The sequence below is a fragment of the Pseudoalteromonas simplex genome, from assembly GCF_015278155.1.
GTDB lineage: Bacteria > Pseudomonadota > Gammaproteobacteria > Enterobacterales > Alteromonadaceae > Pseudoalteromonas > Pseudoalteromonas simplex.
Genome location: NZ_JADILN010000014.1, coordinates 1 through 57,671, shown reverse-complemented (window position 1 = coordinate 57,671; position 57,671 = coordinate 1). Strand labels below are relative to the sequence as shown.

The window sequence follows — 57,671 nt, the reverse complement described above, 5'->3', positions numbered from 1 at the left end:
GCCATTGGGCCTCCTAATACTGAGATTAAATAGGTTGTATACCAAATTGCTGAATATGATTTAACAGCTCGCGGTTAGTGGGTAGTTGTTGTAATCCGCGTTTGGCTTGTTGTTGGTTAGCACTAAAATGCTCAATAATAGCCGTTGGCATTGCAAGTACAGGAAATTGTGGCAATTGCTTCATTCCATAAAGTACATACTGGTAACTGGCTGCAGAGAAGACCTCTTGAGCGCGGTCAAAGTCGTTTAACCACGGACTTTGATATTGCCAAAGTGCTAAGTTTTCTTGAAGTTGCAGAGGGATTGAGTTTGCCTCTTTATGGGCTTGCCAATAGGGGCTTGTGCGCTTTGACAACACGTAATGCAGCTTTAAAAATTCAATGATACGTTGCCAGCGATAATGGCACTGCTCATCAAACCGCTTTGCCAGTGTCGGCATTGCAGCACGATGTGTTGGGAAATTAGCAAGTAAGTTATTCAGGCCAAGCTCCACCATGACTAACGCTGAGGCTTCAAGTGGTTCAATAAAGCCTGCAGACATACCAATAGCTAAACAGTTTTTATACCAAAAACGGCGTCTATAGCCGGGCGTAAAACTGATTTCACGAAATGTCAGTTCATTTTGCGCGGTACCAGGCTGGGTTTTTGCAATGTACTGGCTAAGCGCCTGTTTCGCATCTTCGCTGCTGGCAAAACGACTTGAGTACACCATACCTAGACCACGGCGGCTTTGTAAGCCGATATCCCAAATCCAACCGGCATCTTGCGCAGTGGCTTTGGTATAAGAAAGGAGCTCTTGCTGCGGGTTTAGATAGGGCACCTGTACGGCAACGGCTCGATCGTTAAATAACACATCGTGTTGCTCAATTAGCTCTATCCCGTAATGTTGATGTAACAGCTTTGCGTGGGTGCCAGAGCAATCAATAAATAAATCACCCGCAATAGTGCCATGATCGCGGGTTTGCAATGAACTAATATAGCCATCTTCATCACTATTGATACATTCAACATGACTGACGATATGCTCAACGTTTAGTTTGGTCGTGCAGTGCTGTTGTAGCAGCATGGCAAACTTACCAGCATCTAAATGGTAGCCATAATTTGCTTCACCTTGATAGGCGCTATGTAAGTGGTTTTTCGGTGCTTTATGGTGATCGCATAAGTAGGTTTGGCTTGCCACTGCGTGGCTGAAACTCACGGCATCTTTGTTGGCAAACCAGTAAGGTGCAATATTTAATTGCTGATATGCCACCGGTAAGCTGAACGGGTGGTAATAATGTGCGTCGCCTTCATCGTCGCACCAGCCATCAAAACGTGAGCCTTGTTTAAAAGAAGCATCACAACGTTGAATAAATTCACTTTCGCTGATGCCGATGGTTTTTAAGGTTTGTCGCATGGTCGGCCAAGTACCTTCACCGACACCAATGGTGGCAATATCGGGCGACTCAATCAGGGTAATTTGTGCGTTGTGAGTTAAATGAGGCTGGGCAGCAATTAAACCTGCAGATAACCAACCTGCTGTACCACCACCTAAAATGACGACTTTTTTTACTTCATTCTTTTGCATGTTTAAGGCCATCTCAAATGCTATGTAGACAAACTAGCATAATTATGAAAAAAAAAGCCGCTGTTGAGCGGCTTTTTTGACAACAAAATGCTAGAACGAGTAGCGGAAGCCGATGTTGTAGCGCGCACCGTATTGGTTTGCACGTAACAGCTGCTCAGAGTAACGAACGTAAGTACGTTGCGTTTCATCTGTCAGGTTAAGGCCTTCAACAAACACAGTTAGGTTCTCGTTAACTGAATAGTTCACGTTGATATCCCACTGGCCATAAGACTCAGTAAAGATAGGTGAAGCATGTTGGTCAAAGCCTGTTAAGAACTCATCACGCCAGTTATAAGAAATACGAGCCGATAATCCATTTAAATCATAAATCGCAGAGAAGTTAGCTGAATCACTTAAACCCGGTAGGGCAAATTGATAGCCGATAGCATCTCGGTCTGCTTCAACATCACCAAATACGAAAGTCGCGTTAGCGGCAATACCAAAGCCAGAATCACCAAACATATGTTGCGCTGCTAGTTCCCAGCCCCATAGATTTGCTGTTTCAACGTTGTTATCACGCGATACGAAGAAGTTTGCTAGAGGATCTGTATCGTTACCAACGATAGGTGTGCCTTCTTCTGTGCCTTGGTTTTCGTTGATCTTATCGTGAATTGCTTGATCAGATGGTTGCTCACCCGCTGCCGCTAAATCGTCACGCGCTTGCTCAGCACGATCACCGATGAATGGGTCTGTAATACCGTCAATCGTCTCTTCGGTTGTGATATTTACAAGGAAGTTATCAACTTGCTTACGATAGTAACCCGCAGACATATAGCTGCCTTCACCGTAGTAGTATTCAAGTGATAGGTCGATATTATCTGAAGTATAAGGTTTTAAGTTCGGGTTACCCACAGCCACTTTACGTTGACCCACTTTCGGGTTACCTAAGAATGACGTTGTTGAGCGAAGCGCGCCTACAGGAGGACGAGCAAGGCTGCGGCTGTAAGAGAAACGTGCAATAACGTCTTCAACTACTTCGATATTCATATCGATGCTAGGTAGAAACTCTTTGCTACTACCTTCACCGTTTGAGAATGAGCGTTCATCAGCGTAAATGTAAGACCATTCGTTACCGTTAACCCATTCCATTGCAACAGCAGGGCGCTCTAAGCTGTTTGCTGTAACATCTGTTGATTCGTAACGTAAACCCGCAGTGATGTTCACTGGCATACCGTTAAATTCTGTTTCGAAGTTAGCTTGTGCGTATACCGCCGTTGTTTCTTCGCTTACACGGTGGTCGTCATCGATTGGACCCGCTTGCACCATGCCGTTTACATCAGCAGGCCAGCTACATGCGCCAATACCGCCATCAGGGTGATCACAGTCAATGCTTTCGGCAATCGCGACAATCTCATCAAAATCAGCATCGTAGTAGTAATTTAATAACTTATCGCTACCACCACCAGAGAAGCCATCAAGTAAACCTGAGCTGTCGACACGAGTGAACATGCTGTCATCGTACCAATCGGCAGAGTTCAACCACCAACCAGCAGCAAGCTGACCTGAGTAGGCAGTTGTCGTACGGAAATCGATTTTAGTGTGTGATACACCAAAGTTAATGCTCGATAGAGCACCGCTGTCTTCGTTATACCACGTACCTTTTAACTGGTATTGGTCAAGATCGTTAGTGTTGGTATCTTTGTTTACACCGGCGAAAAGGGTTCCCATATCGCTCGGTAAAATTTCTGCTTGGCCATTGGTTAAGGTCATATCAATAAGCGGAATTTCGCCTTGGCTAAAGTCAGCCATTTTTTCGTCGATATTAACTGTTGGGTTTTCACACCATGAACATGATGTGTTACCAATGATCATAAACGCATCGTGGCCAATACCTACACCGGCACTTTCAGCCGATGAGTTATGCGCATCAAACTCAATGTTTAAATTATCTGTTACTTGCCAATCAATGTTTAAACCAAGCGATTTATTTTCGTTGGTTGTTGCACCACGGTTTAAGTTTGTAGAGTAGTCACCACCAATTTCAGTTACCTGTGTGTAAGTACCTTTTTCATTGATAGTTGCTGCGCTGACGTTACCACCATTATTGAACCATACACCAAAGCTACGGCCATCTTTTTCAAACTCGAGTTTTGAGTAAGTGTAATCAACGGTTGCAGTAATGCGGTCATTCGGTGCGTATTGCAGCACAAGTTGACCATTGGTACGTTTACGAGAATTGTCTGAAAACGCGTAACCTGCATTTTGCGGATACCAGGTTGCGCCATCAGCGCGTTGGTTGTTATCTGTCAGTGCTAAATCAGGAGACGATGAAATATCAACATTTGGGATCCAGTTATCAACTGCCATTGATTGTTCGCGGTTATCACGTTCTTGAACTGAGCCTGAAATTAAAATCCCGAATTTGTCATCGTTGAATGTGTTGCTGTAGATACCTGAAAGCTCAGGGGTTACATCATCACCTGTTTCGTTTGATGTGTCGTGAACTGCTTTTGCACCAATCGAAGCGTGCAAACCAGGATTAGAAAGTGGTTTAGCTGTAGTGATATTAACTGTTGCACCAATGCCACCGCTAGGGATATCAGAACGCGCTGTTTTATATACTTCAACACCGCTCACACTTTCTGTTGCGATGTCACCAAAATCAAATGAACGACCGCCAGTTGTTGGCATTTGGCGATTGTTAAGGGTTACTAAGTTAAATTCAGGGCCAAAACCACGAACCGTAATTTTGCTACCTTCACCATTACTACGGTCAATAGACACACCGGTAATACGTTGCAAAGATTCAGCTAGGTTGGTATCAGGGAATTTACCAATGTCTTCAGAGGTAATTGCATCAACAACCCCCGCAGATTGACGCTTGATATCCATTGATTTTACTAGGCTTCCGCGAATACCTGATACTTGTATTACTTCAATATCACTTGCTTTGTCGGGCTGTTCTTCGGCGACAGCTGAGTGAGGAACTAGCGCGCTTAAACCCATTGCCATAGACAGGCTAATAGCAAGCTGCTTTTTCTTGAAAAGTGTGTGGTTCATGCAAATCTCCAGATTTGGTTTTATTTTATGTTGTTGTCTATTTTTGTAAGCGCTTACATTTCTTTCCAAAAAAAATCGCCGAACCCGATTTTTAAAATGTAACCGCTTACATTAAGTTATTAGAAAGTAAAACAATCGTCAACATAAATAACGCTTATAGTGAAAGGTAATATCTATGTTTATGTTATTATGAGAATTATTCTACCAATGAATTTACTTATTTTAGGTACGAAATTGGCGTGTTAATGCTAAAAATAAAAAATTGAGTCTTTTACATTTGTTAAAATGAGAGGTATTTGCGTGCAATCAGTGAAATGGAATAAAGAAGTATTCACCCCAAGCAAAATTATTTGCGTAGGTCGTAATTATGCTGCGCATATTGCAGAGCTTAACAATGAAACACCAACAAATATGGTGCTGTTTGCAAAACCAAATAGCGCCATCACTGATTCTCTTAATAGCGAACACTTAGGTGAGGCTCTACATTACGAAACTGAGCTTTGCTTTTTAGTTAAAGATAAACAGCTAGCAGCGGTTGCGCTTGGGCTTGATTTAACCAAACGAGGCTTACAAAGCACACTTAAAGAAAAAGGCCTGCCTTGGGAGCGCGCAAAAGCATTTAATGGTTCAGCGCTTTTTACTGAATTTGTTGCGGTTAATGCCAGTTGTCATTATCAATTTAGTCTAAAGATTGATGGAATAGACACTCAACTAGGCGATACAAGGTTAATGCTGCATAACGCAGAGCAAATCTTAGCTGAAATTAGTGATTTTATGGACCTAGAAGATGGCGACATCATTATGACTGGCACGCCTGAAGGGGTAGGGAAGGTTGTCGCAAATTCGAGCTTTGCTGTAACACTTATGGATGATCAACAGGAGCTGTTATCTCATCAGTGGCAGGCTCTTTAAGCGGGTCTAAAATAGAGCGCTGATAATAAGTTGAAAACTCAGGAAAGCTTTGTTCGAGCCAAATTCGTTGGCTTTGCTGGTATTTTTCACTCGGCAGTACTTTGTTTTTCAGCGCCTCATTGATTTCTGCAAGTACTTTTTCGGCATAATTATTAGGCGCATTTGTTGAGCAACCAATGGCACCAAAAACCACATTTTGAGTTGGATTAGCAATGCTGAGCTTTTGAATATTCTGTTGGTTTTGTTGATTGTAATAATCAGCAACAAATGGGTAATCAATTGTGTAATCAATGTAGCCATGCTCTAACTGCGATAGTAGCGCTTGGTTTGCATGGCTGCCGGTGCCACTTAATGCAGCACTCTCATAAAGCTTAGTATTTTTAGCTATTGCATCCAGTTTACTGCCAAATTTTCGCGCATCATTTTGGCCATAAATAAAATTGGCATCAGTCAATAATGAAATTAATGACACTGGATTACCGTGTTTTTGCTTAATCTTTAGCGCTCTTTCTTCAGTACTTAACACGCTAAAGGATGGATAAACTGCAGTTGGAATAGAGTAAGTGGCACGGTTAGTTTTTTTATCTCGATGGATCATGCACGCGTAACACGCTAAGTGGCCATCATCGAGATATTTGCTTAATCGCTTAGGTGGCAATAGTGACTTTTGATGCTTAAAATTTGGCATTGCTTCAATCAGTAAGTCGGTTATGTTGTTGCACAAGCCACCTAAAGGATATTGCTCAGATTTATCAACAAAGAAAGGTTTGTTATCTGTTTCGAGCCAAGTTATAGAAAGCCGCTCTGAAGCATAGGTTATAGGAACAAGCACTATCACCATTATCATGCATAATATATGTTTTACGTATTTACTCATTAACAACCAAAAAAGTTAAATGCTGTGAATTACCATACACTAAAGTATTGGTGAAGTTGTAGGAGAAAGGTAAAAATGATGAATAAGTATTAATAAGCCTATCATTTAATAGACTTATTAATATTGCAGGGAGATGCTCAAAAAGGCATTGGATAACGGTTAAATACGTCAGCGATTTTATCGTTAGCTTCATCGCTTAATTGCACAGAAAAAGCATCGATATTTTCTTTTAACTGCGCCATAGATGTAGCGCCTATGATTGTTGAGCTTACGCCATCCACTTGATTACACCAAGCCAATGCAAGTTGTGAAGGGGTTAAATTAAAGGCGTTAGCAATTTCAACATATTCAGCAATCGCAGCGCGAGATTGTACTGTGTCTCTAAATAAACCATTACGTTGCACTAGCGTCCAACGACTACCTTCAGGGCGAGCACCATTTAAGTACTTACCGCTTAACATGCCGCCACCTAGCGGTGACCAAGGTAGGTAAGCAATATCTTCATGAATACATTGTTCAATTAAATACGGCCAATCTTTGGCGTGCAGGAGACTAAATTCGTTTTGAATAGAAACCATACGCGGAAGGTTATGTTGCTCACTTAAACGCAAGTACTGGCTAATGCCCCAAGGAGTGTCGTCTGATAAACCACAGTGCTTAATTTTACCAGCCTTGATACAGTCATTTAGACCTTCAAGAATATCTAACATACCCGCGATATTTTGATCAGTGTCAGCTTCTGAGAAGCACACTTTACCTGGCCACTGTTTACCAAAGTGCGGTGATGTACGGTTAGGCCAATGTAATTGGTATAAATCGATAACCTCAGTTTGTAAGCGTTTAAGAGATGCATCAACGGCTTCAACCACTGCTTGGCGAGTAATATCGCCTGCATCGCGAACCCACGGTAAGCCGTTACCTGCTATTTTAGTGGCAATGACAAGATCATCGCGTTTGTCTTTATTTCGCGCTAACCAATTACCGATGATCTCTTCTGTTTTACCGTAGGTGTCAGGAGAAGGTGGAACGGCATACATTTCGGCGGTATCAATAAAGTTAACGCCTTTATCTAATGCATAGGCGATTTGTTCATCGGCATCGGCTTGGTTGTTTTGCATACCCCATGTCATGCTACCTAAGCAGACACGAGATACATCAATACCACTTCGACCAAGTGGGCTATAAAGCATAATAGATCCTTGTTAATCGCTAGAATGGGCTTTAAGTGCAGTTAATAACTCATCATTTAACTGAGCTTTTTTACCCGTTTTAAAATTAAACATAACCACTTGTGATGAGCCAATGGTTGTTACTGCGTCTTGGCTTTCACTAAATACAGTGTAATGCATCATAAAGCGATCGTGTTCAATGTCACTAATCTTAACACCAACATGCACCGTATCAGGAAATGTTACTGGGCGTTTATAGCGAGCATTGTTCTCGCTGATCACCGGACCCACACCTGTTACTTGTAAATCTTTAAGAAAGCCTAGTTGAGTGAAAAAATCGATACGAGCTGTTTCGAAGTAGCGAAAGTACACCACATTATTAACGTGTTGTAGGGCATCCATTTCACCCCATGCGACATTTATTTTGGTTCTGATAGGGTGTTGTTCTATAAACGATTGCATAGTAAATCTTCATTGATTGTGAGAAAACTTAGGTTAGCAATATGATGCTTTTAGCTCAAGGAAATTAGAAATCTCAGCAAATCGTGCTAGATTTATAAGTTCACGCTTACGTAAAGTGTGAGTAAAATGAACACACATTAAAGGACCTTAATTATGCAGCAACTAACCTTGAGGGTGATAAAGTGGATTGCACTTTTCATCTTACTTGCTCTAGCTTTGCTCTGTTATAGCATGGGCACAATGTCAGGATTTATCGCTTTAATTGTCGTGGGCTTGTTATTCGAAGCCGCGTTTTGGTTATTTGGCGCACGGCTTATCAGTCGCAAAAAACCAAACCAACAAACAAGCCAAACCTCTTAGCTTGCACTCTCAGGAAGTTTAAATATAATAACTGTATATATAAACAGTTGTTGTGTTCCTGATGAAAAAATTCATTCACATCGATATGGACTGCTTTTATGCAGCTGTAGAGATGCGTGATAACCCCGCGCTTGCCAATGTGCCACTGGCTATAGGTGGTAATAGTCGTCGCGGGGTGCTTTCAACAGCCAACTATATTGCCCGTAAATATGGTGTGCGCTCGGCGATGTCCAACTATCACGCCAAACAATTGTGCCCCGATCTGGTTATCGTGCCCGGACGAATGCAGGTTTATAAAGAAATCTCCACGCAAATTCGCGCCATTTTTGCAAAGTACACAGACCTTATTGAGCCGTTATCGTTAGATGAAGCCTACCTTGATGTAACCGACAGTACCGCATGCAAAGGCAGTGCAACACTCATGGCACAGCAAATCCGCCAAGAAATCTATGACACCACTGGGCTGACAGCCTCAGCGGGCGTTGCGCCAATTAAGTTTATTGCCAAAATAGCTAGCGATGAAAATAAGCCTAATGGTCAATTTGTGGTATTACCCGATCAAGTTGATGACTTTTTGGCGAGTTTACCGCTTGGCAAAATTCCCGGCGTTGGCAAGGTGACCTTAGAAAAGCTGCAACTTAAAGGGCTTTACACAGGGGCTGATGTGCGTGCGAAAGGGGTTAATTGGATGCAGCAGCACATTGGTAATTTTGGCGTCTCTTTATATCAAAAGTGTGCAGGCGAGTACGTTGGCAAAGTGTCAACTGAGCGAGTACGAAAGTCACTCAGTGTTGAGCACACCTATGAATACAACAAAAATAATTTAGACGAGTGTTTAAGCCAGTTACCCCGCTTGATGGATGAATTAACCCGCCGTCTTGATAAACAACAATTAAACAACCGCATCAATAAATTATCGGTAAAAGTAAAATTTGCCAATTTTGTCGTGACCAGTGCCGATCAAAGCCACCATCAATTAGACGAACGCATTTTTGCTGAGTTAATGAGCAAAGCCTATGAGCGAGGTAATAACCAGCCAGTACGCCTGTTAGGGATAGGTGTCGGAATAAAGAGTCAGGCTCACGAGCATTTTCAGCTGAGTATATTAGACTAAAGGTTAACACCTTGGTGCTTGAAAGTTTGTTAGTGTCTAGTTGGGGTGCTAGGCCTGCCTAGTTCAACACCTTAGACAACATTATAACTTAATAAGAGAGATGACTATGCAATCGGTCGTAATCGTGCTGCTCGGAATAGTCGGTATGTTGTTCGGATGGTTCTTTTATTCGAAATTCATCGCCGAAAAAATATTTAAAATGGATGATAATTTTGTCACGCCAGCTCATGAACTTGAGGATGGTGTGGATTATGTGCCAACTAACAAAGTTGTGTTATGGGGCCACCATTTCACCTCTGTTGCAGGTGCTGCGCCAATTGTTGGCCCTGCTATTGCCGTATATTGGGGCTGGGTGCCTGCGGTACTTTGGGTAGTATTTGGTACTATCTTTTTTGCTGGTGTTCACGACATGGGCGCTCTATGGGCCAGTGCGCGTAACAAAGGCAAATCAATGGGCGCTTTATCTGAAAGCGTAATTGGTAAACGCACCCGTGCATTATTTATGATTGTGGTGTTCTTAGTACTACTGATGGTGAATGCGGTATTTGGTGTGGTGATTGCCAAGTCATTTGTATCGCAACCTAACGCGGTATTCCCCGCTTGGTCAGCGATTGTAGTGGCCTTAGTTATTGGTCAGTTACTACGCCGTAAAGTGTCGTTAATTCCGCTTTGTTTAGTTGGTGTGGGAATTCTTTATTACACCATTTACCTTGGTAGTGGTATGCCAATTTCATTACCTGATGAAATGTTTGGTCTAAGTGCGAATGCGAACTGGATCATCATCTTATTTATCTATGCAGCCATTGCTTCATTATTGCCTGTGTGGATGCTGTTACAGCCTCGTGACTTTATCAACGGTATGCAGTTATTGGTTGGCTTAGTGCTTCTTTACGGTGCGGTGTTTGTATCAATGCCAGATATCACAGCGCCTGCGTTTAATACGCAAACGGCGGTAGATACACCAAGTATTATTCCATTGCTATTTGTGACCATAGCTTGTGGTGCGGTATCGGGTTTCCACGGTATTGTGTCTTCAGGTACCAGCTCTAAGCAGTTGAACAAAGAAACTGATGGTCGCTTTGTGGGTTACTTAGGTGCGGTAGGCGAAGGTATGCTTGCACTTATTACACTCGTTGCAGTTAGTGGTGTTGCACTTGCTGTATCACCTGAAGAATGGCATGAAATTTATAGTCACTTAGGTGCAGGTAGTGTCAGCGCCTTTATTAATGGTGGCGCTAACTTAATTGAAAGTGGTTGGGGTATCTCGCAAGAGGTGGCATCAACCTTACTTGCCGTGATGGTGGTCTTGTTTGCGGGGACTACCATGGACTCTGGCGTACGCCTGCAGCGTTATATCATCCAAGAGTGGGGAGATATTTATAATATCAGCATCATTCGTAATGGTATTGTAGCTACACTTATTGCAGTTTTAAGCTGTTTACTGCTTGCCTTTGGAGCTGGTGGCGCTGACGGTAGCGGCGGTATGATCATTTGGCCGTTATTCGGTTCGACTAACCAAATCTTAGCAAGCTTAACCTTACTGGTGATTTCGGTAATGTTAATTAAAGCGAATCGTCCAGCTAAATACACGCTTATACCAATGAGTTTTGTACTCGTTATGGCGTTCTTTGCTGGGGTTATTAAATTGGGCGAGTACTACCAACAAGGTAACTGGTTACTGGTGACACTTGATTTGTTAGTACTGGTTGTGAGCGTACTGGTTATGCTTGAAGCTTGGTCTGTAATTGTTAAGCATCGTAAAGACTCAGCACACATTACAGAGCAGTAAACTTAGCTTGCCAGCCTTATAGTAAGCTGTCTTACTTGGCTGGCAATAGCGCCCTAAATCAATGATAATAAGGTCCTATGTTTTTAACAGCAGGACCTTTTTTATGGCATACCCTCATGCAGTTGCAGCCCCTCAACTAGCGGATGCAAATCACGATGCATTGATTATTATCGGTGATGATTTTTCTTCTTTAGCAGACGCAAGCTTAAGTCAAGCTATTAGCGTTCAACAAGCTGTAGACGCACGTATTGGCAAACAAGTGACATTACTTGTAATTGACTCTAAACGCGTTATTTTAGCGCCTACAGGCCCTCTGAACCGTGATTATGATGATGTACGTCGTTACTTTGATGCAGCAAAGCAAGGTGTACTAGAAGCGAAAGCATCGGGTAGCACTCAGCCTGCAATTTTACTTGCTAACGTAAATCAAGATAGCCGTTACAAGCATGCCCTTGAAGTGGCTTATTTAGGTGCTTGCCAAGCGCTTTGGCAACCACTTGAGGCACGTGAGTTCCACGGCCAAGCGATTGAACCAATTAGCCAAATTAGCCTAGTGGGTGCAGACGAGGCAATGAGCAAAGCGCTTAATGCTATTGCTGCAGGCCAATACGCTGCACGTGATTTATGTGGTACAGAGCCTGAGCGTATGGCACCACCTCGTTTTGCAGACTACTGTGTTGAGTTATTTGCTGGTAGTAAGGTGTCTGTTGAAGTGATTTCAGATATCAACACTATCGATAAAGATTACCCAATGATGAGCACCGTAGCGCGCGCATCTTATGCTGTTGAGCGTCATCACCCACGTGTTGTAAAACTAGAATACGTGCCTGAAGGCGATGTTGAGCGTACCTTAATGTTTGTTGGTAAAGGTTTAGTTTACGATACCGGTGGTGCAGACCTTAAAGTGGGTGGCTTTATGGCAGGTATGAGCCGTGATAAAGGCGGTGCTGCTTCGGTTGCTGGCTTTATGAAATCAGTGGCTGACTTTGCACCAAAAGGCGTAAAAGTGATTGCTTACTTAGCCGTAGTTCGTAACTCAATTGGTTCTGATTGTTTTGTTCCTGATGAAATCATTACTAGCCGCGAAGGTGTGCGTGTTCGTATCGGTAACACAGATGCTGAAGGCCGTTTAGCTATGGGCGACTTACTAAGCGAAATGAAAGATCGCGCTTTAAACGAAGTGAATCCAGAGCTATTCACTGTTGCAACACTAACAGGCCACGCAGCACGTGCTATGGGTCCTTACAGTGCGTATGTTGAAAATGGTCCAGCTCGCGCGGCGAAAATTTCGCGCCAAATTGCTGACTTAGGCGATTTATGGGCAGATGCCGCAGAAGTATCTCGTAGCCGCCGTGAAGATTATGACTTCATTCGCCCTCGCACATTAGCTGATGACGTACTATCAAGTAACAATGCAGCTTCTGCTGTAACTGCACGTGGTCATCAGTTCCCGATGGCATTCTTAGCGATTGTTGGTGGTTTAGATAAACATGGTACTGAATCAGCGCAGCCATTACCGTATGTTCATATGGATATCGCAGGCAGTGGTGTAGAAGGTGGTGATTGGCAACATGGCAAGCCTACCGCCGCAACAGTAAGCAGCTTATTCGCTCGTTATTGTTTGTAAGCTAAAAGCTGTAAGTTTTAAGTTTGAAAAGCCCCGCACAGCAGCGCAGGGCTTTAAACTTATTAAAGAGCTGAATTTTTTCATGAGTTTATTAGTTGTCTTTGAGAATACCTTGATTAATCAAAGACTCTACGATTACTGAAAGCGAACCACTAGGAGGTGAGTCTAAATAATGATCTAATACAATTGCGTTATCTGCAGGTGATGGCCATTGAATATCTTGATAGTTTTCCACATGGTTCGAAATTAAGTATTGTGTTGAAATATAAATTGGTAAGTCTAAATTTGGTAAAATGACCTTTTGTGGGCTTCCAAAGTTTTTTCTATCTCCCCCAATACCTGTACCTATTACTTTTGCGCCGATATACTTTTGTGCGTAGAGTGCAAATAAGCTGGCCGCTGATCTCGTGTTTTCATTGGTAAGAATATAGATTGGAATATTAAGGTCATGATCTGTTAAAGCAGAATGTGAATTTGACTTCACTAAAAGGTATTCCTGAGAGCTATTTTTATCAGCAGAATTGATAACAGTAATATTATCAAAGGCAGCTAATATTAAATTTATTTCTTCATCAATTCTTTTATCTATAGGGTAAGACTCAAGGTTTTGTTTAATTTTATCAACTAAATCTTCGTTCAAGCTCTGTTGTTGCTGTATGGTTTCAAAAAGAGTTGCTAAAAGTTCCACTCTATATTTCGATACATTGCTTGCTATTGCCGCCTTTACATCATTTTTAAATATATCTATACCAAATATCTTTTTGGATAACTCTTTTGAAATTTCAAGTGAGCCGCCTCCATTATCTCGTAAATCAATGATAAGCTTTTTATTTATTTTGTAATTTTCATTCAAATAATGCTGAATTTCTTTAATGCACTCTAATGAACTCAGTTCTGTAAAGTTAGAAATCGTTAATAGAAAGTAGTTTTTAAATTTGCACTGTTTTTTCTTTTTCTCAGTAATTTTTGATGTTTGCTTACCTTTTTTTAATTCTTCTAAGTCAATGAATAAACTTTTGTTATCTCCATACTCAATATTAAGAATTGTTTTCGCATTTGGGTGGTGAAGTTGATATATAACTAAAAGATAATTTGCGGCATCATGCAAATTAGGTTTTTTGTTTAGTAAGGGGAAATAGTTGCTGTACTTTTTTATTAAAGAGCTTGCGTCATCATCGTTAACTTTAATAAGCTTATGAGGGTTGGTTGAATAGCCTATAAAATTAATATTTTTAATATTTATCTCACCTTTTTCTAATTGTAAGGAAATTGGTAAGTTAGTAGTTTTCATTTTATTGAAGCTAATATATGTGTGTGAATCATTAATTTTTGCAACAAATTCAGCTAAATGTAGAGTAAATTCTTGTTCTGAAAGTGTTGGTGAAATCTCTGTTAACAGCCTAAGTTTCTCTGAATATTGTTCCTTTGAAAAAGAGAAATTCACATTAGGGTGAAAGAAGTTTATAGCTTTATTTAGAACACATAAATCTTGTAAATTTGGATGGGAGTAGCTTTTTAAACAATCTCTTAGCTTTGATATTTGAAAATCAATATTTTTTATATTAGCAAAATTTGGTTCTGCGGCATATGCGATTGAAAGCGGTGCAACTACCACTGAATACAGGATTGTTAGGCTAAGTAAGGTTAATCGCGCTTTTTGATAAATAAAGTATTTCAACTATGCTCCGTATGAAATTGTAGACATCTTGTCACTTAAAAAGTTAGCTGGTTTTGCCCTTTTTAATTTCTTCCATTTCACTACTACTTCGCTAATTAAAAGGAACTATTTCCTAAAAAAAAGCATAAGCTTTAGACACAACCCTGTGCTCTAAAGCCTATGCTTGGTCAGGTTTAGTCTTTTATGTTCTTCTTTCGGTTTCTACGAATAAAGCACAGTGCGCCGAGCATTAGTGTAAAGTAACCTGATACACTGCCGCTTGCTTTATCATCTAGGGTTGCATGCTCTGGAATACCATCTTCATTGGTGATTGTGATTACTTCATCAGCGTATTTTTCATTGAATGATTCAGACTCTAATACGAGAGTGAAGCGTCTTGAGCCATCTACCTCTGAATTATCAATAATGTCGATCGTAATGTCTTTTTGTGTTTCGCCTTGAGCAAAGGTAAGTACTTCATCAAGAGCTGTAAAATCAGTGCCGCCGACCGCGCTATCATCCGTCGTTTTTATACGAACTTTTGTTTCAAAATCGGTTGGATCGGATTTGATTATACCAACTAATAGTTGGCCGCTATTTTCTGATATTTGTGTGTCTGAAATGTCTAATTCATAGCTGAAATCAACATCGTTGTCTTCAATCGTTACAATTGATTCATTGAAGATTATGTCACTTTCATCAGATGCTAGTTTGATATTAAAAGAGCGAGAACCATCAACTTCATTATTATCAAATATATTTATAGCTAGTTCTTTTTCAGTTTCTTGGCTCGAAAAAGTAAGGGTCTCATCAAGTGCTGTATAATCTTCTCCAGCAATAGCATCCACGTCTTCGGTGTAAATTCGTATTTTCGAACTACTATCTAAGCCAGAGTTTTTAATGACCTTGAATGTTACTTCATTTTCGTCTTCGGCTATATTGAGAGTATTACTATTAAATTCATAATCTTGCTGAGGTTGAGTGCCCGAAACAGTGAAAAGATCAAATGACGCATCACCTTTTTCACCTTCTATGATATGACTTAGTCTCAGCTGTGCGGGAGTTGTTCTGTAGTTAGATAGATCAACCGTCACTTTTTCCCAAATGTCGCCGTCGGAGTGTTGTTGGCCTTCTTTTCGCCATAACTCAGCCCACGTTTGCGCATTATCGGCGGATACCTCGATAATACTAGTTCCCATATCTTTGCCGTGCATATTGAAGTAAAACTCCAATGTCGGTTTTTCGATGAAGCTCAAGTCATAGCAAGGGCTTAAGTAGTTTAATTTGTCACCTTTTTTGGCATATACAATGTCATCAAAATCAGTGTCATCCCGTTTGCTACTATCAATTTGTAAATAGCTGTGCCCCTCAAAGGGTTCATCAGCACCTGTTCTGCTTGAATTTGAATCAGGTGAGGTTCTAAAAAAGAAGCCGTTATTAGCTACATCTTGAACCCATGGCTGCGCTATTTCTTGATTAAAATTAAAGCCATCTATATGTGGGAATTGAGTAACTATAATTGAGTTTTCGCAGTTTGGTACGGTTCTACCTTCACCAAATTGATTAAAAAGATGGTATTTATCTCTTTGCAAAACGTACTGCATACGGTCTATTTGTTGTGCAGAAAAGTGCGTACGGCAGGTATTTTTTCCTTGGCTCATTATGTTTTTGGCATCAGGGGCGTAGGGAGTACCTTCTTCATCTTCGGCAGAGCCTGTGTATTCGCAATTTTCAATATCATCATCTAAGTCATCAAAAGAAGGAGGGGTGTCGATTATCTGGTCACCGTACAAGTAGCCACGTTCACCGATTTGCACTGAAATAGGTTCATCATCACCATCGGCAAAGGTATGCAATAAACTGAGGTTATGGCCGATTTCATGTGCGAGTGTCGTTGTAACAAGATCTTCTGTGTCAATTAATACACCATCTACGCCAAAGTAAGGAAAAAACGCATTACCATTGACGCCATCAAAGTCTGCGACCATGACATTTAAAGCTGATTTATCAAAATAAGGCTCAATAAATAACACTCTATTGTCTGGTGAGTAATCGTCGTCATAAAAACCAGGCATCTCTTCGTTGGTTACGAAGTCAGTAGATTTATAGTGATATGAGTAACCTGTACCTTGATAATGTGAATTTAAGTTTTCAATTGATTGCTCAATAGTGGCTTGGTCAACTTTGGCATTAGCGCCATCTTTATCGGTTGCTGCAACAATAAAGTGTAATGGAATTTGTTTTGTTTGAGTTGTATCTGCCAGCGCTTGATTAGTTACTCCGAGTAGCGAGTAAGTGCAAATTGCAGCTAACATAGTACGCTTTAAGTGTGTGTTCTTTTTGGGGTGTATGTTTCTTGAAGGCACTTTGGTATCGCTCCTTATTATTTTTGTAATAGTGATTAAATGCCAATGGCAATTTAATTCAGCACACCCCATTAGTTCCTTTTTAATTTATTTATGTAAATCTCGTTAATATCTATTTATCATCTTTTTTTTATCTATTTAATAAAGATCTAATTAAATCAGTGGGTTGAATTTTTAGTGGCTTCAAAAATTACTAGGGGATAAAAAAGAAAGGTTATAGAAAAACCCCGCAAACCATTGCAGGGCTTTTGAAGTGCTGTGATCAATCGAGTTTGAAACGGTTAACTACATCGCTCAATGCTTGTGAGCTATGCTTTAAATTATCACTGGCGTTGGAAAGTCCTTGGGTATTCGACAGTGATTGCTCGGTTGATTGTGAAAGCTCATTAATCCGCAAGTTAACTTCATCTGCGGCGCTGGTTTGTTGCTCGGTAGCGCGAGCAATTTGGCTGTTCATATCTTTGATAATAGTGACTAGTCGTTCAATTTCACTAAGGGAGCTATTTGCTTCACCTGCCTGTGAAACCGTTTCACTTGATAACTGCTGACTTGCTGATACAGCATCAACAGCAGCTTGTGCACCGGTTTGTAGTTTACTGATCATAGCTTGAATTTCATCGGTACTTTTACCTGTACGGCTTGCCAAAGTTCTCACTTCGTCAGCTACAACGGCAAAGCCTCGACCTTGCTCACCAGCACGTGCTGCTTCAATGGCTGCATTGAGTGCCAGTAAGTTGGTTTGCTCTGCAATGCTGCGGATAACATCAAGCACTGAGCCTATGTTGTAACTCTCTGCAGCAAGGTCGGCAGTAACCTTACTCACTTGTTCAATGTTACGTGACAAGGTTTCAATGGCGGTGATGGTCTTGTTAAGAACTTGCTTACCCGTTTCTGCATTTTGCGCCGCTTCATTGGCAGCATGCTCAGCTTGTTCAGCATTCTGACTGACATCATGAATTTGATGGGTCATTTGTTCCATCGCAGTGGCCACTTGAGTTGAGCTGTCGTTTTGCAGTTCTATAAATGAATGATTGGTTTTGCTGGCATCATCAACGCTGTGGGCAAACTGATTCACTTGCTCTGCGTTGTCGGCAACATGTTTTAGTGACTCACGCATTTTTGCCGTGTACAAATTAAAGTAGCGCGACAAACGAGACACTTCATCATTGCCGTTTTCATCAAGCTTTTGAGTTAAATCACCTTCACCTTGTGAGATATCTTTCATCATATTTGCGGCAAGTTGTGTCGGACGAAGAATGCTATTGGCAATTAGGTAGCTAAGCGCAACCAGTAGGGCAATAATCACTACCGCGGTGATAATGACATGGGTACGAAGTGACGAGAACGCCTCTTCAATGGTATCAATGTAGACACCAGAGCCAACAATCCATTGCCACTTTGCAAACCCTTTTACGTAGGCAATTTTATCAACGGGCTGATCTTTACCTGGCTTTGGCCACTTATAGGGAATAAAACCCTCTCCTTGTTTTTTGACGATATTAACCATATCGACAAATAACAACACACCATCTGGATCTTTACTGCCCGCTAGCGATTTACCATTTAATTCTGGCTTAAACGGGTGCATGACCATAACGGGTTCATAATCGTTGATCCAAAAGTAATTGTTATTGTCATAACGTAGTGCAGAAATTGTTTCGAGGGCTGCTTGCTTGGCTTGTTGCTCACTCAGCTTACCTTGCTCAAACAACGCATAGTTATGCTCGATAATAGAGTAGGCTGACTCAACAAGGTTTTGGGTTTTTATGTATTGCTCTTGCTTTAGCGAGCTGTATTGCTGCGTTAAACTCGAGACGCTCAAAAATATCAGCCCTATCACGACCACACTCACTAACATGGCGAGGCGCTGAAAAATTGTAAAACGGCGTAAGTAATTCATGTGTGTTCCTTCGTCATGCTCATAAGAGCAATGTATTAAGCGTAGCCAAAATAGGTCGAAAATCTAGTTAAATAGTAGAATACATTGAGACAAAAAAAAGGCTGATTTAACAATCAGCCTTTAGTCTAAGTTACCGAAATTAAACGTGATTACTCAACGTTAAAGTGTCGGTTGAAGAAACTTGTGATGGTTTGGTGTAAGTGCGTTTGTACGCTCTTGCCACGTAAACTGTGTTTTGAGCCCGGGTAAGTCATCATTTCGAACTGTTTTTCTTGATCTTGCAGTTGTTTGAATAACTTAGTGGCGTGAGTGAATAACACGTTATCATCAGCCATACCGTGATAAATCATCAGCGGGCCTTTTAAGCCTTCAGCATACGGGAAAACTGCACTTGCTTCGTAACCTTTCGCGTTAGTTGCAGGGTGACCTACATAACGCTCAGTGTAGTGAGTGTCGTAAAGTGCCCAATCAGTAACTGGCGCACCAGAAACACCGGCTTTGAAGTAGTCGCCCGCTTTAAACATGGTCATAAGCGCCATGTAACCACCGTAGCTGTGGCCATAAATACCAATACGCTCAGGATCAACGTAATCAAGGGTGCGTAAGAACTCGACACCTTTGATTTGGTCTGCCACTTCAGCCACACCTAAGTGCTTATAAATCACGTCTTCAAATTTTTTACCACGGTTGTATGAACCACGGTTATCAAGTTGGAAAATAACATAGCCTTGTTGTGCCATGTACTGGAAGTATAAGTTTTTACTACGCCAGCTGTTCGTTACACGCTGAGCATGAGGGCCGCCATACACGTTAACAATAACTGGGTGCTTTTTACCGTCTTGGTAATTAGTTGGCTTGAATAAACGGTAATGCATGATTTGCCCGTCTTCAGCCGTTAGTGTGCCGTATTCTGGGGTGATCAAATCAGCTAGGTAAGGCGTTAATGGGTGTGACTTATCTAACTTGTTTTCTTCAAGCCAAGTGATAAATTCGCCATTAATTTTACGTAATGCCGCAGAGCCAGGCTTATTCACTGATGAGCTGTTATCGATAAAGGTTTTGTTATCTTTAGCAATCACCACATTATGGTAAGCGCCTAGCTCAGTTACGCGCTTAATTTCGCCTTTTTTGAATAGCGGTACGCTGTAAAGGTGGCTCTCAAGTGCTGTGTCTTTACGACCTGCAAAATACACGATGCCTTTTTTCTCGTCGATACCTTTTAAGCTATCAACAACCCATTCACCTTGGGTGATTTGACGGATCATTTCACCGTTTGTGCGGTATAAATAAAGGTGTTTAAAACCGTCGCGCTCAGATGCCCAAACGAAATGCTTTTTATCGTTTAAGAATTGCAAATCAAAGTGTAGGTTAATCCAAGTATCACTGGTTTCTGTTAGGGCAACCGTTTGCTTTTTAGTGTCGCTATTATAAAAACGTAACTCTAAGTTATGTTGCGAGCGGTCTTGCCACTGATAAGAAAGCGTTTTGTTATCTTTTAACCATTTTGCGCGAGCGATATAAATATCTTGATCGTCGCCTAAATCAACCCAGTCAGTTTTTTGATTGTTGATGCTTACAACACCTAACTGAATTTTAACGTTGTCGGTACCTGTAAACGGGTAGCGTTGGTTAAAAAGCTTTACTTCATCGGCGTAAATTTCATTACGGATCGCTTCTTTTACTGGACTTTCATCAACACGGGTATAAGCGATTTTAGACTCATCACCAGACCACCAGTAGCCAGTCATACGGCCCATTTCTTCTTGCGCAACAAACTCGGCCATGCCGTTTTTAATAACACCGCCACCATCTTTACTTAATTGGATTTCTTGACCCGTTTTTAAGTTAAGTGCGTATAGGTTTTGCTCACGAATAAACGATACGAAGTGCCCTTTAGGTGAGAAGCGTGCATCGGTTTCAAATGCGTCTGTGTCGGTTAATTTGCGGCTTTTAGCTGAGGCAAGCTCGTAATAGTAAAGGTCGCCATTAAGTGGGAATAAAAGCGCTTTACCATCTTTAGACCATTTATATTCTAAGATCCCTTTACCAAAAATACGTTGGCGCTCACGGCGTGCTTTTTCTTCATCAGATAAGTTTTCTGGACCAGAAAATAGCGCAGCAGAGTCAACTAATAAGCGGTTTTTGTTATCTTTTAAGTTGTATTCCCATAGATCGTAGCGGTTGTAATCATCGGTTTTACCTTGCAGGTAAGTGACACGACTGCCGTCTGGAGAGAATTTAAGTTGTACAGGCGCTTTGCCTGCTAAGCTTGGATCGTCAAAAATACGCTCAAGTGTGAGTGGTTCAGCAGTCACACTAAATGCAGTGGCCACCACTGGCAGAGCAAGTGAGAGAGATTTAATTTTTTTTAGCACAGGAGTACCTTCGCTCGAATAAAAACTGCCATGATGTTAATGGTAAGCTTAGGCAACTGCAACAAAATGCTATAAAGTAGGATTTGATTACCCAATATCAAAGGATTTATTGATGAAAAATACTGATACGTCGTTTTCTCTGGCCCCAGAACTACAACGCGACTGCATTGAACTTGCGGATTGGCCACTGTGTAAAGTATTGCTGATGAATGATAGCCAATACCCTTGGTTTATCTTAGTGCCAAGAGTTGCAGACGTTAAAGAGATTATCGATCTGTCTGAAGAGCTACAAATTACCTTATTACAAGAGTCGGGCAAACTGAGTAAGTTGTTACAACAGGTATTCAGCCCAGACAAACTCAATATAGCAGCATTGGGTAATATGGTACCGCAATTACATGTTCATCATATTGCACGCTTCACTACCGATCCGGCTTGGCCAGCGCCTATTTGGGGGAAATTACCGGCAGTTCCATATAGCGATGAACAAATAGAGCAACTAAGAGCACATTTTTAATCAATCATATTAAATTGCGCTAAGCTAAGTAGATGCGAAAAATAAGAGACTAATAAAAGTGAAAAGCACAGTAATAGCCGTATTGGCTTTTCTATGTTCATTTTCCGTAACAGCAAAAAGTTTTTACTTTGTTGGGAGCCATTTCCCCGCAATCTTAGAACAAGATCAACAAGGTACAGTGATTGGTTTAGGTGCTGATATTGCTCATGAAATTTGTCGACGCCTTGGGCATGAACTCGTCATCGATATCATGCCACTAAAGCGTGCTTTAAAAATGGTTGAGCAAGGCCATGCAGATGCCATTATCGGTCCTTATAAGTCTCTTCAACGTCAACAATATATGCAATTTAGTGCCTTGCCATTTTATGAAGATCCTATTGTCTTTTTTACCAAAAAAAATAGCGATGTAACTTGGGCTGGTAATTTCGCAAGCTTACGTAAAGACGTGATTGGTATTACTCGGGGTTGGAATTATGGTTCAGAATTTAAACGCAATAAATCAAGTTTAACTTTGTCAGAAGTGGCGAGTGTTAAAGCTAGTTTTTTACAGTTAATGCATAATCGAGTTGATCTAGTGATGACTCACCCGCGAGCTGCTCTTCCGATTATTGATGATTTATCAATTTCTAGTAAGGTTATCATGCTGTCGCCAATCATTACGGTGAATCAAGGCTATTATGGTTTCACTAAGCAACGGGAGCTTAATGAGTTTATAGATGACTTTAATTCAGAGTTTAATAAGATGTTGATTAGTGGTGATATAGTCCAGCTGAATAGCAAATATGGATTAAGTTTTGTCGCACGAGAATAATAAAAAACGCTGCAATTGCAGCGTTTTTTATATCAGACAAGGCTGGTATTAAAGGCCTAATACTTCTTTGCCTTGTTTGAAAGTAACATCAACTGGGATATTAGCTTGGCTTAATTTTTCTAAATCTTTCGCTAGCTCAGCTTTGATCTCACCATGAGTTGCGATTAGCTGATCAACTTTTTGGTAATCACCGTCACCTTGAATCGTTAAGATTAAGCGCGATAGTTTTTCCATTGCTTGGCTCATTTTCTCCATGTTAACGCTGTATAAGCCGTCAGCATTTTTAGAAAATGCGCCTTCTTCAGCGAAGAAGTTAAAGCGGATCATATTCGCTTTACCATGTGCGCTTGAAGCACCAAAACGCACTGAACGGAAGATACCAGCCATAAAGGTGATGTAGTAATCTTCTAATGTACCGTCAGTGATCTCGCCTTTCTTAAGTAATTGCTCAACCATGTAAAGACCTAAGATATCCGCTTTACCTTCTTCAAGGGCACTTGCATGCTCTTGCAATGATTGGCGAACAGTACCCTTACCCGTAATGGTGTTTTTAATGCCTAAACCGTGCGCTACTTCGTGGAACATAGTGTTTGCGAAGAAAGCGTCAAAGGTAATGTGTTTACGTTGCTCAGGAACAATTAGCTGCTCTGAAATAGGCACTAAGATTTTATCGAACTTAGCACGCATTGCGTTTTTAAGCTGTAAACGACGTGTGCCTTTTTCTAGCTGTACTTGCTCATCATTTGGCAAGTTGATAGCAATTGTTTTACTACCCGCATTTGAGTGGCCTGCGTAATAAACGACATCATAAGCATTTAAGTCAGCGTCTGAACCTGGGACTTCTTGCTTATATTTTTCGTCTACAGGTAAACCTTTTTGTAGCTCTGGTAAGAAAGCAGCGAATTTAGCTAAACGCTCGCTCCATGCCAAGTCTTTGATTAGTACATAAGATTCATACGCCGCACGGTAACCAAATAGTTGATCTTCATAGGTTTCAATAGGACCAATAACCACATCAATAGGGTTATTTTTCATATCCATCCATGCAAAATCAGATGGTTGAAAGTCATCATTTACTAGTGCATCTGCACGCATGCTTAAGTAGTTAGCGAATTCTTTATCATCAGCTAGCTTGCTTGCTTCACGTAACAAGTTGGCTGCTTTTTCTAGCTCTTGTGCGTACTCAACAGAGTAAGCCACACTGTAAAGAAGGCCTTTCTCGTCACGTTTGATCACTGAGTAAAGACCTGTTTTGTCATCAACGATTGCGTTGTTTAATTCTTCTTTAGTGATATCGCTTGGGTAAAATTCAGCGCCTAGAGGCTTTTCTTCATAACCTGATAAGAAAACTTGGTCGCCGTTTAAGCGATCCCAAGGGCCGTAGTTGATATCTGCAAATTTCTGAACTTTTTCATCATTGATTTTTGCTAAGAAAGCGTCTTTGTTCTCACCAAATGCTTGGCGCCAGAATAGCTCATCCATAATTTTTGAGGCATCGATCAACTTACCAACCATTTGCTTTTGGTTATCACTCAGGTGGCTAAGATCAGAAGTAAGTGTGAAGTCTGTGTAAATGTCTAAACGGTTTTCATCTGCATTGATAAGTTGTGGGTTGTTCTGTTCAATACTTTGCTTTGTTTGCTCTGCAGCAGGCTGAGTTTGAGAAGTGGTTGCTTGCTGATCAGAACATGCACCAAGAAAAACAGCACCTGATAAGATAAGTGCTTGGCTAATTTTATTTAATGTCATTTTGCCCGTTCCCGATTTTAGTGAGAGTCATTGTTATTAAAACAAAAAGTGTATGCATTAAAGCAAACCTGCCATATACATGGCAAGTATACAGCGCTAGAAGCGATATTTATTTATCAGTTACATGATTAAAAAGCATAAAAAGAGATAATTTCTGTGATTTTCTTAACTTTAGCGTTAAGTTAGACAATACTAAAACAAGAACTAATCTAATAATGTCAGTCATTAGTTTGTCTTTATTTTGGCAAACTAACCCAAGAGGATGGCACGCATATGTCAACAGAGAATGCATTACTGACCATATTGGTCGACAGAATAAATAATGACACTTTAGTGTTACCGACATTACCTGAAGTTGCAGTAAAAGTGAGGCAAGCAGCAGATAACCCAGAAGTAAACTTGATGGATATGGCAGATGTTATCTCCCATGATCCAGCGTTATCGGCACGAATGATTAAAGTGGCCAACAGTGCATTTATGGGGCGCTCAGTTAAAGTCACCAATCTTCATCAAGCCGTCACACGAATTGGTCTACGTCAAATCAAAAATATTGCCACCGCAATGGCGATGGAACAATTGTTTGTATCGCATAATGAGCTGATAAAAGGGTATATGGATAAAGCATGGCAAAAAACCCTTAAAGTTGCATGTCACTCAATTACTCTAATGGACTTTTTCTTACGTCGAAATAAGCAAACATCACTGAACCGAGATACCATTACGCTAGCTTCATTAGTCTATAACATAGGCGTGTTGCCAATTTTGACTGAGGCTGAAAAGCACCCTGAAGTTTTTGCAAATCCAAGTTTTTTAGCACACGCTATCCAAAAGTTAGGAGGCAAAGTAGGTGGCGCAATTATGCGTGCTTGGGGCTTTACTGATGAGTTCGTCGAAGTTGCTGAAAGCTGGGCAAATCCAAACTATCGTCCAGAGCATATATGCTATGTTGACTTTATTCGTATTGGCGCGATTTTAGAAGGCATCTTGCAGGTTTCTGACAAATCGGCAGCATTGCAAACATATGTAGATAAAGGCGTAATAGAATCGCTTGAGTTATTTAATGAAGACGAATATCACGATATGCTTGATGAGGTCAAAGCCATTTTTACTGAATAGCTAAAAACACAAAGCGCGACCAAGTCGCGCTTTGTGTTAATTAACATTTAGGTTAATTTTATAAATCTTCAGCGTCGCCTAAGCCTTGGGTCAGCTCTTCTAGCAACTGTTTAATTTCTTCTGACGCTAAGATGAAGTCAGCATCAAGTTTTACCGCCATATCTTCTTTTGGAATGTCGGCGTTTTCTTCTTTTAATGTTTCTGAATAGCTTAGACGCTTAATCGAACCATCGTTTTGTAGCATGAACTTAACGCGTTCTTGCCAATCAAGAGCCAGTTTAGTTACGCGCTTACCATTTTCTAGGTGTGACTTTACTTCGTCACATGATAAGTCATGGCCTTTCAATTTAACCTGAGCACCACTGTCATCGGCTTCTTCAAGCTCTGCATCGTTACCGATAGAGAAGCCTTCAGGAGTGCTGAAATTAGTTAACCAATCTGTTAAAAATACATCTAAATCATAATTAGCAAATGCAGGTACGACAGGTAGCGTGCCAAGTGATTTACGAAGTAGGGCTAAGAGCTCTTCTGCTTTATTAAAGCTTGCGCTGTTAACGACAACCCAGCCATTCTTTTGGTCAATAAACGCAAACTGTAGGCTCGACTTTTTAAATGCTTGAGGCAGTAAAGTGTGCAGAATATTTTCTTTTAGTTCGTCTTTTTCTTTTTTCTTTACCGGACGGTTTTCTTCCGCTTCGATTTGCTCAACTTTCTCTGCAACCAATTCGTTGATAACGGCCGCAGGCAGTACTTTTTCTTCACGCTTAGCGCATACTAAAATGCTGTCTTGAGAGAAGTGAGATAGAGTTTGACCATGCTTACCAAAGGCTTTTGTCCAACCAAATGTTGAAAGCTCTTGGCCTGTACATGAGCGGAACAGATCTTGTTCTAGGGCTTTGTCGAAGTCTTCTTGAGAGTATGAAACGTCTTGTTTAAAACGGTAGCAGATAAGGTTACTAAACCACATAATTAGGCTAATCCTTTCAATAAATTTGCCCAATCATAACAATAAAAAACTGATGCCGAAATGAATCATTTCGCCATCAGTACGAATTGCTTATGAGTTAAACATTGAAAGCGGTTTAGGCATGTTTTTTGGGAAACTAATATGGTAATGCAAGCCTTTTCCAACTTCGCTTGTTACTTCTATATCACCGCCAAGGGTTTGCTTCACTAAGTTTAAAGTGATATGAGTACCTAACCCACTGCCACCCTGATCACGCTTGGTTGTGAAGAACGGGTCAAACAGTTTTTCTAGCTGATGTTCGGATACACCATTACCATTATCTTTAAAGTCGATAACGACTTCATCTTCTTCGTCTTTAATTATGATATCTATGATGCCACTTTCAATACCTTCAAAGCCATGAATAAGTGCGTTCATGATCAAGTTTGTAAAAATTTGGCTAATAGCGCCTGCAGGCAGGTTGAGTGTTAAATCTTCAGGGCAATCTAAATTGATATGATGAGATGTTTTCTTTAGTTTTGGATGTAAAGAGCGGATCACTTCACCTAAATACTCTTTGAAATTAATAGTACGTACTGCTTCACTGGCTTGATCGACTGCAATTTGTTTGAAACTTGCAACCAACTCTGATGCACGGTCTAAATTACTAGTAAGTAAGCTAGTGCTTTGCTTGGCGTCATTAATAAACTCTTCAAGCGCTTTTGGTGATAGGGTTTTTTCTTTGTATGCCGCTTCAATCTGATCTAAACGTTCTTGTAAAAATGAAGTCGCAGTCACACCAATCCCGATTGGTGTATTTACATCATGGGTAATACCTGCAACTAAGCCGCCTAAAGCAGCCATTTTCTCGGAGCCGACTAGGCGCTCCTGTGCTAAGTTCAACTCATCAACATAGCGCTGTAACTCAGTTTGCTTGGTTATGAGTTCTTGTTCAGTTTGTTTACGAAGGTCTATCTCTTCAGTCAGTGTTAGCTTTTGTTTTTCTAATTCATATTTCTGTTGCTGCAAATCCATCATCGCTTGGCTAAGGTTAGATGTTTTGCGCGCGACTTCTTGCTCTAACTGTAAATTATGTTGATCGAGTTTTTCATTACTAAGTACAAGCTCTTTCTGAGTATGTTCCAGTTCTTCTCGGTAGAGAACAACTTTATCTATTAAACGGTTAAAAGATTCTTCCATTACTTTTAATTCGTTGTGTTCAGTTGTGTGGATCTCGATATGGCGACCTTCTAAATCGTTTAGTTCAAGATCTTCAATTTGTTCTGTAAATTGCGCAAGTGGTTCAGTTAAGCGTTTTCTAAATGCTAGTAAGAAAAGTATGATCAAAAAGGTGGTTTTGATCATTGCGTTACCGATTAGAAAATAAATAGAGATCATGATGCGGCTAAATACCACTTCTCGGCTTGAGAATAAGGTTACATCGCCTACTTGAGTTGTTTTACCCGAAAACTCAAAAATAAGCGGAAATGTATAGCCGAATAAACCGGATGGTGTATCTTCAATTATCGCTTCTTCTTGCACTAACTGCTGGCTATATAGCTCGTGAATATCTAATGAGCGACCTAATTGTGAGAGTACCTCGCCACTATCATCGCGCACAATAATGCCTTCGATCATAGGAATTGCGAGTAAGCCTTCAGCTGTTGTGATGGTTTGTTTATCGTTAAGTTCCCAAATTGCACGGGTTAAACTACGGCTAAATGTTTTTTGTAAAGTGGTTAATTCGTCACGAATGTAATCTTTAGTGTTTACATATTCAGCAATAACCTGCCCACAGGTCACTACAAAAGTGAGTAAGAAGTAGACCGAGAGCACATTTGTTAACAATTCTTTTGATAGGCTTTTCTGTAACATAGAATACCCATAGCTCCTTGGTTACATTTGTAATACATTCAATTAGTTCTAAAGTTAGCTAATAAACGGTTAAAAATAAATAAATAAATCCTTTTTTACTGGAGTATTTATAAATTGTTACTATTTTTTAAAAAAACTTAACCTTACTGCACCAATAAAAGTGTGTTATAAATTTCGCTCGTCTTTTACTTTAGCCTTTTTAGATGTTGTATTTGCTACAGCGAAGATTTTTATATTCATGAATAACCCTAATTTTTCAATACTGGTTTGTGATGATTCAAGTATAGCTCGCAAACAAGTAGTTCGGTGCTTAGGTAACTGTTTAAGTGCTGATATTCAACAAGCAACCAATGGTCGAGAAGCACTTGCTTTACTACGCGAGCAAAACTTTGATCTATTGTGTTTGGATTTAACTATGCCAGAGCTAGATGGTGTTGCTGTACTTGAAACGATCAAAGCAGAGAAAATAGAGTGCTTTGTTATAGTGATTTCAGCTGATATTCAAGCGCAAATGAAGCAAAAAGTAGTTAGTTTGGGAGCCATTGATTTCATCGATAAGCCAATAGATATTGTTCGACTGAAAGCAACTTTGCATAAATTTGGTATTCATTAATATTTTTTATAACAAAAGCGCATAATTTATCTTTTCTTTAAGGGTTGACAGCTTGGCTACATTTAAGGCAGTCTAAAGGCTATGAAAACATTTAATCACGCAACGACCATTATTATTACAACCATCATCCTTACGGGATAGTGGCATAGGTCGGTGCAACAAATTTATAGGCCTGTGTTCACTAGAACACAGGCCTTTTTCGTTTATGGAATGAGGAAACATAAATAATGCGAGTATTAAAATTTGGTGGGTCGTCCTTGGCCGACTACGCATGTTTGCAACAGGTAGCTCAGTTAGTCAAAGAAGAATTACGCGATGAAATGCTGTTAGTGCTGTCAGCACCAGGTGGCATGACAGATTCATTAGTAGCATTAGCAAGCGCCGCAGAGCAGGGGCAAGATTTTAGTGAGTTATGGCAAGCATTGGTTGCGCGCTGTGAACAATTAAAAGCTGCTGTTGAAGCTGACTTTGGTCAGGTAGTGAATTGGCCTGATTTAAACGAACTTAAGAATAAACTGGATGGTGTTGCACTTTTGAAGTGTTGCCCAGACCAAGTACGTGCTTATGCAATTAGTTTTGGTGAGCGCGTTAGTGTTGCCTTGATGGAGTGTATGCTTAACGAAAGTAATGCTCGTTATTTAGAAGCAACAGACTGTATTGCATCTGTAGGTGGCTACATTGATGCTGAAGCTGACTTGGCCGCAAGTAAGTTACGTTTTCAAGCTGCATTAAAAGCGGCACCGAGCACAATTTATATCATGCCGGGTTTCACTGCTGCCAATGAGCAGGGGGAACTAACAACACTTGGTCGCAATGGTTCAGATTACTCAGCAGCTATTGCGGCAGCATGCCTAGAAGCTGATGTATGCCAGATCTGGACTGATGTTGACGGTGTTTACAATGCTGACCCGCGCTATATCAAAAAAGCATCTAAGGTTGATTCTTTATCTTATAAAGAAGCAATGGAGCTGTCTTACTTTGGTGCGAAAGTATTACACCCGAAAACGATTTTACCTTGTGCTAAAGCAGGTGTGCCGTGTGAGATCAAAAATACTCATAACCCACGCGCTGAAGGTTCAGTGATCAGTAACGACAGTGTGTCGAACGAGCCTGTTAAAGCGCTATCAAGTTTACAAAACCTCGCTATGTTAACGGTGTCTGGCCCAGGTATGAAAGGCAAAGTGGGTATGGCATCAAAAGTATTTAATGCATTGGCGCATGACAATGTGTCAATTGTACTAATCACACAATCTTCGTGTGAATTTAGTATCAGTTTCTGTGTGCATGAGAGCGACCTATCACTTGCTCTAGAAGCATTACAAATTGCTTTCGAATTAGAATCACAAGCCGGTTTAATCGAACCAGTTCAAGTACAGCGTAACCTTGCGATTGTAACCCTAGTTGGTGATAACATGCGTGCGCACAAAGGCTTAGCAGCTAAGTTCTTTGCTTCATTAGCTCAAGCGCAGGTTAACATTGTTGCTATTGCACAAGACTCGACTGAGAGTGCTATTTCAGCGGTTATCGATGGTGAACTATGCAACGACGCAGTGAAAGTGTGCCATGAGAACTTCTTTACTCACATTCCTTCAATCGATGTGTTTTTACTTGGCTGTGGCTTAGTAGGTCAAGAACTTATCCAGCAGTTAAAGCGTCAACAAGCATGGCTTGAAAAACGTAATATTAAACTGAACTTGTACGGTGTTGCTAATTCAAGGCAGCTTTATCTAGATAGAGAAGGCATTGCTTTTGATGGTTGGCAAGACAAATTAGCCGTGTCAGAGCAGGCATTTGATTTAAATTTGGTCGAGCAATTTGTTAAACAAAACCATTTAATTAACCCTGTGATCGTAGATTGTAGCTCAGCCGATAAGCTTGCTGGGCAATATGTTGATTTCTTGAATGCCGGTTTCCACGTTGTTGCGGCAAACAAAAAGGCCAATACTAGCTCGTATGCTTACTACCAAGATTTAGTTGTAGCGACACAGAAGAATAATCGTAAGTTTTTATACGAAACAAACGTAGGTGCAGGCTTACCAGTACTTGATAACCTGAAATCACTCTTTGGTGCCGGTGATGAACTTATTAAGTTCAGCGGTATCTTGTCGGGTTCATTATCGTATATGTTTGGTGCGCTACAAGATGGTTTATCACTTAGCGAAGCCACGTTAAAAGCAAAAGAAAGTGGTTTTACAGAACCAGATCCGCGTGATGATTTATCAGGCACTGATGTTGCTCGAAAACTACTGATCATTGCTCGTGAATCGGGTCTTGAGTTAGAACTAAGCGATATCGAAGTTGAATCAGTTTTACCAAAAGGGTTTGCAGAAGGTGATTCTGTAGCAGATTTCATGGCAAAACTACCATCACTTGATGCACAGTTTAACGACCGTATACAAAGTGCTGCAAGCGAAGGTAAAGTACTTCGTTATGTGGGTACTATAGAAAACGGTCAATGTAAAGTAGGCATTGAAGCCGTAGATAGTAGCCATGCTCTTTATGATATCCGTGACGGTGAAAATGCACTGGCCATCTTAAGTCAATATTATCAACCTCGTCCGTTTGTTATTCGTGGTTATGGCGCAGGTGCTGAAGTAACGGCTGCAGGCGTATTTGCTGATATTTTAAAAACGTTAACACGTTAGGAGCTGGTCATGATCCGTGTATATGCACCCGCTTCAATCGGGAATTTTGCTGTCGGCTTTGATGCGCTAGGTGCTGCGCTAGCACCTATCGATGGCACCTTATTAGGCGATGTTGTAGAGGTGAGTGCCGCTGAGCAAGATACTTTTGTCTGCTCTGGCGACTATGCCCACAAACTGCCTGCTAATGCTGAAGAAAACTTGGCTTATCAATGTTTAATTCATTTTAAAGAACACGTTGCACCGACTATGCCAGCGGTAAAACTTGAGCTTAAAAAGAACCTACCAATTGGTTCAGGTTTAGGTTCGAGTGCCTGTTCTGTGGTGGCTGCGTTTGCAGCCCTTGATAAGTTCGCTGAAACCAGCTTATCTCAAGAGCAACTTATCGAGTTGATGGCTGATTTTGAAGCCATTGTTAGTGGCGGTCGTCATTACGATAACATCACACCCTGTTATTTAGGTGGCTTGCAATTAACTGGTGAACTCATTCCCAACAAGTCAATTTCGTTACCTGTTGATAATCAATGGTATTACGTAGCGGCTTTTCCGGGATTTTCACTGAATACCGCAAAAGCGCGTTCGGTCTTGCCAACGCAATTATCAATGCACGACAGTGTTGAGTTCGCACAGCGACTTTCTGCATTTAGCAGCTTATTGCTTACAGGTCGCTTTGACGCAGCGCTTTCCATTATGAGTGATGAAATCGCTGAGCCACATCGCGCACCGCTCATTCAAGGCTTTGCCAAAGCAAAGAGTGCCTTGCCAGAACTTGGTGCAGAGATTGTCAGCATTTCTGGTGCGGGCCCAACATTATTTACCGTGTGTAAGAGCCTGGAAGCTGCTAAGCAGTGTGCAGCTTGGCTGAATGATTATTACATCAATGAGCAGGGCTTCTGCCACATCTGCCAACTTGATCAGCTTGGCACACGACAGCTTTAAAGAATTTAAGGAATAAACATGCAATTACATAATTTAAAAGATGAAACACAACAGGTGTCGTTTGTTGAAGCGGTAAAAACGGGTTTAGGGCGTAATCAAGGTGTATTCTTCCCTAATAGCCTTACACCAATTCAAGACATTGATAAGTTACTTGATTTAGACTTTGTGAGCCGTAGCAGTAAGATTTTATCGCACCTGATTGGTGACGAGATTCCTGCCGATACCGTTGCACAGATGGTGCAAAATGCGTTTAACTTTGATGTGAAGTTAGTTGAAGTAGAAAAAGATATTTATTGTCTTGAATTATTTCATGGCCCAACGCTTGCGTTTAAAGACTTTGGTGGCCGTTTTATGGCTGAGTGTCTTGCGCAATTTAATCAGGGTGAAAAAGTCACGATTTTAACGGCTACATCAGGCGATACAGGGGCTGCAGTTGCCCATGCATTTTATAATAAGCCAAATATCGATGTCGTGATCTTATACCCGAAAGGTAAAATTTCATTAGCGCAGCAAAAGCTATTCACAACGTTAGGCAACAACATTCACTGCTATGCGGTTGATGGTAGCTTTGATGATTGTCAAAGCATGGTAAAACAGGCGTTTTTAGATGATGAAGTGAAACAAAAGCTTGGTCTGAATTCAGCAAATTCAATTAATATCAGCCGTTTAGTTGCACAGGTTTGCTATTACTTTGAAGCGATTGCTCAATTACCAAAAGAGCAGCGTAGTAAAGCGCATATCTCAGTTCCAAGTGGTAACTTTGGTAATGTGTGTGCCGCGATGATCGGTGCTGTGCTTGGTATGCCAGTAGCGAAATTAAGCGCTACAACTAACCAAAACGACACGGTGCCACGTTTCTTACAAAATAAAGAGTGGGCACCGAATGATACGCTTGAGTCACTATCGAACGCGATGGATGTAAGTAAACCGAATAACTGGCCGCGTGTTCAGTTTATGTTGGATAACGAATGGTTTAGTTATAATGACTTTTATTCAAGCTGTGTTGGTGAAGAAGAAACAAAAGAAGTGATGAAAAAAATTCATCAAACCGGTTACATCGCAGAGCCTCATACTGCAATTGCTTATCAGGGCTTGAAAGAAAATCTAGCCGATGGCAGTGCAGGTATCTTTTTAGCGACTGCACACCCAGCTAAATTCAAAGACAGCGTAGAGCAAATTTTAGACATCGAATTGCCTATGCCGAAACCACTAGCAGATGCATTAGCAAAACAGTGTTTAGCTGAAGATATTAAGTTTGATTATCAATTGCTTCGCACTGAGCTGTTTAATAAATTAGCTTAGTGCTTAATAAAGGTATAAAGAGCGGCTAAGCCGCTCTTTTTAATGCAGTCTTTTAATGAAGCCTTTAATGAAGTAACGAATGACTATGTCGGTTTAAAACCCGCATGATAAGAATGACCCCGGCCGAAATACACAGCAAAATACTGATCATCGAGACGAGTTCACTGTGCGTCCATTGCATCAAGGTGAATGCCGAAATAAAAATGATAAAGGGTTTAAATTCATAGTAATAGCGACGTTTTTTTTGTTTAACACGCTGGCTTGAATGATCGGTTCTTCTGGCTTCTGAACGCATCCGCCAAATATTAGCACCTAATAAAAATAAGATTACACCGATGAGAGTTGGTACATAATTATTTGCCAATGCGATACAGCTTATGCCAAGAAAAAAATATCCGTAGGGGACTAATTCATATATTGGTTTAGCTAACATGTACTTATACCATCCTTGATATTGACTAGTCCCATAAGCTTAGTTTGTCCCTATAAAAACGCAATTTAATCGGGCGGTTTTTCGTTGAAATAACATTTTAAATATCTATGAAATATTTTAAATATATAAATTTTTGTTATGTATCAATAAAAAAATATCATTATTAAAACACTGTGAAATAAATTCAATCCCTGTTTAAATATGTTCATCTTTACAAGATAGGCAAAAGTGCGTTTTAAGCGTACAATACAGCCTTCAAAAAACACCATACACGTTGCCTTAGGAGACCCCATGTTAGAACGTAGCATGAATATTTCGGATTTCGATCCAGAGTTATTTGCAGCCATCACTAAAGAGACGGCTCGTCAAGAAGAGCATATCGAACTGATCGCGTCTGAAAACTATTGTAGCCCACGCGTACTTGAAGCGCAGGGTTCTCAGCTTACCAACAAATACGCTGAAGGATACCCAGGCAAACGTTACTATGGCGGTTGTGAGCATGTTGATGTTGTTGAGCAATTAGCAATTGACCGTGCAAACGAATTATTCGGCACAGATTACGCTAACGTTCAACCGCATGCGGGCTCACAAGCAAACGCAGCTGTTTTCCAAGCACTTCTTCAGCCGCACGATACAGTACTAGGTATGAGCTTAGCTCATGGTGGTCACTTAACTCACGGTTCACACGTTAACTTTTCTGGTAAAACGTACAATGCAATTCAATATGGCCTAAACGACGAAACAGGCGAAATTGATTATGCTCAAGTTGAAGCACTTGCATTAGAGCACAAGCCAAAAATGATCATCGCTGGTTTCTCTGCATACTCAGGCGTTGTTGACTGGGCTAAATTCCGTGAAATCGCTGATAAAGTTGGCGCATACTTATTCGTAGATATGGCTCACGTTGCTGGTCTTATCGCAGCGGGTGTATACCCAAGTCCAATCCCTCACGCACACGTTGTTACAACAACAACTCACAAAACATTAGCGGGTCCTCGTGGCGGTCTAATCGTTTCTGCATGTGGTGATGAAGAGATCTACAAAAAGCTAAACAGCGCCGTTTTCCCTGGCGGTCAAGGTGGTCCTTTATGCCACATCATCGCTGCTAAAGCGGTTGCTTTCAAAGAAGCTTTACAACCAGAATTCAAAGCGTACCAAGCACAAGTTGTTAAGAACGCTCAAGCTATGGTTGAAGTACTGCAAGAGCGTGGCTACAAAGTTGTTTCTGGTAAAACAGACAACCACTTATTCCTTCTAGACCTAATCGATAAAGATATCACAGGTAAAGATGCTGACGCTGCTCTAGGTAACGCTAACATCACTGTAAATAAAAACTCAGTACCAAACGACCCACGTTCACCGTTTGTAACGTCTGGTCTTCGTATTGGTTCTCCGGCTATTACTCGCCGTGGTTTCAAAGAAGCTGAGTCAAAAGAGCTTGCTGGCTGGATCTGTGACGTACTAGACAACATCAACGATGAGTCAGTACAAGCAGAAGTAAAAGAGAAAGTTAAAGCTATCTGTAAAAAATTACCAGTTTACGCTTAATTACTGGTTAAACCGTAATTAAGATAACAATAGCGTTGTTTTTTGCTATCATAAAGGCCGCTTACTAAGCGGCCTTTTTGTTTTTTATAAACGGAACTAGAACCCTATGCATTGCCCTTTTTGCACCGCAAAAGATACTAAAGTAATTGATTCTCGACTTGTTGGCGGTGGTCACCAAGTGAGACGTCGACGTGAATGTAACGAATGCCATGAGCGCTTTACCACCTTTGAAGGCGCTGAACTTGTGATGCCAAGAGTCATCAAGCAAGACGGTAGCCGCGAACCATTTAACGAAGACAAGTTACTGAATGGCTTGCATCGCGCTTTAGAGAAACGCCCAGTGAGCACTGAGCAGGTCGACGAAGTCGTTAACATCATTAAATCTCAACTTCGTGCTACCGGTGAGCGTGAAATCTCTAGCCATTTAATTGGCGAATGCATCATGGAGTCGCTGAAAAAACTCGACAAAGTAGCCTATGTGCGCTTTGCATCGGTTTATCGTTCATTTGAAGACATTCGCGAGTTTGGAGAAGAAATCGCTCGTTTAGGTGATTAATCATGTCGTTTACAGAACTTGATACTGTTTACATGGCGCGTGCCATTGAGCTTGCTAAACACGGCCGTTTTACTACCACGCCAAACCCGAATGTTGGCTGTGTACTGGTTAAAGATGACGAAATAGTCGGTGAAGGGTTTCATCAAATCGCAGGGCAGGGCCATGCTGAAGTGAATGCGTTGGCTGTAGCTGGCGATAAAGCAAAGGGCGCCACTGCCTATGTCACTTTAGAGCCTTGTAGTCATTATGGACGCACTCCGCCTTGTGCCGAAGGTTTAAAAGCTGCGGGTGTAAGCAAGGTGATTGCTGCTATGGTTGACCCAAACCCTGCGGTAAGTGGTCGCGGCCTGCAGATATTAGCTGACGCTGGTATTAGTGTGGCATCTGGCTTACTTGAGCAACAAGCGCGCGATTTAAACAAAGGCTTTTTAAAGCGTATGGAAACTGGGTTGCCATATGTAACCTGTAAAATGGCGTGTAGTTTAGATGGTAAAACTGCGCTAAATAACGGTCAAAGTAAATGGATAACAGGCCCTCAAGCGCGCCAAGATGTGCAAGCATTTCGTGCGCAAAGCTGCGCTATCTTAACCGGTGCAGACACCGTTATTACTGATAATGCAAAACTTAATGTCCGTGTTGATGAGTTGCCATTTCCCATGCCAACCTCGTTGCCTTTGCGCCAACCAACCCGAATCATTATTGACTCACAAAACAGGTTAACGCCTGAGCTTGCGTTATTCAGCATCGAGAGCCCGGTAATAATTTTTACCACTTCGCTTGATAATCACACCAAGTGGCCTCACTTTGTTAAACACGAAGTGGTGCCAGCAGTTAACAATAAAGTTGATTTATCGGCGGTTTTAAAGCGTCTTGCTGAACTGCAATTTAATCATATTTGGCTCGAAGCGGGGGCAACCCTTGCTGGGGTGTTTGCCGAGCAAGATTTAATTGACGAATATATTGTTTATATTGCCCCTAAGTTAGTAGGTGATATGGGCAAAAGCTTACTAAACTTTGCAGAAGTCACCATGATGAGTGATATCACTGAATTGACCTTTACTGACACAGTGATGATTGGCGACGATATTCGCTTAACAGCGACAAAAGCAAAGCAAGCCACAAAAATTGAAAATAAAGAGTAGCACTATGTTTACTGGAATTATTGAAGCAACAGGTAAAATTGTTGAACTAACACAAAAGCAAGGCGATCTAGCTATTCGTATTCAAAGCGCTAATTTGGATATGGGAGACGTCAAGCTCGGTGACAGTATTGCCACCAATGGTGTGTGTTTAACGGTTGTCGCTAAACATAGCGATGGTTTTAGTGCTGACTTATCAAACGAAACAATTAGCTTAACTGGGTTTGCACATTATAAAAAAGGGCAAACAGTTAACCTCGAAAAAGCTATGCAACCGGTTTCTCGCCTAGGTGGGCACTTAGTGTCAGGCCATGTTGATGGTATTGCTACTGTCGAAAGTATTAGTCCTAATGCTCGTGCAACTGAGTATTGGTTAAGTACTGACAATGATTTAATGAAGTACATTCCGTACAAAGGCTCGGTGTGTATTGATGGCATTAGCCTAACCGTCAACGAGGTTGAACAAAATCGCTTTAAGCTAACGATTGTTCCACATACTGCTGAGCAAACAACGATTGCAGAATTTCAGGTGGGTACTCAGGTGAACTTAGAAGTTGACCAGATTGCTCGCTATTTAGAGCGCCTAATTAAAGGGGCTGAACAACCTTCCCGTTCAGACATATCAATGAGCTTGCTCGCACAAGCTGGCTTTATTAAGTAAGCAAAGATACGTCACTATTAATCATACTCTCATGGGCACATTATGAATTTACACAGCGCGCAAGAAATTATCGATGACATTAAAGCCGGTAAAATGGTTATTTTAATGGACGATGAAGACCGAGAAAATGAAGGCGATTTAATTATCGCGGCAGAACATATCAGTGCTGATGCCATCAACTTTATGGCAACACACGGCCGTGGTTTAATTTGTTTAACAATGACACAAGAGCGTTGTCAGCAGTTAGAATTACCACTGATGGTTAAAAATAACGGTGCAGCTTTTTCAACTAACTTCACTATGTCGATTGAAGCGGCGAAAGGCGTAACTACAGGTATTTCAGCAGCCGACCGCGCACGTACTGTACAAGCCGCAATCGCTAAAGGTGCCGTACCGAGCGATATCGTACAGCCAGGGCATATTTTCCCAATTATGGCGCAGCCTGGTGGCGTGTTAACACGTGCTGGTCATACTGAAGCGGGTTGTGATTTAGCACGTTTAGCAGGTCTTGAACCTTCATCTGTGATTGTTGAAATTCTAAATGCAGATGGCACTATGGCCCGTCGCCCAGATCTTGAAGTATTTGCTAAAGAGCATGACTTAAAGATTGGCACTATTGCAGATTTAATCGAATACCGAAACCTAAACGAAACCACCATTGAGCGTGTTGCTAAATGTAAACTACCAACGGATCATGGTGAGTTTGATTTAGTGACCTACAAAGACACAATTGATGGTCAGCTTCACTATGTTTTACAAAAAGGTGAAGTATCGAAAGATGAGCCAACGTTAGTACGAGTTCACTTACAAAGCACCTTTAACGATATTCTATTATCAGATAGAAGTGCTGATCGTAGCTGGGGCTTATCAGATGCTATGGCTTATATCGCTGAGCATAACGGCGTGCTGGTTATCTTGGGTAAACAAGAATCAACTGAAGATTTAGAAGCAACCGTTAAAGCCTTTGCCGCTGAAGATGCGGGCGAAAATGTCAGTCATCGTAAATTCCAAGGTACCTCGCGTACTGTGGGTGTTGGTTCGCAAATTTTGGCTGATTTAGGTATTGAAAAGATGCGCTTAATGAGCCGTCCTAAGAAGTACCACGCGCTATCTGGTTTCCACTTAGAAGTGGTTGACTATGTTGAGCCTCGCTCTTAATTTGGGAAAATAGATTTACTAGGCTACTTTTATATTTTTGTGGTATTATGCGCCGTAATTTTTGCGCAATCGCAACCGCTTAAACTTATTTTTTAGGGTTATTAAATGAAAATTATTGAAGGTAACAAATACGCACCGGGCAAAAAATTTGCCATTGTCATTTCTCGCTTTAATGACTTTATTGGTAGCAGCCTATTAGCAGGTGCTGTTGATGAGCTTAAGCGCACAGGTGGTGTTTCTGAAGACGACATTACTGTTGTTTACGTACCAGGTGCCGTTGAATTACCTTTAGCAGCGAAACGCGTTGCAGCAAAGAAAGAACACGATGCAATCATCGCTCTAGGTGTCGTGATCAGAGGTGGTACGCCACACTTTGATTTAGTCGCTGGCGAATCAAACAAAGGTCTTGCACAAGTATCTCTTGAGTACGATATCCCGGTTGCATTTGGCGTATTAACCACTGAAAGCATTGAGCAAGCAATTGAGCGCGCAGGTACCAAAATGGGTAATAAAGGCGGCGAAGCTGCTTTAGGTGCGCTTGAAATGGTTAATGTGTTAGACAAAATTTAAGTTTAAGGAATCTCTGTGAAACCAGCAGCAAGACGTAAAGCACGTATCTTAGCACTTCAAGCCGTATACTCTTGGCAGTTAAGCGGCAACCCAATTGCTGATATTGAACAGCAAATGTTAATTGAAAATGATGTGACTAAGATCGACGTCGAATATTTCAAAGACCTAGCACGCGGTGTTGTTGTTAACTGTAAGCAATTAGATGAAATCGTTGCACCACATTTAGCACGCCCAGCTGATGAGTTAGACATGGTCGAAAAAGCAATTTTACGTCTGTCTGGCTATGAGCTGAAATTCCGTGAAGACGTACCTTACAAAGTGGCAATCAATGAAGGCATTGAGCTTGCTAAGATGTTTGGTGCTGAAGACAGCCATAAATTTGTCAACGGTGTACTTGATAAAGCAGTGAAAGAACTGCGTAAGTAAGTAACCCCGTAAAGGAGAGCCGGCTTGGGCCGGCTTTTTTGTGTATGAAGGAATTTGAATTAATCAATCGTTACTTTAAGGGCCGTGGCATTATTCGCCGTGATGTGAACCTAGGTATTGGTGACGATTGTGCCTTAGTAACTGTGCCTGAAAACTGTCAATTGGCGGTAACAACAGATACTTTAGTTGCGGGCGTACACTTTTTTGATGACATCTCTGCGCGTGCTCTTGGGCATCGAGCTTTAGCTGTTAACTTAAGTGATCTTGCGGCAATGGGCGCTGAACCTACGTGGATTTCGGTAGGCCTAACTTTGCCTGAAGCAAATATAGAGTGGCTTGAAGAGTTCACTGAAGGCATGCATGAAATTGCAGAGTACTTCAATGTGCAAATCATTGGTGGTGATACCACTCAAGGTCCTTTAACTATTACGATTTGTGCTAAAGGCATCGTGCCTGAAGGCAAAGCACTGCGCCGTAGCGGTGCTAAAGTGGGCGATTGGATTTATGTAACTGGTCCGTTAGGTGATGCTGGTGTAGCCATTGAAGCCCGTAAACAAGGCCTCGATATCGCCCCTGAACACTTAAGCTATTTAAATAATCGTTTTGATTATCCGACGCCACGTGTAGCAGCCGGTCAGGTTTTGCGAGGCGCTGCCTCTGCGGCTATCGATATTTCTGATGGCTTGTTGGCAGATTTAGGCCATATTTTAGCGCTATCGCAAGTTAGTGCAGTGATCAATGTCGATAAAGTGCCTGTTTCTGATGCATTAAATTCGTCGATTCCACGTGCCGAGCAGTTTGATTATATCTTAAATTACGGTGACGACTATGAGTTGCTGTTTACTGTGCCAGAAAGCAATAAAAGCATGGTTGATATGAAACTGCGCCAATATGGTGTAGAAGCAAGCTGTGTAGGTCAAATTAAAAGTGGCGAAGGTGAGATTGAGCTATTGCTTGACGGCGAAAAGTTTAACTACCAAGGAAAAGGCTTTCAGCACTTTACAAAGGAGCCGGTTTGAGCAGTAACCGTTTATTCAATTTAAAACGCCCACACCAATTTTTTGGTCTGGGTTTTGGCTTAGGCCTTGCCCCTAAAGCGCCAGGCACCTTTGGTACCTTTGCTGCCTTGCCATTTATTTTCACCACAATGTATTTTCCGCTTTGGTTACAAATTGTATTTGCTGTCGTGATCAGCGTGTTTGGTATTTGGGCATGTGGTAAAACAGCAGATGACTTAGGGGTGCATGATCATCCAGCCATTGTTTGGGATGAAGTTGCTGGTTATTATATCACCATGATTGGTGCTGCACTGAGTTGGCAGTCACTGTTGGTTGGTTTTTTATTGTTCCGCTTTTTTGATATCGCTAAACCAGGTCCTATCAGAATTTTAGATAGACGTTTACACGGGGGCTTGGGCATCATGGCTGATGATATTTTAGCAGGTATTTTTTCATTAATTTGTGTTCAAGCCTTGTTTAAAGCAGGCTATTTGCCTTTTTAAACGATGAGTTAAGTGTTACTTGGTGGCAAGTATATGATGCGATTTCTAGTTGTCTGTTTGTTGATGCTTTGCAGCTTGCCTGCGTTTGCATCTATTACTGACTATGTCGTCAAACAGTGGAACATCCAAAATGGCTTGCCATCGCAATCATTAAAAAGTATTGCTCAAGATGAGCAAGGCTATATGTGGCTGGGTACTCAGTTTGGCTTAAGCCGCTTTGATGGTAATACGTTCACTAACTTCAATACGCAAAACAGCGACTTCCTGCCAAGTAATGGTATCAATAAATTACTAGTCGATAGCACAGGGTTACTTTGGGTTGGTACCAAGAATGGTTTAGTAACACTTGATCCTAAAACCATGATGTCGCAAACCTTTAACGTTAAAGGTCCGGTGCGCGATATTCTCGAAGATTCCAAAGGCAGTATTTGGATTGCAGCGAATGGCCTTTATTATGTTGCTCGAAATCAAGTCACACTCAATCAAAACTCCGCGTTAATTGTACCTGTATCTAATGCCACTGCTATTACGCAAATTGTGGGTTCGGTGAGTCAAATGGCATTGTCGCCAGAAGGCATTTGGCTGGTTAATGAGCGTCACTTATTGCGTTTAACTAATACCTCTTCTGATTTTGCGAAATTACGATTAGAGCTGACTGCCAAGGTTTCACTACCTGAACGATTAGCGCAAACCATTATTCATGACATGGCGTGGCTTGAAGGTAACTTGTATCTTGCATCAGAGCTTGGTGCCTACTTTCTTGATTTAGATGACGAACTGCGTCCATTCCCACTGCCAAATGCCAGTAACTCTGCCGTTTATAAGTTTATGAGCGACTCCGATGGCGCGCTATGGATCTCTACTTATGGACGCTTATTATTCCGTAATAATTCAGGAGATTGGCAATGGGTTGAACCTAGCCAGCTCGATCAAAGCATTTGGTTTGCCGATATTTTCCGTGACAATCAAAATAACATTTGGCTGGCAAGCTTCAGTGAAGGCTTATGGCTTGCTCACGAAGGGCGTATTGAACGTCACTCAGCTATCTCAAATATGACCGAAGCGGTGATGGCGATTAGCCAAGCGCCTGATGGCAAATTATGGGTGGCTAACCGTAGCGGTGTTGGCTACTTCGACTACAACAAGAATTTTGTAAATCAAATTCCGAGTAATCAGTTTGGTCGAGCAGCAGTGCACGACTTACAATTTGATGGTGATCGTTTGTACATCGCAACAGGCCGCGGTGTGTTTTATTACGAAAACCAAAACCTGTATACGGTGCCTGGGCGAGCGCTGCGCGATAACCCAGTATTTGCAATTAGCCGTTCTAGCAAAGGTGGATTTTGGCTCGGTACTGGCCGCGGTATGTACCGCTTAAGTTATGGTGGTTTAACACCTTTTGCATACAATGCCTTCTTAAGCAGCAAATTTATTACTTATGTTCATGATGAGCAAAATTTTGGCTTAATAGGTACCAGTAAAGGAGCTTATTACTTTACCGACCGCGGGATTGAAAAAATTGGCGACCAAACTAGTTTAGAAAGTGCTTACGTCACCAGTATTTTGAATATCGAAGGAGTGGGAATATTAATTGGTTCACTTAACGATGGCTTATTTTATCGCAGTACCAAAGGGCAGTGGCGTCAGTTAGATGCCACCGATGGTCTACCGTATGGCTCTATTTTCAGTCTAGTTTACGACAAGCAATTAAAACGTATTTGGGTCAGTACTATGAAAGGCGTATACCGTATGCCTGTAGAGCAGTTTGGTACTGATATCGAAAGTTTAAAAGTAGAACAAGTGATCTCATCGTTTGACCGTCAACTTGACGGTAAAGCCAGTCAATGTTGTGCAGGCCTTGGCCATGATGCTGTAGCAGACACAGGCAACTCTATTTGGTACCCAAGTCTGCAAGGTGTGGTAGAAATACCAAAGAGCGTTGAGCTGTTTGGTGTACAAGCACTTAAGCCTCGCATTGAAAGCTTGATCACGCCGCTTCGTCATTTAAGTACCGCAACTTTAGGTAATAAGCCTGAGCTACAAATTGATGAACGCGATGTAACGTTAAAATATACCGCGATTGATTATTATGCCCCTTCAAGTATCGAGTTCCGTTATCGTTTAAGTGGCTTAGACAGTGACTGGCGTTATGCCAATACTCGTCGTGAGGCAATCTATACCAACTTACCGCCGGGATCGTTTTTGTTCCAACTTGAAGCAAAGCGTCGTGGTGAAGATTGGCAAAAAGCACGTCGTACCGAGTACAGCTTTGTAGTGCCGCGTCGTTTTGATGAGACTATTTATTTTAGACTCTTGATCACCAGCAGCTTTATTTTACTGTTCTACCTCGTGTTTTGGGTATTTAGAGCGCAAGAGAAACGTAAGCAATTAGCGCTTGAAAGCTTAGTAACAGAACGTACCGTAGAGCTTCGAGAAGCTAACGATAAGCTTAACCAAGTGAACTCACAGCTTAAGCTAGTTAGTCACTCAGATGAGCTTACAGGCTTACGTAGCCGTCGCTTCTTGTTTGATCAGCTCCCTAAAGATATCGAACACTTCCAGCGTAACTCACAGTCATTGCAAGCGCAGGGTAAGTCGCTAGTGCTATTAATAATAAACTTTGATAACTTCAGCCGCATTAATGATGCGTATGGCCCACTTGCAGGCGATAGCTGTTTACAGCAAATGGCGACTTTGTTGAATAGCCGTACTCAAGGTTCTGACTATGTTGCGCGTTGGAGTGGTGATGAGTTTTTACTCTTACTACGTGATTTCAAACGCACAGCAATAGACAATTATGTGGCCGATTTATGTGAAGCAATTGCAGCAAACCCATTTAGATTACCGAATGGGCAGTCGACCACTATCACTGCGTCGATTGGTTGGTCTTTTTATCCATTACCTTTACTGGGTGGCCAAGTTATTGGTTGGGAAACCTCAGTTAACCTTGCCGATATCGCACTGCATCAAGTTAAAAAGCGCGGTGGCGATGGTGTAGCAAACATTACCTTTGATGAGCAATTAGATGCCTTTGAGTTCGAGCAAAGCAACAATGTTGATCAGCAACTCAGCGCACTGCAAGCCAATGGTTTAGCCGATATTAAAATTTGGATGCGTTAATACTCTCTAAACTAAGTGAGCAGGTATAAAAAATGCCTTACCTAGGGCTAGATAAGGCATTGGAGGCCAACAGAGGCGTTCGTTACCTAAACACCTTTTGATGGTTAGTGTTTAAGCCAAGCTGGTAAAACAGCCACAGACTCTGGGGCGGTAAAGGAGTAGCTCACCGTTGCTGCAATGTCACCGCTAGGGCTATTTAAAATATTATCAAAGCGCATAACTAGGCCATTTGATTTTTCGGCAACATATAAATCATTACCCGTATACATAATATCGACAGGGTTACCTAATTGGCTTGCAGGACCTGCGATATTTACACTTACATTGGTTAAACCACTGGCCATAGCGGCACTATTAATCACATAAATTTTCCCGTCGGTGGCATCGGCTGCAGAGCCAACATCAGAAACTATTAGTGAGTCACTTAATGGGTCGTAATCAATACCATGAATATTGGTTGGTGCAGCAAATGCAGTGCCGCCCGATGCAGGGGTAATTAAACGATCTTCACCTGTAATGGTTGTCATACCTGACATCCACTTGCTTTTCACTTCATCAAAAACAGCAATTGTGCCATTGGTAAGTGCAACAAATGCCCTGTCAGTTGATGGATCATAGTCTACATCCCAAGGGCGTGCACTAGCACTGGGTGTTAGGGTCATTAATGGGCTTACATCACCTGTTGCGCAGCTAGAGAAAATGAGAACACCAGGCGTTGTTGCATTAAATTCAGCAACAAAAATCATGCCTGTATCTGAAGCTATATCAATACCTTTTGGTGAGATAATACCAGTACTTGCTCCCATGATTGTTCTATCTTGGTTGGTTGCGTAACTTTCGCCGTTACGCTGTGTTGCAACCTTGTTTGAAATAACGATACCACCCATCGATGTAACTGCATCATCAAATGTTGCGTAGCTAGTGCCAGACTTATCAAAAGCCACACTTTCAATTGTTTGATTTGCATTATACGTTGCCAGTTCGGCTGTTAAAGGTGCGTTTAAACGACTAATTTGACCTGTTGTTGGACCTACTGTTCCTGGGTTACTACTTACAGCTACACCGAGCAGGGGCATGTTAACCATAATACTATCAGAGCTATCTTGCATATTATTATGCATAACGGTTTCTGTTATTGATTCAGGTTTTGTTGTTGGCGTGATGAGATCTGGTGATACATCACCACTTTCGCCTGCAAATATATTACTAAATACTAAAACTGCATCATTTGATTTTTCAGCCACACGCAAGTCGCTGCCAGTAAGACTTATATCCACAGGGTTACCGAGCATAGACATTGGGCCTGCTATATGACGGTCAACCGCTACCATACCATCTGCTTGAGCAGCATTTGAAATGACAAAGAGTGCACCATCTGTTGCATCAGATGCACTACCTACATCAGACAGCACAAGCTTGTTACTAGTCATATCTAAAGCAATACCATGAATATTGACTGAAATTTTTGTACCAGTTTCATCACTTGGTGTAATGGTTCGAGTTGGTGTTGCAGCAAAACCACCCATTACATAACTGTCGTAAACAGCAACATCACCATTAGTTAGTGCGACGTAAAGACGATCATTATTTTCATCGTACGTAAGATCCCATGGTGTTGCATCGGTTACCGTTGTTGCTAATGGTGCTACATCACCTGCAGCTTCTTTACCAAATACAGTTACTTGCATAGCATTAAAATCAGCAATAAAAACAAGACCATATTTATTAGAGATATGTATGCCCTTCGGATTTACAAGTGTGGTGTTTGTGCCAGTTAATGTACGATCAATATTATTGGTGTACATGCCATCTGCACGGCTTAACACTTGGCATACGGTACTTAGTGCTCCATTTCCTGAATCAGCAGCTTGCACTAAATTACCTAAGCTATCGAAAACAACACCTTCATTAGCACCAGTATTAAATGTTGTGAGTTTAGCGGCATTTTGATCAATGAGGTTGATAGTGCCCGCATTATCAGAGCCATTGTTCGCTAATATAAATGTTGCTGATGCGAAGCCAGGAGCGCCATCGTTACCATTCATACCATCAGCGCCATTTTGACCGTCAGCGCCATTTTGGCCATCGACACCATTAGTACCGTCTTGCCCTGCTGCACCTTGAGCTCCCATAGCACCATCTTTACCATCATCTCCATCACACCCTGTAATACCCAGCATTACAGCAAGAGCAATGGCAGAAAACATGACCTTAGATAGTTTTGAATTAGCGAGTTGTTGATCTTTAATAGCTTTACTTTTAATCGTATTCATTTGTCTATACCTTTTAAATATTCCATCAAATGTGAACAAACAACCTGTATTGTTTAACGACAAAATACGTGCTCACGAGTTAACCTCAATGAATAAACGGCTAGCTAAAGATATTGGATGCAAGAAAATAGAAAATAGGTAAGTTATTTTTTATGTGTATGGTTTTAAATAATAAAAAAGGAGCCATGAGACTCCTTTTTAATGAATTGCGTATAGTTTTTAAGCCATGAACTCTTTAATGCGAGTTAAGATGCCATTGGCATCTAGGCCCATCTCAGCGTGCATTTCATCTTGTGTGCCATGCTTAATGAACTCATCTGGAATACCTAAATTTAAGATAGTCACATCGGCTTTGATTGCAGCCAAATATTCATTCACAGCAGAACCCGCACCGCCTGCAATGGCATTGTCTTCTAAAGTAACAATGACATCATGGCTACTAATTAGCTCATTAATAGCTTCAGTATCAAGTGGTTTGATAAAGCGCATATCAATCACTGTTGCATTAAGCTCATCTGCGGCTACTTTGGCGCTCTCTAGCAGCGTACCGAACGACAAGATGGCCACTTTACTACCTTGTTTGATACTACGCGCTTTACCGATTTCAATCGCACTCATTGTTGATTCAACATCACAATTGCCGGCACTACCACGTGGGTAACGAACAGCAACAGGTTGATTGCATTGGTAGCCAGTGTAAAGCATTTGGCGGCACTCGTTCGTGTCGCTTGGCGCCATAATAATCATATTAGGAATACAGCGCATAAAACTTAAGTCATAGGCGCCTTGGTGAGTTTCACCATCAGCACCAACAATACCTGCACGGTCAATAGCGAATAAAACAGGTAAGTTTTGTAATGCTACATCGTGGATAAGTTGATCGTAAGCGCGTTGTAAAAAGCTTGAATAAATAGCAACAACAGGCTTCAACCCTTCACAAGCGAGGCCTGCTGCAAGCGTTACAGCATGTTGTTCAGCAATCGCCACATCAAAGTATTGCGCAGGATACTCTTTTGAAAAACGCACCATGCCTGAACCTTCACGCATCGCAGGGGTAATTGCCATTAGCTTGTCGTCTTGGGCTGCCATATCGCATAACCAGTCACCAAACACATTTGAGAATGTGGCAGCACCCGGTTTTGATTTTGGTAATTTCGACATGCTCGGATCAAATTTTGGTACGCCGTGGTAGCCAATTGGATCCGCTTCAGCAGGCTTATAACCTTTACCTTTTTGCGTTTTAATATGTAGTAACTGTGGGCCTTTAAGGTTACGCATATTACGTAAGGTATCAACCAACATATTTACATCATGACCATCGATTGGGCCGATGTAATTTAGGCCTAACTCTTCAAAGAACGTACCCGGAATGACCATTCCTTTTAGGTGCTCTTCCATGCGGCTAGCAAGTTCTTTCACAGGCGGTAAACCAGAAAGGAGCTTTTTACTGCCTTCACGAATATTGGTGTAGAAGCTACCAGATAAAATTCGGGCAAAGTGGTTATTGAGTGCCCCCACGTTTTCTGAAATCGACATTTCATTGTCGTTTAAGATAATTAACACGTTAGGATTAACATCACCCATGTGATTCATTGCTTCAAATGCCATACCAGCAGTGATCGCACCATCGCCAATAACAGCAACGGTTTTACGATCTTTACCTTCTTTTTCTGCAGCAATGGCCATACCTAAGGCTGCTGAAATTGAGGTGCTCGAATGACCAACACTGAAAGTATCGTATGGGCTTTCTTCACGGAATGGGAATGGGTGCAAACCGTCTTTTTGACGAATAGTATGCATTTGGTCACGACGACCCGTTAAGATTTTATGCGGGTATGCTTGATGACCCACATCCCAAACTAAACGATCTTCAGGAGTGTTATAAACATAATGCAGTGCAACTGTTAACTCAACAGTGCCTAAACCTGATGCTAGATGACCACTACTTTGCGAAACTGAGTTAAGTAGGTATTCGCGTAACTCTTTACTAAACGCAGGTAACTTGTCTTGCGCTAAATCACGCAGTTGTGCTGGTTCGTCAACCAAACTTAATAATGGATACTTGCTACTATCAAGTGTCATGATTTTTTATACATCCTTCGCTAACCAGAGTGCATTATAGCCCATTGCCGCTCCGATTTTTTAGTTATTTTGTCTTTCTTTTTAGGTATTAATAATTGCGTTCAACAATATAGCTTGCAAGACTCGCCAATTCGCTGGTGTCGTAATCAATAGCCTCAAGAGCTTGATGGGCTTGAGCCAGCAAATCTTGTGCTTTTTGCTTTGCGCCTGCCATCCCTAATAAAGCAGGGTAGGTTGCTTTGTTTGCAGCAACATCGGAACCCTGTGGCTTACCTAATGTTTCAGTATCAGCTTCTACATCAAGGATATCGTCTTGTACCTGAAAGGCCAGCCCAATTGCTTGACCGAATAGGTTTAATTGCGCGAGTGTATGTTCATCACAGCTTTTTGCACTCAATGCACCGAGTGTAATTGCACAATTAAGCAAGGCACCCGTTTTTAGCTGGTGAATGCGCTCTAGCTGAGCAACTGTAATTTCTTTATCGGTCGCTTCAATATCCAGTGCTTGCCCACCTACCATACCTTCAATACCTGAGGCTTTGCTTAATGAGGCAATCATTTTTACTTGTTGGCTCGCAGAAACAGCAAATTGATGATTGGCAATTAAATCAAATGCCAGTGTTTGTAAGGCATCACCTGCGAGTATGGCTTGTGCTTCGCCATAGACAATATGACAGGTAGGGCGGCCACGTCTTAAGTCATCATCATCCATTGCTGGTAAGTCATCATGAACTAAAGAATAGCTATGAATACACTCAATAGCGGCGGCAAGGATATCAAGATCGGCCTTGTCCGCGCCCATCATCCGGCCCGTTGCATATACAAGGTAAGGACGTAAGCGTTTACCACCATTTAGAACACCGTAGTGGGTGGCTTCTTTGATGTTTTTTCCGGTATTAAGTGGCTGTTCAAAATAGCGATTTAAATGTGCTTCAACGTCTTCACGAGCGCGTTGTAATTGTTCTTTTAATTGCACTTAATTAGTCCAAGTTTGAATCAAAATTGCTAAGAGGCGCTTGGCTATCGTTACCCATTAAAATGGCAACTTTTTGTTCGGCTTGTTGTAACTTACCAGACGAAGCGTTTGCTAGCGCAATGCCGCGTTCAAATTGTTTTAGTGATTGTTCCAGTGACAATTCACCTTGCTCCATTTGTGCAACAATTTGAGATAATTCATCCAGTGCTTCTTCAAAGCTTAAGTTTTCTGGTTTCTTTGTTGCCATTGTGGCCTCGGTAGCTGTTAGAAAGTGAGGCCAATTTTAGGGGGAATGCTAAACTAGGTCAAAGAATGATGTGTTTTTTTACGCATAATTCATTTTTAGTATGCTATTTTTACGATTTTAAATACAGCTTAAACTTGTAGCTTAAAAATCTTACATTAAAATAAAATTAATTCATTTAATGATTTAAGTATTTCAACTGCTTGCCGATAAGCAGTTAATAATAAAAATTTGATACTTGAGTGTATCGTGTAATTGTTCCTCTGGAGGGGTATGTGGATTTAGCAACCATAATAGGTATTCTTGGTGCCATAGGCTTAATTGCTATGTCGATGGTGTTAAGTAGTGATGGCCAAGTTGCAATGTTTTACAACACGCCTTCGGTGGTCATTGTATTTGGTGGTTCGATTTTTATTGTATTATCAAATTTCACCATGGGGCAATTTTTGGGCATAGGTAAAGTGGCAGCAAAAGCTTTTATGTTCAAAATCGAATCTCCGGAAGAATTAATTGAAAAAGCAGTAGAATTAGCTGATTCAGCACGTAAAGGTGGCTTCTTAGCATTAGAAGAAGCTGAAATCCCCAACGGTTTTATGCGTAAAGGGGTCGATATGTTAGTGGATGGTCATGATGCTGATGTCGTTCGCGCCACGCTGCAAAAAGATATTTCTCTTACTGCTAACCGTCATGAACTCGGTGCTGGTTTATTCAAATCACTTGCCGATATTGCTCCTGCAATGGGTATGATCGGTACGCTAATCGGTCTGGTTGCTATGTTATCAAACATGGATGACCCAAAAGCAATCGGCCCAGCAATGGCAGTTGCCCTTTTAACAACTCTCTATGGTGCTTTCTTAGCAAACGTTGTCGCAATTCCAATTCAGGTAAAACTAGAACTGCGTAAAGACGAAGAAGCCCTCAATCAACGCTTAATTCTTGACGCGGTGCTAGGTATTCAAGACGGTCAGAACCCGAAAGTAATTGAAGGTATTTTGAAAAACTACTTAGCCGAATCAAAACGTAAAGTTGATACCGAGGAGTAGAGCATGTCAGATGAAGAGTGCAAATGTCCTCCACCAGGCTTGCCTGCATGGATGGGTACCTTCGCGGATTTAATGTCATTATTAATGTGCTTCTTTGTACTCTTGCTTGCTTTCTCTGAAATGGACGTGCTGAAGTTTAAGCAAATTGCTGGCTCTATGAAGTTTGCTTTTGGTGTACAAAATAAAATTGAAGTAAAAGATATTCCAAAAGGAACCTCTGTTATTGCCATGGAGTTTACTCCAGGCAAACCTGAGCCAACACCTATTGAAACGATTCAGCAACAAACCGTTGAGATGACACAACAAATGCTTGAGTTTCAGGCTGGCGACGAAAGCTCCGCCGGTGGTCGACAAGAACAGCGCGGTAATAAACGTGGTGGTGAATCGCAAAGTACGGCTCAGCAACAAGCTTTAGAACAGTCAATTTCTGCGGCTGATCAAGAACAAACAAATGAACTTGTGAAGAAAATTGCCCAGCAACTAGAACAGCAAATTATGGATGGGGCAATTGAGCTTGAGTCATTAGGCCAGCAAATTATTATTCGCATTCGTGAGAATGGTTCATTCCCATCGGGTAGTGCTTTTTTACAGCCAAAGTTTAAACCTATCATTCGTGATATTGCTACGCTGTTAAAAGATGTGCCGGGTGAAATAACCGTGTCTGGGCACACTGATGACTTCCAAGTATCGAATGAGCTTTATACCAATAACTGGGATTTATCATCAAAGCGTGCGGTGGCAGTTGCCAGTGAAATGGAAAAAGCACCAGGGTTTGATAAGTCCCGTATGATGGTGGTCGGCCACGCAGAAACCAGGCCTCTAGTACCGAATGTAACCGACGAAGATCGCAAGCGAAATCGCCGTGTTGAAATCTCTATTATGCAAGGTAAAGCACACGAATCTGAACCTATTGATGTAAGGCAGTAAATCAATTAAAGTTAAGCCTCATTAACAAATGTAATAGAGAATAAAAATGAAAAAAGTTGATAAATATAGCTACATGCCTGGTAATGGTAGTGGCGACGATGATGGTAAAACAGATTAAGGTTAGTTAATTTTGCCTGATTGGTTTGTATATACCATCTCAATTTTGAATAATAGCTGGGTGTTCATTCTGAGCCCTGCTATTTTCGTTTTCTACCTCCGCAAAGATTGGCAGGCATTCCACTTTACCGTTATAACTGCATGTTTCTTTTTATACGGTACCTTAATTCATAGCGGCTTACGTGAATTTGATGACATTTATATTTGGCGCTATGTCGTTTGGGCTTTTAATGATATTGCTTGGATGGCAATCATTGCTTACTTAGGTATTAAAGATAAAGTCTACTTATGGCAAAGTGTTTTAGGGCAGTTGGTTGTGATAATGGCGCCTATTTTGCAATTGTTCCGTTTAGTTGACCGCCACCTTTGGGATTTGTCTTACAGCACTTACATGTATAAGACCCTGCTACCGCTAATCAATATTGGTACTGTGGTCGTATGTTACCTACCACTTATCTATCTTTTTACTCGACGAAGCCAGCAAGCTTAAGGCGTTTCTTCGTTAAAAATCCTGTGCTAGACTACTGTTTATAAAAACAGTATTTAGTGTTGCGTTATGAAACTTTACATTGCCGAAAAACCATCCTTGGCACGAGCCATTGCAGATGCTCTACCAAAACCACAAAAAAAACATGATGGTTATATAGAGCTTGGTAATGGAGATTGTGTCTCTTGGTGTATTGGTCATTTACTTGAGCAAGCAGAGCCCGATGATTACGATGCAAGTTTTAAAAAATGGCGATTTGAGCATTTACCTATCGTGCCAGAACAATGGCAATTAAAACCTAAAGCAAAAACACGCAAACAACTTACTGTACTAAAAAAGCTCATTAAGCAGGCAAGTACAATAATTCATGCCGGCGACCCTGATAGGGAAGGCCAGCTATTGGTTGATGAAGTGATCGAACAGGTTAAACTTAGCCAAGCCAAAAAACAGCAAATTCAACGACTCTTGATCAGCGACTTAAACTTAAGTGCAGTTAAAAAAGCACTAAATAATTTGAAATCGAACCGCGATTTTATTCCTTTGAGTGTGTCTGCCTTAGCTCGATCACGTGCCGATTGGTTATTTGGCATGAATTTAACTCGAGCCTATACGCTTGCTGGGCAAAAAGCTGGATTTGGCAATGTGCTATCTGTTGGGCGTGTTCAAACGCCTATTTTAGGTTTAGTCGTTAATCGTGATAATGAAATCACTCACTTTGTAGCGAAACCTTTTTATGAAGTATTAGCTCACCTTGAAACTCAGCAGCAGCAAACATTTGCTGCAAAGTGGCAACCAAGTAAAGCATGTGAACCTTATCAAGATGAAGAAGGGCGAGTATTGCATAGGGGGCTTGCTGAAAATGTTGTGTCACGCATAACTAATCAACCAGCTAAAGTGGTTGAGCTTGAGCAAAAGCAAAAAAAACAACAGGCACCGCTACCTTATAATTTATCCGCTTTACAGATTGATGCGGCAAAGGCGTTTTCAATGCCTGCACAAAAAGTGCTAGATACCTGTCAAAACTTGTATGAGCGTCATAAGTTAATTACGTACCCTCGTTCAGATAATCGTTATTTACCAAAAGCTCATCATAAAGATGCCGCGAGTATTATTGCCGCCATCGCTAATAATGAAGGTCAAGCAATTGAAGCTTGTAAGCAAGCTGATAGCAGTAAGCGGAGTAAATGTTTTAATGACAGCAAAGTGGCAGCTCACCACGCTATTGTTCCTACCGAAAAACAACTTCGCTCAGCGTCTTTAAATAGTGATGAACAAAAAATCTATCGCTTGATCTGTCGTCATTATTTAATCCAATTTTATCCAGACTATCTATTTAACGAAACCAAAATAACGGTTGAAATTGCGGGTGGGCTTTTTAAAGCAGCAGCTAAGCAAGATGTTAGCTTAGGCTTTAAAATATTAATGGGCAAAACAGAGTTAAAAGATGAGCAAACCTTACCACCACTTGAAAAAGGTCAACAGCTGCATTGCAATCAAGGTGAAGTAGTAGACAAAATGACGACACCGCCAGCGCATTTTACTGATGCGACCTTATTAAGTGCCATGACAGGCATCAGTCGGTATGTGAAAGACCCAGAAATTAAAAAGATCCTTAAGGAAACAGATGGTCTTGGTACTGAAGCTACGCGAGCCGGTATTCTTGAGCTTTTATTTAAACGCCGTTTTTTAGAGCGGCAGGGTAAAAACATTCTGGCTACCGCAACAGGTAAAGCACTCATAAGTACATTACCAGAACAGCTTGCGAGCCCTGACTTAACCGCTAAGTGGGAAGCGTCGTTAGGTAATATCGCTGAACAGCATATGAGTTATCAGCAATTTTTAACACCATTGTTGGAAGAGTTACATGCTTTAGTTGAGCAGGCCAAGCAATGCGATAGCCAAGTCTTTGCCCAGTTACCAAAAACGCCGCAAAAGCGACGTTTTAAAAGGAAGGCTAAGCCCAGAGCTAAGTCAGCCTAAACTACTTTTTGTTGAATAGGGCAACCGCGGCGTTACTCATTGCTGTAATTCCAGTAGGAAGTGCTTTTTTGTAATCAGGTGCAAACTTACTTGAGTGTAAAGAAGGTAATGTTGCGCCAGATTGCATTGCTGAGTCATATTGACTCGGTTCAACACCGCCTAACCAAAACAAAGTAATCGGCACATTTTGTTCTGTACGGCCATAAAGGCCAAAGTCTTCACCGGCCATGACTGCTTCAGTTTCAAGTACATTGTCTTCACCAATAGCGTTAGCAATTGCTGAACGCACTACATTGGTTTGTGCAGGATTGTTATAAGTTGAAGGAATTGACTCATCTTCATGCACATAGACTTCTGGTGCTAAGCTTTCGTCAAGCCCAGCACTTAATGCGATGCCTTTAGTAATTCGTTTAATTGCCGCGATTTGTTGTAAACGAACTTCAGGGTTATAGCTACGCAATGTAAGTTGTAGTTTTACTTCATCTGAAATGACATTGTGTTTAGAGCCTCCATGAATTGAGCCAACGGTGATCACTGACGGCTCGAGTGGTGACAATTCGCGACTAGTAATAGTTTGCAGTGCCAATACAATACGTGAAGCAATCACAACTGGGTCTATTGTTGTGTGTGGGTAGGCACCGTGACCGCCTTTGCCCTTTACTGTAATATCAACAGAGTCAACACTTGCCATTGTATATTCAGTTTTCATGCTAACTTTACCAGCAGGAACACTTGCACTTACATGCAAACCAATAACATGATCTGGAGTAGGGTACTTAGTGAAAAGCCCTTCTTTAAGCATTGCTTTTGCACCACCGCCAACTTCCTCTGCAGGTTGTGCGACCATCATTAACGTACCTTGCCACTGATCTTTATGTGTCATTAACTGTTGTGCTGTGCCAATAAATGAGCTCATGTGAATATCATGACCACAACCATGCATTACGCCAACGGTTGCACCAGCATCATTTGTTACAGTCACTTTAGAAGCGTAAGGTTTTCCAGTTTGCTCAACAATTGGTAGTCCATCAGTATCAGTGCGGATCATTACTGTAGGGCCATCACCGTTTTCATAAATACCAACAACGCCATAACCACCTACATTATCTGTAACAGTAAAGCCCAGTTGTTTTAATTGCTTTGCAAGCTTTTGGCCCGTTTCTTTTTCATGGTAAGACAGCTCAGGAGATTGATGTAAGTCTAAATAGAGCTTTTCAATTTCAGGCATAGTCTTTTGAAGGTTTAAATCGAGCGTTGTTGCTTGTGCGAATGGACTAAGAAGTAATAAAGCTGCAGAAATAGCAGATAATTTCATAATGACCTCGACCCGTGGGGCTTGTAATTGTTATGTTTGTCACTATATAAAAACCTAAATACTTATATAGTGCAATCAATCAAATGAATAATATGATAAACCTTACCCCACAAAATTTGCAGCAAGCATTGGGTGAAACGTCAGCTGAAAAGCTAGTGCTACTTACTTTTTACTCTGCGCAAAACCCAGAATGCCATCAGCAAGCTGTAATTTTAGAGAAAATAGCAAATGAGTATGGTGAGCATTTATTAGTAGCGACATTAGATTGCGATGTTGAGCAAGCTCTTGCAGGGCAACTTGCGCAGCAAATTGGTTTACAAGCATTACCAACGCTTGTGATGTTAAAAGATTCAGCACCTGTCGATATGTTACCGGGTGCTCAAACAGAACAGCAAATTCGCGATGCGCTAGCTAAACATTTACCAGCTCAACATGAGTTATTATTAGAGCAAGCTAAGCAAGCGTTAATTAATCAAGATCTAAATAATGCCTTTAACTATGCAAAGCAGGCTTATGAGCTTGATCCAAATCACACACGTGTAAAGTTAGTTTTAGCTGATATCTGTATTCAAATTCATAAATTAGAAGATGCACAAGCATTATTAGATTCGGTTGCAGAAAACGAACGTGATGCGTATTTCACAAATATTCAAGCAAAATGTGAGCAAGCATTAGCTGCAACAGATTCGCCAGAGATAAAAGTACTGCAGGATAAAGTTGAAAAATACCCAAATGATTTAGAGATAAAAGTAGAACTAAGTAATGCTCTTAATAGAGCGGGTCGTAAAGAAGAAGCACTAGAGATGTTATTTAATGTACTTAAAAAAGATCTTAACTACGCAGATGCAAAACCAACCTATCTAGAAATTATCGCTTCTTTACCTGATGGCGATGCCTTGGCATCTAAGTATCGTCGTAAGTTATATAGTATCTTGTACTAATTAAGAGTTGATTGATAAAAGCGCCACTAAGATTGTGGCTCTTTTTTTATTTAAAAACTTGCGTATTACCTAATTTCGATAATACTTAAGATCCTCTCGAGAAAAGTTGGCTGTATTTTGTACAGTAAACTGTGTTTTTTACTGCCTTTAGCTTGTTTTTTGCGCGAAAGGTAAGTTTTTAGTAGTTTTCTACAAAAAGTGCTTGCGTTAATTCTTCGCATCCCTATAATGCGCATCCACTGACACAGCGGGCAGCAATGAAAAGCGCTGAACAAAGTGACAGAGAGTTAAGTAAAACTTCAGTTTAAAACGGTCTAAAAAGAAAGTTTAAAATTAAGTGTTGACTCGAAAAATTAAGGATGTATTATACGCATCCCTAGCGACAACGTCGCAACGTTCTTTAACAATATAAAGCAATCATCTGTGTGGGCACTCGTACAGATTGAGTTC

At 41.2% G+C, this 57,671-nt stretch carries 46 protein-coding genes (1 of these 46 running past the window's edge); 27 read left to right on the top strand and 19 right to left on the bottom strand.

What is annotated here, in order from left to right; all coding sequences use genetic code 11:
- The 3 genes from IRQ78_RS18610 to IRQ78_RS18600 form a co-directional block, all read right to left on the bottom strand.
- A protein-coding gene (locus tag IRQ78_RS18610; RefSeq protein WP_194442897.1) for a SapC family protein crosses the window boundary here: on the bottom strand, positions 1-5 show its 5' end (the start). The gene continues 721 nt to the left of window position 1, outside the view; 5 of the gene's 726 nt are visible here — the first part of the coding sequence; its start codon is at positions 3-5; its stop codon lies beyond the left edge, outside the window.
- Between the two features lie 20 nt (positions 6-25).
- Positions 26-1,567, bottom strand: coding sequence for a tryptophan halogenase family protein (locus IRQ78_RS18605; RefSeq protein WP_194442896.1), 1,542 nt, complete (start codon positions 1,565-1,567; stop codon positions 26-28).
- Between the two features lie 90 nt (positions 1,568-1,657).
- Positions 1,658-4,606, bottom strand: a complete 2,949-nt coding sequence (locus IRQ78_RS18600) for a TonB-dependent receptor (protein ID WP_054552599.1) — start codon at positions 4,604-4,606, stop codon at positions 1,658-1,660.
- A gap of 300 nt (positions 4,607-4,906) precedes the next feature.
- Here IRQ78_RS18600 and IRQ78_RS18595 point away from each other — a divergent pair, with 300 nt between their 5' ends.
- Entirely contained in the window at positions 4,907-5,518 is a 612-nt protein-coding gene (locus IRQ78_RS18595; protein ID WP_054552598.1) for a fumarylacetoacetate hydrolase family protein, read from the top strand.
- Here the strand turns inward: IRQ78_RS18595 and IRQ78_RS18590 are convergent.
- The 3 genes from IRQ78_RS18590 to IRQ78_RS18580 all read right to left on the bottom strand — a co-directional run bounded on the left by IRQ78_RS18590 (position 5,469) and on the right by IRQ78_RS18580 (position 8,026).
- Positions 5,469-6,350, bottom strand: a complete 882-nt coding sequence (locus IRQ78_RS18590; RefSeq protein WP_138600380.1) for an ABC transporter substrate-binding protein — start codon at positions 6,348-6,350, stop codon at positions 5,469-5,471. The genes IRQ78_RS18595 and IRQ78_RS18590 overlap by 50 nt on opposite strands.
- 182 nt (positions 6,351-6,532) lie before the next feature.
- Positions 6,533-7,585 (bottom strand): aldo/keto reductase, encoded by a 1,053-nt coding sequence (locus tag IRQ78_RS18585; RefSeq protein ID WP_138616062.1) that lies wholly within the window; start codon positions 7,583-7,585, stop codon positions 6,533-6,535.
- Positions 7,586-7,597: 12 nt separating this feature from the next.
- Complete coding sequence (locus IRQ78_RS18580) at positions 7,598-8,026, bottom strand: acyl-CoA thioesterase (protein WP_054552595.1); 429 nt, start codon at positions 8,024-8,026, stop codon at positions 7,598-7,600.
- Between the two features lie 153 nt (positions 8,027-8,179).
- Here IRQ78_RS18580 and IRQ78_RS18575 point away from each other — a divergent pair, with 153 nt between their 5' ends.
- The 4 genes from IRQ78_RS18575 to IRQ78_RS18560 all read left to right on the top strand — a co-directional run bounded on the left by IRQ78_RS18575 (position 8,180) and on the right by IRQ78_RS18560 (position 12,916).
- Complete coding sequence (locus tag IRQ78_RS18575) at positions 8,180-8,386, top strand: hypothetical protein (RefSeq protein WP_054552594.1); 207 nt, start codon at positions 8,180-8,182, stop codon at positions 8,384-8,386.
- A 61-nt stretch (positions 8,387-8,447) separates the two neighbouring features.
- On the top strand, positions 8,448-9,500 hold the full coding sequence (gene dinB, locus IRQ78_RS18570; RefSeq protein ID WP_054552593.1) for a DNA polymerase IV: 1,053 nt from the start codon (positions 8,448-8,450) through the stop codon (positions 9,498-9,500).
- A gap of 106 nt (positions 9,501-9,606) precedes the next feature.
- On the top strand, positions 9,607-11,289 hold the full coding sequence (locus IRQ78_RS18565) for a carbon starvation CstA family protein (protein ID WP_054552592.1): 1,683 nt from the start codon (positions 9,607-9,609) through the stop codon (positions 11,287-11,289).
- 103 nt (positions 11,290-11,392) lie between these two features.
- Positions 11,393-12,916 carry a M17 family metallopeptidase gene (locus tag IRQ78_RS18560; protein ID WP_194442895.1) on the top strand — a complete coding sequence of 508 codons (1,524 nt, stop codon included), beginning with the start codon at positions 11,393-11,395 and terminating at the stop codon, positions 12,914-12,916.
- A 91-nt stretch (positions 12,917-13,007) separates the two neighbouring features.
- On the opposite strand, the gene IRQ78_RS18555 is transcribed toward IRQ78_RS18560, so the two are convergent.
- The 4 genes from IRQ78_RS18555 to IRQ78_RS18540 all read right to left on the bottom strand — a co-directional run bounded on the left by IRQ78_RS18555 (position 13,008) and on the right by IRQ78_RS18540 (position 21,214).
- The gene (locus IRQ78_RS18555) at positions 13,008-14,594 is read right to left on the bottom strand and encodes a S41 family peptidase (RefSeq protein WP_194442894.1); all 1,587 of its coding nucleotides are present in this window, start codon (positions 14,592-14,594) and stop codon (positions 13,008-13,010) included.
- 173 nt (positions 14,595-14,767) lie between these two features.
- On the bottom strand, positions 14,768-16,888 hold the full coding sequence (locus tag IRQ78_RS18550) for a Calx-beta domain-containing protein (RefSeq protein WP_194442893.1): 2,121 nt from the start codon (positions 16,886-16,888) through the stop codon (positions 14,768-14,770).
- Positions 16,889-17,201: 313 nt separating this feature from the next.
- Positions 17,202-18,839: a methyl-accepting chemotaxis protein gene (locus tag IRQ78_RS18545; protein ID WP_194442892.1), complete on the bottom strand. Its 1,638-nt coding sequence runs from the start codon at positions 18,837-18,839 to the stop codon at positions 17,202-17,204.
- Between the two features lie 149 nt (positions 18,840-18,988).
- A complete protein-coding gene (locus IRQ78_RS18540) occupies positions 18,989-21,214 on the bottom strand; it encodes a S9 family peptidase (protein ID WP_138600392.1) in 2,226 nt (741 codons plus the stop codon).
- Between the two features lie 112 nt (positions 21,215-21,326).
- On the opposite strand from IRQ78_RS18540, the gene IRQ78_RS18535 reads away from it, so the two are divergent.
- Positions 21,327-21,731, top strand: a complete 405-nt coding sequence (locus IRQ78_RS18535) for an HIT domain-containing protein (protein ID WP_138600394.1) — start codon at positions 21,327-21,329, stop codon at positions 21,729-21,731.
- A 58-nt stretch (positions 21,732-21,789) separates the two neighbouring features.
- Positions 21,790-22,542, top strand: coding sequence for a substrate-binding periplasmic protein (locus tag IRQ78_RS18530; protein ID WP_194442891.1), 753 nt, complete (start codon positions 21,790-21,792; stop codon positions 22,540-22,542).
- A 48-nt stretch (positions 22,543-22,590) separates the two neighbouring features.
- On the opposite strand, the gene IRQ78_RS18525 is transcribed toward IRQ78_RS18530, so the two are convergent.
- On the bottom strand, positions 22,591-24,291 hold the full coding sequence (locus tag IRQ78_RS18525; protein ID WP_138600398.1) for a dipeptidyl-peptidase 3 family protein: 1,701 nt from the start codon (positions 24,289-24,291) through the stop codon (positions 22,591-22,593).
- Between the two features lie 273 nt (positions 24,292-24,564).
- On the opposite strand from IRQ78_RS18525, the gene IRQ78_RS18520 reads away from it, so the two are divergent.
- Positions 24,565-25,407 carry an HDOD domain-containing protein gene (locus IRQ78_RS18520; protein WP_054552584.1) on the top strand — a complete coding sequence of 281 codons (843 nt, stop codon included), beginning with the start codon at positions 24,565-24,567 and terminating at the stop codon, positions 25,405-25,407.
- 58 nt (positions 25,408-25,465) lie between these two features.
- Here the strand turns inward: IRQ78_RS18520 and rdgC are convergent, their stop codons facing one another.
- Together rdgC and IRQ78_RS18510 are read right to left on the bottom strand one after the other, a co-directional pair.
- Positions 25,466-26,374: a recombination-associated protein RdgC gene (gene rdgC, locus IRQ78_RS18515; RefSeq protein WP_054552583.1), complete on the bottom strand. Its 909-nt coding sequence runs from the start codon at positions 26,372-26,374 to the stop codon at positions 25,466-25,468.
- Positions 26,375-26,464: 90 nt separating this feature from the next.
- Entirely contained in the window at positions 26,465-28,228 is a 1,764-nt protein-coding gene (locus IRQ78_RS18510; RefSeq protein WP_054552582.1) for a sensor histidine kinase, read from the bottom strand.
- A 238-nt stretch (positions 28,229-28,466) separates the two neighbouring features.
- Between IRQ78_RS18510 and IRQ78_RS18505 the strand changes: the two genes are divergently transcribed.
- From IRQ78_RS18505 to thrC, 4 genes are all read left to right on the top strand, one after another.
- Positions 28,467-28,841 (top strand): response regulator, encoded by a 375-nt coding sequence (locus tag IRQ78_RS18505; protein WP_138600400.1) that lies wholly within the window; start codon positions 28,467-28,469, stop codon positions 28,839-28,841.
- A 227-nt stretch (positions 28,842-29,068) separates the two neighbouring features.
- Positions 29,069-31,486 carry a bifunctional aspartate kinase/homoserine dehydrogenase I gene (gene thrA, locus IRQ78_RS18500; RefSeq protein ID WP_194442890.1) on the top strand — a complete coding sequence of 806 codons (2,418 nt, stop codon included), beginning with the start codon at positions 29,069-29,071 and terminating at the stop codon, positions 31,484-31,486.
- Between the two features lie 9 nt (positions 31,487-31,495).
- Positions 31,496-32,422, top strand: a complete 927-nt coding sequence (gene thrB / locus IRQ78_RS18495; RefSeq protein WP_194442889.1) for a homoserine kinase — start codon at positions 31,496-31,498, stop codon at positions 32,420-32,422.
- 18 nt (positions 32,423-32,440) lie between these two features.
- Complete coding sequence (gene thrC, locus IRQ78_RS18490) at positions 32,441-33,724, top strand: threonine synthase (protein WP_194442888.1); 1,284 nt, start codon at positions 32,441-32,443, stop codon at positions 33,722-33,724.
- Positions 33,725-33,788: 64 nt separating this feature from the next.
- On the opposite strand, the gene IRQ78_RS18485 is transcribed toward thrC, so the two are convergent.
- Positions 33,789-34,088, bottom strand: coding sequence for a hypothetical protein (locus tag IRQ78_RS18485; protein ID WP_138615810.1), 300 nt, complete (start codon positions 34,086-34,088; stop codon positions 33,789-33,791).
- 360 nt (positions 34,089-34,448) lie between these two features.
- Here IRQ78_RS18485 and glyA point away from each other — a divergent pair, with 360 nt between their 5' ends.
- From glyA to IRQ78_RS18435, 10 genes are all read left to right on the top strand, one after another.
- A complete protein-coding gene (glyA, locus tag IRQ78_RS18480; protein WP_054552577.1) occupies positions 34,449-35,705 on the top strand; it encodes a serine hydroxymethyltransferase in 1,257 nt (418 codons plus the stop codon).
- Between the two features lie 106 nt (positions 35,706-35,811).
- Positions 35,812-36,261: a transcriptional regulator NrdR gene (gene nrdR, locus IRQ78_RS18475; RefSeq protein ID WP_054552576.1), complete on the top strand. Its 450-nt coding sequence runs from the start codon at positions 35,812-35,814 to the stop codon at positions 36,259-36,261.
- A 2-nt stretch (positions 36,262-36,263) separates the two neighbouring features.
- Entirely contained in the window at positions 36,264-37,403 is a 1,140-nt protein-coding gene (gene ribD / locus IRQ78_RS18470; protein ID WP_194442887.1) for a bifunctional diaminohydroxyphosphoribosylaminopyrimidine deaminase/5-amino-6-(5-phosphoribosylamino)uracil reductase RibD, read from the top strand.
- Positions 37,404-37,407: 4 nt separating this feature from the next.
- Positions 37,408-38,061, top strand: a complete 654-nt coding sequence (locus tag IRQ78_RS18465; protein WP_194442886.1) for a riboflavin synthase — start codon at positions 37,408-37,410, stop codon at positions 38,059-38,061.
- Positions 38,062-38,103: 42 nt separating this feature from the next.
- A complete protein-coding gene (gene ribBA / locus IRQ78_RS18460; protein ID WP_138615817.1) occupies positions 38,104-39,219 on the top strand; it encodes a bifunctional 3,4-dihydroxy-2-butanone-4-phosphate synthase/GTP cyclohydrolase II in 1,116 nt (371 codons plus the stop codon).
- Between the two features lie 105 nt (positions 39,220-39,324).
- Positions 39,325-39,789 carry a 6,7-dimethyl-8-ribityllumazine synthase gene (gene ribH / locus IRQ78_RS18455; protein ID WP_054562661.1) on the top strand — a complete coding sequence of 155 codons (465 nt, stop codon included), beginning with the start codon at positions 39,325-39,327 and terminating at the stop codon, positions 39,787-39,789.
- A 15-nt stretch (positions 39,790-39,804) separates the two neighbouring features.
- Positions 39,805-40,215, top strand: a complete 411-nt coding sequence (gene nusB, locus IRQ78_RS18450; protein WP_054552571.1) for a transcription antitermination factor NusB — start codon at positions 39,805-39,807, stop codon at positions 40,213-40,215.
- Positions 40,216-40,259: 44 nt separating this feature from the next.
- A complete protein-coding gene (gene thiL, locus IRQ78_RS18445; protein ID WP_194442885.1) occupies positions 40,260-41,234 on the top strand; it encodes a thiamine-phosphate kinase in 975 nt (324 codons plus the stop codon).
- A complete protein-coding gene (locus IRQ78_RS18440) occupies positions 41,231-41,716 on the top strand; it encodes a phosphatidylglycerophosphatase A family protein (protein ID WP_062566077.1) in 486 nt (161 codons plus the stop codon). Before thiL ends, IRQ78_RS18440 begins: the two co-directional genes overlap by 4 nt.
- Positions 41,717-41,749: 33 nt before the next feature.
- Complete coding sequence (locus tag IRQ78_RS18435) at positions 41,750-44,836, top strand: ligand-binding sensor domain-containing diguanylate cyclase (RefSeq protein WP_194442884.1); 3,087 nt, start codon at positions 41,750-41,752, stop codon at positions 44,834-44,836.
- A 104-nt stretch (positions 44,837-44,940) separates the two neighbouring features.
- Here IRQ78_RS18435 and IRQ78_RS18430 read toward each other — a convergent pair whose 3' ends face one another.
- The 4 genes from IRQ78_RS18430 to xseB all read right to left on the bottom strand — a co-directional run bounded on the left by IRQ78_RS18430 (position 44,941) and on the right by xseB (position 50,414).
- The gene (locus tag IRQ78_RS18430) at positions 44,941-47,043 is read right to left on the bottom strand and encodes a hypothetical protein (protein WP_407681626.1); all 2,103 of its coding nucleotides are present in this window, start codon (positions 47,041-47,043) and stop codon (positions 44,941-44,943) included.
- Between the two features lie 285 nt (positions 47,044-47,328).
- Positions 47,329-49,191, bottom strand: a complete 1,863-nt coding sequence (gene dxs, locus IRQ78_RS18425; protein ID WP_194442882.1) for a 1-deoxy-D-xylulose-5-phosphate synthase — start codon at positions 49,189-49,191, stop codon at positions 47,329-47,331.
- A gap of 88 nt (positions 49,192-49,279) precedes the next feature.
- Complete coding sequence (ispA, locus tag IRQ78_RS18420; protein WP_194442881.1) at positions 49,280-50,167, bottom strand: (2E,6E)-farnesyl diphosphate synthase; 888 nt, start codon at positions 50,165-50,167, stop codon at positions 49,280-49,282.
- Positions 50,168-50,171: 4 nt separating this feature from the next.
- Positions 50,172-50,414, bottom strand: a complete 243-nt coding sequence (gene xseB, locus IRQ78_RS18415; RefSeq protein ID WP_054552565.1) for an exodeoxyribonuclease VII small subunit — start codon at positions 50,412-50,414, stop codon at positions 50,172-50,174.
- A 272-nt stretch (positions 50,415-50,686) separates the two neighbouring features.
- Here xseB and pomA point away from each other — a divergent pair, with 272 nt between their 5' ends.
- From pomA to IRQ78_RS18395, 4 genes are all read left to right on the top strand, one after another.
- Positions 50,687-51,454 carry a flagellar motor protein PomA gene (pomA, locus tag IRQ78_RS18410; RefSeq protein ID WP_054552564.1) on the top strand — a complete coding sequence of 256 codons (768 nt, stop codon included), beginning with the start codon at positions 50,687-50,689 and terminating at the stop codon, positions 51,452-51,454.
- A gap of 3 nt (positions 51,455-51,457) precedes the next feature.
- Positions 51,458-52,381, top strand: a complete 924-nt coding sequence (locus tag IRQ78_RS18405) for a flagellar motor protein MotB (RefSeq protein ID WP_054552563.1) — start codon at positions 51,458-51,460, stop codon at positions 52,379-52,381.
- A gap of 130 nt (positions 52,382-52,511) precedes the next feature.
- Positions 52,512-52,988, top strand: coding sequence for a hypothetical protein (locus IRQ78_RS18400; RefSeq protein WP_138600416.1), 477 nt, complete (start codon positions 52,512-52,514; stop codon positions 52,986-52,988).
- 66 nt (positions 52,989-53,054) lie between these two features.
- Positions 53,055-54,965 carry a DNA topoisomerase III gene (locus IRQ78_RS18395; protein WP_194442880.1) on the top strand — a complete coding sequence of 637 codons (1,911 nt, stop codon included), beginning with the start codon at positions 53,055-53,057 and terminating at the stop codon, positions 54,963-54,965.
- A 1-nt stretch (position 54,966) separates the two neighbouring features.
- Here the strand turns inward: IRQ78_RS18395 and IRQ78_RS18390 are convergent, their stop codons facing one another.
- On the bottom strand, positions 54,967-56,280 hold the full coding sequence (locus IRQ78_RS18390) for a M20 metallopeptidase family protein (protein ID WP_138600420.1): 1,314 nt from the start codon (positions 56,278-56,280) through the stop codon (positions 54,967-54,969).
- An 83-nt stretch (positions 56,281-56,363) separates the two neighbouring features.
- On the opposite strand from IRQ78_RS18390, the gene IRQ78_RS18385 reads away from it, so the two are divergent.
- The gene (locus IRQ78_RS18385; protein WP_194442879.1) at positions 56,364-57,221 is read left to right on the top strand and encodes a tetratricopeptide repeat protein; all 858 of its coding nucleotides are present in this window, start codon (positions 56,364-56,366) and stop codon (positions 57,219-57,221) included.
- Positions 57,222-57,671 lie beyond the last annotated feature (450 nt).

Coding starts and splice junctions, on each gene's coding strand:
- IRQ78_RS18605 (WP_194442896.1), bottom strand. CDS start 1,567: ATGCAAAAGAATGAAGTAAAAAAAGTCGTCATTTTAGGTGGTGGTACA.
- IRQ78_RS18600 (WP_054552599.1), bottom strand. CDS start 4,606: ATGAACCACACACTTTTCAAGAAAAAGCAGCTTGCTATTAGCCTGTCT.
- IRQ78_RS18585 (WP_138616062.1), bottom strand. CDS start 7,585: ATGCTTTATAGCCCACTTGGTCGAAGTGGTATTGATGTATCTCGTGTC.
- IRQ78_RS18580 (WP_054552595.1), bottom strand. CDS start 8,026: ATGCAATCGTTTATAGAACAACACCCTATCAGAACCAAAATAAATGTC.
- IRQ78_RS18575 (WP_054552594.1), top strand. CDS start 8,180: ATGCAGCAACTAACCTTGAGGGTGATAAAGTGGATTGCACTTTTCATC.
- dinB (WP_054552593.1), top strand. CDS start 8,448: ATGAAAAAATTCATTCACATCGATATGGACTGCTTTTATGCAGCTGTA.
- IRQ78_RS18565 (WP_054552592.1), top strand. CDS start 9,607: ATGCAATCGGTCGTAATCGTGCTGCTCGGAATAGTCGGTATGTTGTTC.
- IRQ78_RS18560 (WP_194442895.1), top strand. CDS start 11,393: ATGGCATACCCTCATGCAGTTGCAGCCCCTCAACTAGCGGATGCAAAT.
- IRQ78_RS18550 (WP_194442893.1), bottom strand. CDS start 16,888: ATGTTAGCTGCAATTTGCACTTACTCGCTACTCGGAGTAACTAATCAA.
- IRQ78_RS18545 (WP_194442892.1), bottom strand. CDS start 18,839: ATGAATTACTTACGCCGTTTTACAATTTTTCAGCGCCTCGCCATGTTA.
- IRQ78_RS18535 (WP_138600394.1), top strand. CDS start 21,327: ATGAAAAATACTGATACGTCGTTTTCTCTGGCCCCAGAACTACAACGC.
- IRQ78_RS18525 (WP_138600398.1), bottom strand. CDS start 24,291: ATGACATTAAATAAAATTAGCCAAGCACTTATCTTATCAGGTGCTGTT.
- IRQ78_RS18520 (WP_054552584.1), top strand. CDS start 24,565: ATGTCAACAGAGAATGCATTACTGACCATATTGGTCGACAGAATAAAT.
- rdgC (WP_054552583.1), bottom strand. CDS start 26,374: ATGTGGTTTAGTAACCTTATCTGCTACCGTTTTAAACAAGACGTTTCA.
- IRQ78_RS18510 (WP_054552582.1), bottom strand. CDS start 28,228: ATGTTACAGAAAAGCCTATCAAAAGAATTGTTAACAAATGTGCTCTCG.
- IRQ78_RS18505 (WP_138600400.1), top strand. CDS start 28,467: ATGAATAACCCTAATTTTTCAATACTGGTTTGTGATGATTCAAGTATA.
- thrA (WP_194442890.1), top strand. CDS start 29,069: ATGCGAGTATTAAAATTTGGTGGGTCGTCCTTGGCCGACTACGCATGT.
- thrB (WP_194442889.1), top strand. CDS start 31,496: ATGATCCGTGTATATGCACCCGCTTCAATCGGGAATTTTGCTGTCGGC.
- thrC (WP_194442888.1), top strand. CDS start 32,441: ATGCAATTACATAATTTAAAAGATGAAACACAACAGGTGTCGTTTGTT.
- glyA (WP_054552577.1), top strand. CDS start 34,449: ATGTTAGAACGTAGCATGAATATTTCGGATTTCGATCCAGAGTTATTT.
- nrdR (WP_054552576.1), top strand. CDS start 35,812: ATGCATTGCCCTTTTTGCACCGCAAAAGATACTAAAGTAATTGATTCT.
- ribD (WP_194442887.1), top strand. CDS start 36,264: ATGTCGTTTACAGAACTTGATACTGTTTACATGGCGCGTGCCATTGAG.
- IRQ78_RS18465 (WP_194442886.1), top strand. CDS start 37,408: ATGTTTACTGGAATTATTGAAGCAACAGGTAAAATTGTTGAACTAACA.
- ribBA (WP_138615817.1), top strand. CDS start 38,104: ATGAATTTACACAGCGCGCAAGAAATTATCGATGACATTAAAGCCGGT.
- ribH (WP_054562661.1), top strand. CDS start 39,325: ATGAAAATTATTGAAGGTAACAAATACGCACCGGGCAAAAAATTTGCC.
- thiL (WP_194442885.1), top strand. CDS start 40,260: ATGAAGGAATTTGAATTAATCAATCGTTACTTTAAGGGCCGTGGCATT.
- IRQ78_RS18435 (WP_194442884.1), top strand. CDS start 41,750: ATGATGCGATTTCTAGTTGTCTGTTTGTTGATGCTTTGCAGCTTGCCT.
- IRQ78_RS18430 (WP_407681626.1), bottom strand. CDS start 47,043: ATGTTTTCTGCCATTGCTCTTGCTGTAATGCTGGGTATTACAGGGTGT.
- dxs (WP_194442882.1), bottom strand. CDS start 49,191: ATGACACTTGATAGTAGCAAGTATCCATTATTAAGTTTGGTTGACGAA.
- xseB (WP_054552565.1), bottom strand. CDS start 50,414: ATGGCAACAAAGAAACCAGAAAACTTAAGCTTTGAAGAAGCACTGGAT.
- IRQ78_RS18405 (WP_054552563.1), top strand. CDS start 51,458: ATGTCAGATGAAGAGTGCAAATGTCCTCCACCAGGCTTGCCTGCATGG.
- IRQ78_RS18395 (WP_194442880.1), top strand. CDS start 53,055: ATGAAACTTTACATTGCCGAAAAACCATCCTTGGCACGAGCCATTGCA.
- IRQ78_RS18390 (WP_138600420.1), bottom strand. CDS start 56,280: ATGAAATTATCTGCTATTTCTGCAGCTTTATTACTTCTTAGTCCATTC.
- IRQ78_RS18385 (WP_194442879.1), top strand. CDS start 56,364: ATGAATAATATGATAAACCTTACCCCACAAAATTTGCAGCAAGCATTG.